Raw genomic sequence first — 57,228 nt, 5'->3', positions numbered from 1 at the left:
ACCGTCGAGGACTCGATGAGCGCCGTGCATGCCTCGCGCGGGCGGCTCGCGCCGCCGAGTCCGGTCCTGCAGTCCGAGGTCGCCATCCTCACCGGCATCGCGGAGCGCCTGCTCGCCGACCGCCCGAACACGCCGGTCGTCGACTGGGCGGCGCTGCGGGAGGACTACCGCCTGATCCGCCGGCACATCGCCGCCGTCGTCCCCGGCTTCGAGGACTTCGAGCGCCGCGTGAACGAGCCGGGCGGCTTCGTCCTGCCCAACCCGCCGCGCGACGAGCGGCGCTTCGCCACCGCGACCGGCCTCGCCCGCTTCACCGCGAACCCGCTGCAGTACCCGAAGGTCCCGGAGGGGCGCCTGCTGCTGCAGACGCTGCGCTCGCACGACCAGTTCAACACCACGATCTACGGCAAGGACGACCGCTACCGCGGCATCCACGGCGGCCGCCGCGTCGTCTTCGTGCACGCCGACGACATCGCCGAGCAGGGCCTCGCCGACGGCGCGATGGTCGACCTGGTCTCGGAGTGGGAGGACGGCCTCGAGCGCCGGGCCCCGTCCTTCCGCGTCGTCGCGTACGACACCCCGCGCGGCTGCATCGCGGCCTACTACCCCGAGACGAACGTGCTCGTCCCGCTCGACTCCACCGCGGCGGTCAGCGGCACCCCCACCTCGAAGTCCGTCGTCGTCCGCCTGGAGCCGGCCGCCTGACCCGCCCGGTGGATCTCGCTACGCCCGCTGCGGAACATGCTGGTCGAGTAGCCGCGGAGCGGCGTATCGAGACCCACCCTTCCTGACGCCGGCGGATCTCGATACGCCCGCTGCGCGGCCTACTCGATCAGCATGAAGGCAGGCCGCTCGCTACGCCCGCTGCGCACCATGCTGGTCGAGTAGCCGCGGAGCGGCGTATCGAGACCCGCCCCGTCAGCAGTCCGGTCGCGCTCACCACGGCAGCCGAAGCAGCCGCACCCTCTCCCCGGCCGCGGCACCGCCCGCCGGAACGACGGCGACAGCCTCCGCCACCGTGAGCCCCGAGAGCATGTGCGAGCGGATCCCGTGCACCGCCCGCCAGACGCCGTCCGCCTCGACGACCGGCACGAGCACGGTCGACCCGGCGCGGCCGAGCGGCTCGCCCAGCACGCCCTGACGCAGCACCGGCGCGGCGGCCCCGCTCGCCGCGTCCAGCGCCGGCGGCAGGAACGACAGTGCCGCGAGGAACGCGGCGAGCGGATTCCCGGGCAGCGCGAGCACGACCGCCCCGCCGGGCAGCGACGCGATCACCGTCGGATGCCCCGGCCGCATCGCGACCCCGTCGACGATCAGGGTCGCCCCCGCGATCCGGAGCGCCCGCCGCACCGCGTCCACCCGCGACCGCCCGGTCCCGCCCGTCGTGATCTGCAGTGGAGCCGTGCTCGCGAGCAGCGCGCGGGCGATCGCCTCGTCGTCGTCGCCGAGCCGCCGCACCGATCCCACCGCACCCCCGCCGCGCGCGACGAGCGGCGGCAGCAGCGGCGTGAACGCGTCGCGGACGCGCCCGGCCCTGGGCATCCCCGCGGTGTCGACCTCGTCACCGGTGAAGAGCAGATCGACCGTCGCCGGCCGCCGCACGACGAGCTCGTCGAAGCCCGCGATCGCGAGCAGCGCCAGGTGCGCCGGCCGCAGCCGCACGCCGGAGTCGACGAGCGCGGTTCCGGCCGGGGCCTCGTCGCCCGCGCTGCGGATGTGCCGCCCGAGCGGCACCGGGTGCTCCGAGGAGAGCACGTCCCCGGTCACCCGGCCGCGCTCGCTCGGGAGGACGCCCTCGCACCACTCCGGCACGACCCCGCCGGTGACGATCGGCTCGGCGCTGCCCGGTCCGAGCCGCCAGGGCGACGCCCCGCGGACGGCCCAGCCGTCCATCGCCGAGGAGTCGTAGTGGGGGAGCGGTCGCGGAGCGAGCACGGCGCTCGCTGTGACGGAGCCCTCCGCCTCGAGCAGTGGGACCGTCGCGAGCGGCCCGGGAGCGGTCGCCGCGGTGATCCGCGCGCGAGCGCCGTCCCAGTCGATGTCGCTCATCCGTCCATTCTGGTCGCGCCCGCGCCGGGCCGGCGACGGCGCCGGATCCGAGGACCCGGCGCCGTCGGCGGGCTCAGCCGAGGTACCCGTTCGGGTTCAGCACGAACTTCTTCGCGGCGCCCTTGTCGAAGTCGGCGTAGCCCTGCGGCGCCTCGTCCAGCGTGATGGCCGTGGCCTGCACCGCCTTCGCGATCTGCACCTTGTCGTGCAGGATCGCCATCATCAGCGAGCGGTTGTACTTCATCACCGGGCACTGGCCGGTCGTGAAGGACAGCGACTTCGCCCAGCCCAGCCCGAGGCGGATCGAGAGCGAGCCCTCCTGCGCGGCCTCGTCCACTCCGCCCGGGTCACCGGTGACATAGAGCCCCGGGATGCCGAGCGCGCCGCCCGCCGCGGTGATCGACATCAGCGAGTTGAGTACCGTGGCCGGCGCCTCGGTGCCCGAGTCGGCGCCGTTGCCGTGCGCCTCGAAGCCCACGGCGTCGACACCGCAGTCGACCTCCGGCACGCCGAGGATCTGCTCGATCTGGCCGGCCGGGTCGCCCTTGGAGACGTCGACGGTCTCGCAGCCGAACGAGCGCGCCTGGGCGAGCCGCTCCTCGTTGAGGTCCGCGACGATCACGACGGCCGCGCCGAGCAGCTGCGCGCCGACGGCAGCGGCCAGTCCGACGGGCCCGGCTCCCGCGACGTACACGGTCGAGCCGACCCCGACGCCCGCGGTGACCGCGCCGTGGAAGCCGGTCGGGAAGATGTCCGAGAGCATCGTGAGGTCGAGGATCTTCTCCAGCGCCTGGTCGCGGTCGGGGAAGACGAGCAGGTTCCAGTCGGCGTAGGGGACCATCACGTACTCGGCCTGCCCGCCGACCCAGCCGCCCATGTCGACGTAGCCGTAGGCGCTGCCCGGGCGGTCCGGGTTCACGTTCAGGCAGATGCCGGTCTTGCGCTCCTTGCAGTTGCGACAGCGGCCGCAGGCGATGTTGAACGGCACCGAGACGATGTCGCCGACCTTGTCGAACTCGACGTCCGGCCCGACCTCGACGACCTCGCCGGTGATCTCGTGCCCGAGGACCAGATCGGCGGGAGCGGTGGTGCGCCCGCGGACCATGTGCTGGTCCGAGCCGCAGATGTTGGTCGAGACGGTGCGGAGGATCGCGCCGTGCGGCAGCTTCCTGCCGATGTTCGCCGGGTTCACGCCCGGCCCGTCCTTCAGCTCGAAGGTCGGGTAGTCGATGTCGATGACCTCGACGACGCCGGGGCTCTTGTAGGCGACTGCTCTGTTGCCTGACATGCGGTTCTCCTTCACGGGATGCGACCGCGGTGCGTGAGCGCCCGCGGGAGCCGCGCCGCGATCGTCCGGAGGAGGGCCGCGGCGGCGAGGCTCGAGCGAACCGTACGCCCGGACCCTGGTGCCGGATCGAGGGGGAGGGAGTAGCGTCTCAGGATTCGTGCGTTCGCATGCGAATGGCCTCCAGCGACGTCCGCACCGCCGCGTCGAGCGCCGCCCGGTCGCCGCCCTGCAGGCCCGCCGCGTAGCCGGCGAGGAACGTCGTCAGCGGAGCGGCCGGCCGCACCACGCCGTGCGCCGCGTCGCCGGCCAGGGAGAGCAGGGCGTCGCGCTCGACCGGCACGTCGGCGAGCCCGAGGGCGGCGCTCAGCTCGTCCCACCAGGCGGCGAGCAGTGCGGCGGTGTCCTCGCGGGCGTCCGGGGCGGAGGAAGGGGTCGCGTTCGTGTCGTGGGTCACGCGTTCAGTCTGCGCCCGGTTCGGATTCTGCGCCCCGCGCGCTCTCCGCGCCCGGCACGGCGATGCCGTGGCGGCGGGCGTCGGCGCGGTCGTCGACGTCCGCGGTCGATCCGGCCGGCACCTCGACGAGCCGCACGGCCAGCCCCGCCAGGAGTGCGCGGACGGAGGCGCCGTCGACCGCGGGGAGCCGGGTCACGGCGGACGTCAGCGCGGCTCGGCGGTGCAGGCCGAGGAGGAGCTGCGTGCGGCCGTCCCCGTCGACGGCGAGCAGGGCGTCGGTCGCGGGATCGGCGGAGGCGGCGTCCGCCAGCAGCCGGTCGAGCGCGGGGGCCGGATCGACCAGGTCGGCCGCGAGCACGGCGATCCAGCCGGCCGCGTCGTCCCGCGCGAGCAGGGGCAGCGCCGCCGCGAGACCGGCGACCGGTCCGCCGAACGGGGGCCGCTCCTGGACGAGGAGCGCCGCTCCGACTCCGCCGCGGAGCTCCGGCGGTCCCGCGACCACGACGCGCCGGGCGCCGGCGACAGCGCTCAGCGCGTGCGCGAGCAGCGTCGAGCCGTCGTGCTCGAGCAGCGGCTTGGCTGCGCCGCCGAGGCGCTCGCCGCGTCCGCCGGCGAGGACGACGGCGTCGAACGGGGGAGTGCTGGGGCGGCCGGTCACGGCCTCGAGGCTACGGGAGGCGGCGGCTCCGGCGACCCGCGTCCGGTGTCGGAGGTCGCGGCTACTCTTGTCGGGTGGTAGCAGCCCTGTATCGCCGGTACCGGCCGGAGACGTTCGCCGAGATGATCGGCCAGTCCCAGGTGACCGATCCGCTCATGACGGCGCTGCGCACCAACCGCGTCAATCACGCCTACCTCTTCAGCGGCCCGCGCGGCTGCGGCAAGACGACGTCGGCGCGCATCCTCGCCCGCTGCCTCAACTGCGCCCAGGGCCCGACGGACACCCCGTGCGGCGTCTGCGACAGCTGCGTCGAGCTCAGCCGCGACGGCCAGGGCTCGCTCGACGTCGTCGAGATCGACGCTGCGAGCCACAACGGCGTCGACGACGCGCGCGACCTGCGCGAGCGGGCGATCTTCGCCCCGGCCCGCGACCGCTTCAAGATCTTCATCCTCGACGAGGCGCACATGGTGACGCCGCAGGGCTTCAACGCGCTGCTCAAGATCGTCGAGGAGCCGCCGGAGCACGTGAAGTTCATCTTCGCGACGACCGAGCCCGACAAGGTCATCGGCACGATCCGCTCGCGCACGCACCACTACCCGTTCCGGCTCGTCCCGCCGGCGCAGATGCTCGACTACACGCAGGAGCTCTGCGAGCGCGAGAAGGTGAGCGTCGCCGCGGGCGTGCTCCCGCTGGTCGTCCGGGCCGGCGGCGGCTCGGTCCGCGACACCCTCTCGCTCCTCGACCAGCTGATGGCCGGCTCCGAGGACGAGACGGTCGAGTACGAGCGCGCGGTCGCCCTGCTCGGCTACACCCACGGCGCGCTGCTCGACGAGGTCGTCGACGCGCTCGCCGAGCACGACTCCGCCGAGGCGTTCGGCGCCGTCGACCGGGTCATCCAGACCGGCCAGGACCCGCGCCGCTTCGTCGAGGACCTGCTCGAGAAGCTCCGCGACCTCATCGTCGTCGCCGCCACCGGAGGCGCGGCCTCCGCGGTACTCCGCGGCGTGTCCCAGGACGAGCTCGACCGGATGGCCGGCCAGTCGCGCGCCCTCGGCCTCGGCGAGCTCTCCCGCATCGCCGACATCGTCAACGACGCGCTCACCGAGATGACGGGCGCGACCTCGCCGCGGCTGCACCTCGAGCTGATGATCGCGCGCACGCTGGTGCACGGCTCCGGCGCGTCGGCCGCCCCGGCGTCCGTCGTGGTGCCGGCGCCGTCGCAGGCCGCCCCGGCGCCGACGCGGCCGTCCGCCGACTCGCGTGCTCCGGAGCCGCGCGGGCCCGAGTCCCGTGCCGCCGCCTCCCGCGCACCCGAGACCCGCGCACCCGAGTCGCGCATGCCCGAGCCGCACCTCGCGACGCACGCCGCGACGCCGGAGTCGGTGCCGGAGTCGATCGCGGCGGCCCCGCGCGTCGAGGCCCCGGTCGTCTCCGCGGCGTCGGTCGATGCCGGCTCCGGCACGGCCGCGGCGTCCTCGGCGCCCGACGCCGTCCCGAGCGCCGCCGCCGACTCGACTCCCGCTGATTCGACTCCCGCCGACGCGACTCCGGCCGGCACCGCGGCTCCGCGCCCGGCCGTGCCCGCCGCAGCGCCCCACCCCTCCGCGGCCGACGAGCCCGGCGGTGTCACCCTGCAGCGGATGAAGGACAGCTGGCCCGAGATCCTCGAGGTCGTGCAGAAGGCCCGGATGACGGCCTGGCTCGTCGCCTACACCGCGCAGGTGCGGGCGCTGAAGGACGACGTCCTCACGCTCTCCTTCCCGAGCCAGAACGACGTCGACTCGTTCAAGATGGCCGGCAGCGCCGGTCAGCCCGGCGTGAGCGAGCACCTGCGCCAGGCGATCCAGCAGGTCCTCGGCCTCCGGGTGAAGTACATCGCCCGCGTCGAGCCCCGCGCGACCGCGCCCGAGGCCGAGCGCGCCGCCGTCGAGGCGACCCCGCCGCCCGCCGCCGAGCAGCCCGCCGCGCAGCAGCCCGCGGCGGCGACCGCCCCCAGCGACCCCGACGAGTGGGCGACGGTCGCCATCCCGGCCGACCCGGCCCCCGCCGAGGTCGCCGCCGAGCCCGCGATCGAGACGGTCGTCGCCCCGGAGCCGACCGACGTGCCGGTCCTCGCCCCGTCGCCGCGCTCGACGCCGGTCGTCCCCGAGCAGGAGCCGCCGGTCCGCCCGGCCGCCGCATCGGCCGAGCCCTCCGACGACGAGCCGCCGTTCGACGAGGAGCCGCCCGAGGAGGACATGCCGCCGGTCGAGCCGCCGATGCCCGACTCCTGGGCGACCGTCGCGCCCGCCGGCGAGCCGTCCGCACCCCCGGCGCCCGTCGCTCCCGCGCCCGTCCGTGCCCGCGAGCGGCCCGAGCCGGCGCCCCGCCCGGTGACCCGCACCACCCGCTCGGCCACGGCCGACGGCCGCCAGCGCTACGGCGAGGCCGTGGTGCGCGAGATCCTCGGCGCCCAGTTCATCGAGGAGCAGCCGCACGTCCCGCGCGGTCCGCGGGTGACCGGCGCATGACCGTCGCCCCGCTCCTCGCTCCCGCACTCCTCACCCCTGAATCCGCATCCCGAGAGGAGGCGACCGCATGTACGAAGGCATCGTCCAGGAGCTGATCGACGAGCTCGGCCGGCTCCCCGGCATCGGCCCGAAGTCGGCCCAGCGCATCGCGTTCCACATCCTGCAGACCGAGACGTTCGACGTCACGCGTCTCGCCGAGATCCTGCTGGAGCTGCGCAACCGCGTGCACTTCTGCGACATCTGCGGCAACGTCGCGGAGGAGGCCACCTGCGGCATCTGCCGCGACCCGCGCCGCAGCCGCGCCGTCATCTGCGTGGTCGAGGAGGCGAAGGACGTCCCCGCCATCGAGCGCACCCGCGAGTTCCGCGGCCTCTACCACGTGCTCGGCGGCGCGATCAGCCCGATCGACGGCATCGGCCCCGACCAGCTCCGGATCCGCCAGCTGCTGCAGCGCCTGGCCGACGGCGAGGTCCAGGAGGTCATCATCGCGACCGACCCCAACCTCGAGGGCGAGGCCACCGCGACCTACCTCTCCCGCATGCTGAGCACCCTCGGCATCCGCATCACCCGCCTCGCCTCCGGCCTCCCCGTCGGCGGCGACCTCGAGTACGCCGACGAGATCACCCTCGGCCGCGCCTTCGAGGGCCGCCGCCTCGTCGAGAACTGACACGGGCCGCCCCCGCCCCTCATCGCCCACCTCCGGCTCGCGGATCCACGTCCGGCTCGTGGTCTTGGTCGGTCCCGGCGTGCCGAGCCTGTTTCCGCGTGCCGGACGTCCCCGGACCGGACCTCGGGCTTGCGGAATCACCTCCGGCTCGCGGTTCCGGTCGGTTCCGGCGTGCCGTGCCTGTTTCCGCGTGCCGGACGTCCCCGGATTGGACTTCGGGCTTGCGGATTCATCTCCGGCTCGCGGTTCCGGTCGGTTCCGGCGTGCCGTGCCCGTTTCCGCGTGCCGGACGTCCCCGGATCGGACCTCCGGCCCGCGGATCCACCTCCGGCTCGCGGTTCCGGCGTGCCGAGCCTGTTTCCGCGTGCCGGACGTCCCTGTATCGGACCTCGGGCTCGCGGATTCATTTCCGGCTCGTGGTTTCGGTCGGTCCTGGCGTGCCGTGCCCGTTTCCGCGTGCCGGACGTCCCTGTATCGGACCTCGGGCTCGCGGATCCACCTCCGGCTCGTGGTTTCGGTCGGTTCCGGCGTGCCGTGCCCGTTTCCGCGTGCCGGACGTCCCCGGATCGGACCTCCGGCCCGCGGATCCACCTCCGGCTCGTGGTTCCGGTCGGGTCCTGGCGTGCCGTGCCCGTTTCCGCGTGCCGGACGTCGCTGGATCGGACCTCGGGCTCGCGGATCCACCTCCGGCTCGTGGTTTCGTTCGGTTCCGGCGTGCCGAGCCTGCTCCCGCGTGCCGAACATCTCCGAATCGGATCTCAGGCTCGCCGAAGTACCTCCGGCTCGTGGATTCCGTCGGTTTTGCCGTGCCGGGCCAATTCCCGCGTGCCGAACGTCTCCGAACCGGATCTCCGGCTCGCGGATTCATCTCCGGCTCGTGGTTTCAGTCGGTTCCAGCGTGCCGAGCCTGTTCCCGCGTGCCGAACCTGCCCGGACGAGAACGTCCGGCTCGCGGAACCACCTCCGGCTCGTGGAGTCGGTCGGTTCTGCCGTGCCGAGCCCGTTTCCGCGAGCCGAACCTTCGCAGACCGCACCTCCGGCTCGTGGATTCACCTCCGGCTCGTTGAATCCGCCCGTTCCCGCGTGCCGGAGCCGGTTCCGCGTGCCGGAGCCGGTTCCGAGTGCCGAAGGCACCTCACCGGCCCGCCCCGAGGACACCCCGACAGCCGCCGCCGCAACATGACCCCTCGCGCATGCGCCCGCCGGTAGACTCCTGCGTCGGGTCGCCACGGCCCGAGCCACTGACCCGGGAGTAGCGCGTGAGCCTGATCGTCCAGAAGTTCGGCGGGTCCTCCGTCGCCGACGCGGAGAGCATCAAGCGGGTCGCGAAGCGCATCGTCGCGACGAAGCAGGCGGGCAACGACGTGGTCGTCGCCGTCTCCGCGATGGGCGACACCACCGACGACCTGCTCGAGCTGGCCCACCAGGTCACGCCGATCCCCGCGCCCCGCGAGCTCGACATGCTGCTCTCCTCCGGCGAGCGGATCTCGATGGCGCTGCTCGCCATGGCGATCAAGAGCATGGGCTACGACGCCCGCTCCTTCACCGGCAGCCAGGCCGGCATGATCACCGACGCCCAGCACGGCGCCGCCCGCATCGTCGACATCACCCCGGTCCGCCTGCGCGCCGCGCTGGACGAGAACGCGGTCGTCATCGTCGCCGGCTTCCAGGGCTTCAACCGCGACACCAAGGACATCACCACCCTCGGCCGCGGCGGCTCGGACACCACCGCCGTCGCGCTCGCCGCCGGCCTCGGCGCCGACACCTGCGAGATCTACACCGACGTCGACGGCGTCTTCACCGCCGACCCGCGGGTGGTCAAGAAGGCCCGCAAGCTCGACCGCATCTCCAGCGAGGAGATGCTCGAGCTCGCCGCCGCCGGCGCGAAGGTCCTGCACATCCGCGCCGTCGAGTTCGCCCGCCGCCACGGCGTCACCCTGCACGTGCGCTCGTCGTTCAGCCCCAACGAGGGCACCATCGTCTACAACGCCGTGCCCGGCGAGGACGCCCCCGGAAGCACCGAGAAGAATGGACAGCCCGTGGAAGAGCCGATCATCGCCGGCGTCGCCGCCGATCTCAACGAGGCCAAGATCACCGTCGTCGGCGTGCCCGACATCCCGGGCAAGGCCGCGCAGATCTTCACGATCGTCGCCAAGACCGGCTCGAACATCGACATGATCGTGCAGAACGTCTCCGCCGCCGCGACCGGCCGCACCGACATCTCCTTCACGCTGCCCAAGGCCGACGGCCAGACCGTCCTCACGGCGCTCAACGCAGAGAAGGACGAGGTCGGCTTCGAGTCGCTGCAGTACGACGACCAGATCGCCAAGCTCGCCCTCGTCGGCGCCGGCATGCGCACCAACGCGGGTGTCTCGGCCAAGCTGTTCCGCTCGCTCTACGAGGCCGGGATCAACATCGAGATGATCTCCACGAGCGAGATCCGCATCTCGGTCGTGACCCGCGCCGACACGGTGAACGACGCCCTCCGCGTCGTGCACACCGCCTTCGGCCTCGACGCCGAGGACGAGGCCGTCGTCTACGCCGGCACCGGTCGCTGACCGCCGAACGCCCTCGCGATCCCGCCGATCGCACCCTCCGGCCCCGTCGACTCCGCCGTCGTTCGGTACCGTCTCCGGGGAGCCCGCCCCGGCCCTCCCGCCAGCACCCCTTCGTGCCGCTCCTCCCGCGAGCGGCCCACGGACGAAAGAGCCCAGCATGAGCAGCACCCCCCTCCACGTCGGAGTCGTCGGCGCCACCGGCCAGGTCGGCACCGTCATGCGCCGCCTCCTCGAGGAGCGCGACTTCCCGATCGCGTCGATCCGCTTCTTCGCGACCGCCCGCTCGGCCGGCACGACCCTGCCGTTCCGCGGCGAGGACGTCGTGGTCGAGGACACCGAGACCGCCGACCCCTCGGGGCTCGATATCGCGCTCTTCTCGGCCGGAGCGACGGGGTCGCGCGCGCAGGCACCGCGCTTCGCCGCCGCGGGCGCCCTCGTCATCGACAACTCCAGCGCTTGGCGGATGGACCCCGAGGTCCCGCTGGTCGTCAGCGAGGTCAACCCGCACGCGATCGAGCAGGCCGTGAAGGGCATCATCGCGAACCCGAACTGCACCACGATGGCCGCGATGCCGATCCTCAAGGTCCTCGACCAGGAGGCCGGGCTCACCCGCCTCATCGTCAGCACCTACCAGGCCGTCTCCGGCAGCGGCCTCGCCGGCGCGAACGAGCTGGCCGGCCAGGTCCGCGCGGCCGTCGCCGACGAGCACCTGCTCGACCTCGTGCACGACGGCTCGGCGGTCGCCTTCCCGGCGCCGGACAAGTACGTCGCGCCGATCGCCTTCGACGTCATCCCGTTCGCCGGCAGCCTCGTCGAGGACGGCCTGAACGAGACCGACGAGGAGAAGAAGCTCCGCAACGAGAGCCGCAAGATCCTCGAGCTGCCCGGCCTGCTGGTCTCGGGCACCTGCGTGCGCGTGCCGGTCTTCACCGGCCACTCGCTCTCGGTGAACGTCGAGTTCTCGGCGCCGCTCAGCCCCGAGCGCGCCCGCGAGCTGCTCGCCGACGCCCCCGGAGTCGCGCTGCGCGAGGTGCCGACCCCGCTCGAGGCCGCCGGCAGCGACCCGAGCTACGTCGGCCGCATCCGCGCCGACGAGGGCGCCCCGGAGGGCCGCGGCCTCGCCCTCTTCATCAGCAACGACAACCTCCGCAAGGGCGCGGCGCTCAACGCCGTCCAGATCGCCGAGCTGATCGCGGCGAAGCAGCCCGTCGCCTGACCCGGCGCGGACCGCCATGCCGGTCGAGTAGCCGCGGAGCGGCGTATCGAGACCCACGTCGCCCGAGCGGTGGCTTCAGGCCGCCGTCTCTGCGACGGTGGATATCGATACGCCCTCTGCGAGGGCTACTCGATCAGCATGGGGCGCCCGCCTGCGCGCCGCTGCGCCTGCGTGGGGGGCGCTCGCCTGCGCGCCGCGGCGGTTGCATGCTGGTCGAGTAGCCGCGGAGCGGCGTATCGAGACCCACCCGCCCGAGCAGCGGCCGCCGCCGCCGCCCGCCGACGGGAAAAGCCGTCAATTTGATGGGGGAGTGGCCCCCCGGCCCGCCTCCCGCCCGGCGCCCGACGGTAAACTCGACTCTCGTGAACTCCTCGGAACCGGTCGACGTCGCCCTCATCGGTGGGGGCATCATGAGTGCCACCCTCGGTGCACTCCTCACCAAGCTCCAGCCCGACTGGACCATCGCCGCGTACGAGCGCCTCGGCGACGTGGCGCAGGAGTCGTCGAATCCCTGGAACAACGCGGGCACGGGCCACGCCGCCCTCTGCGAGCTGAACTACATGCCCGAGGCGGCCGACGGCTCCGTCGACCCCGCCAAGGCGATCCAGATCAACGAGCAGTTCCAGATCTCGCGCCAGTTCTGGTCGAGCCTGGTCGAGGCCGGCGACATCCGCGAGCCCTCGAGCTTCATCAACTCCGCTCCGCACATGACCTTCGTGCACGGCGAGGCCAACGTCGAGTACCTCCGGAAGCGCTACGAGGCGCTGAAGGACCAGCCGCTCTTCGCCGGCATGGAGTTCACCGAGAGCACGAAGACCATCCACGAGTGGGCGCCTCTGCTGATGGAGCAGCGCCCCGCCGGCGGTGGACCCTACGCCGCGACGCGCATCCCGGCCGGCACCGACGTCGATTTCGGCGCGCTCACCCACCAGCTCTTCGACCACGTCGTCGCGCACGGCGGCACGCTCGACACCGGCCACGAGGTCACCGGCATCACCCGGCAGAAGGACGGCACCTGGCGCCTGGACCTCAAGCAGAAGGTCGGCGGCACGCCCAAGAAGGTCGTCGCCCGCTTCGTCTTCGTCGGCGCCGGCGGCGGGGCCCTGCACCTGCTGCAGAAGTCCGGCATCCCCGAGATCAAGGGCTTCGGCGGCTTCCCCATCTCGGGGCAGTTCCTCCGGACCGACAACCCGGCGATCGTCGCCCGGCACCAGGCGAAGGTCTACGGCAAGGCCGCCGTCGGCGCCCCGCCGATGTCGGTCCCGCACCTCGACACCCGCGTCGTCGACGGCCAGGCCTCGCTGCTGTTCGGCCCGTACGCCGGCTTCACCCCCAAGTTCCTCAAGCGCGGCTCCTGGCTCGACCTGCCGCTGTCGATCCGCCCGCACAACATCGGCCCGATGCTCGCCGTCGCCCGCGACAACCTCGACCTGATGAAGTACCTGCTCGGCGAGGTGCTGGCCGGTCGCGACAAGAAGATGAAGGCGCTGCGCGAGTTCCTGCCCACCGCCCGCTCCGAGGACTGGTACCTGATCACCGCCGGCCAGCGCGTCCAGGTGATGAAGAAGGACGAGAAGAAGGGCGGCGTGCTGCAGTTCGGCACCGAGGTCATCACCGGGGCGGACGGCACGATCGCCGGTCTGCTGGGCGCCTCGCCCGGCGCCTCGACGGCGGTGCCGATCATGCTGGACATCGTCAAGCGCTGCTTCCCCGACCGGATGAAGGCCTGGGAGCCGCGGATCCGCTCGCTCGTCCCCAGCTACGGCTCGACGCTCAACGACGCCCCGGAGACGGCCGAGCGCACCGTCGCCGCCACCTCGGAGGCGCTCGCGCTCCGCGCCTCCGTCTGAGCACCGAGGGCGCGAAGCCGCATGCTGATCGAGTAGCCCGCGCAGCGGGCGTATCGAGATCCGCCATCGTCAGAAGACGGGTCTGCAGACCCGACCTGCTGAGGACGGTGGGTCTCGATACGCCGCTTCGCGGCTACTCGACCAGCATGGAGGCGGGCGGCTCGACCAGCATGACTCCACCGAAACGTTCGAACACATGTTCTAATGGACGCATGAGGTGGAGCGGACAGGCGATCGGCGCGGCGGACGAGGCCGCGCTCCCGGGCCTGGTGAAGCTCACTGAGCTGGTCCGCACCGTCCGCACCCCCGAGTTCGACGGCATCACCTTCTACGAGGTGCTCGCCAAGTCGGCGCTGAACCGGGTGCACTCCTCCTCGAAGATGCCGTTCGGCTGGACGATCAACCCGATGCGCGGCTGCACCCACGCCTGCACCTACTGCTTCGCCCGGCCCACCCACGAGTACCTCGAGTTCGACGGCGGGCGCGACTTCGACTCGCAGATCGTCGTCAAGGTGAACGTCGCCGAGGTGCTCACCCGGGAGCTCGCCCGGCCGAGCTGGGAGCGGCACCCCGTCGCGCTCGGCACCAACACCGACCCGTACCAGCGGGCGGAGGGCCGCTACCGGCTGATGCCCGGCATCATCGCCGCGCTGGCCGCCTCCGGCACCCCGATCTCGATCCTGACCAAGGGCTCGCTGCTCCGGCGCGACCTGCCGCTGCTGCGCGAGGCCGCCGAGCACGTGCCCGTCGACCTCGGCGTCTCGATCGCGGTCTTCGACGAGGATCTGCAGCGCTCGATCGAGCCCGGCGCTCCGTCCGCCGCGGCCCGGCTGGCGACCGTCACGGCCGCCCGCGAGGCGGGCTTCGAGTGCTCGGTCTTCCTGATGCCGATCCTGCCGTTCCTCACCGACACCCGCGCCCATCTGGACGCCTCGCTCCGTGCCTGCCGCGAGGCGGGGGCGAGCAAAATCATGTACTCGACCCTCTACCTCAAGCCCGGGGTCAAGGAGTGGTTCCTGCAGTGGCTCGCGCAGGAGCACCCCGAGCTGCTCGACCGCTACCGCTCCCTGTATCCCGGGCGCTCCGCCTACGCGCCTGCGGAGTACCGCCGCTGGCTGTCCGCCCGGATCCGCCCGCTGATGCGCGACCACCGGCTGGAGGAGGGGGAGGCCGACCCGGCGACCGGCTCGATGCGCTCCTCCGCGCTCGGACCGACCGCGCGCGGCGCCTCGGCGCTGCCCTCGCTCGGTGTGCTGCGGACCCTCGGCGGCGAGCACGGCCGCCCGCAGGACGGTGACGAGCCGGCCCGGCACGCCGGCCTCCGCGGCGGCGGACTGATCCTCCGAGAGCTGGGCGAGGACGGCGCCTCGGTGCTGCCCGGGGTGGGCCAGCCGACGCTGTTCTGAGAGGGCCGCGGAGGCGATCCGGGCCGCGGCTAGGATCGTCGCATGCTCCCTCGCCCCGGTGAGCCGACGTCCGGCTCCTCCGCCCGGGCCGCAGAGTCCCGGTCCGTCGAGACCCGGTCCGCCGAGACCCCCTCCGCCGACGGCGGCGTGCGACCGGTCCGGCTCGGCATCCTCGACGACCACGAGCTGCTCCTGGACAGCATGAGCAGCTGGATCGCCGCGAACGCCCCCGACTTCGAGCTCGTCGTCAGCGCCGGCACCTGGATGGAGCTGGTCACCAGCACGGTGTTCCCGACGCAGGTCGTCCTGATGGACTTCGAGCTGAGCGAGCCGATCTCGATCGAGGCGCGGATCCGCACCTGCCGTGCCGCGGGCGCGACCGTGATCGTCCTCGCCGAGCGCGAGGACGACGAGATCCGCGAGCGGTCGCTGCGGGCCGGCGCCGCCCGGCACCTCACGAAGGCGCAGTCGATGCAGGACGTGATGGAGGCGGCGCGCTCGGCCATGGCCATGCGCTCGACCGCGGGGTCCGCCTCGCAGTGGCGTCCGCTGCCGATCGGGGTGGCCGCGCAGCAGCGTCCGCGGCTGAGTGCGGGGGAGCTCGAGGCGCTGCGCCACTACGTCGCCGGCGCCAGCACTCCCGAGGTCGCCGCGAGGATGAACGTGCAGTTCGAGACGGCGAAGACCTATCTGCGCCGCGTCCGGCAGAAGTACGCCAAGATCGGCCGCCCGGCCAGCCGGCGCGCCGACCTGATCCGGCGGGCGGCGGAGGACGGCCTTCTCGAGTGACCGGCACGACCGCGGACGGCACGACGATCACCACGACCACCACGACGACCACGACCACCACGACCGCGCCGGGCGCGGCCCGCGGGCACCGCCCGCCCACGAGCAGAGACAGGACCTGATGGCGAAGCTCTACTTCCGCTACGGCGCGATGAACAGCGGCAAGAGCACCTCGCTCCTGCAGGCCGCGCACAACTACGAGGAGCGCGGGCACCGGGTGCTGCTCGCGAAGCCGGCCGTCGACACCAAGGGCGACGAGCTCATCGTGTCCCGCCTCGGCGTGACCCGTCCGGTGGACATCCTGTTCGAGCCCGACGGCGATCCGGTCGCCGTCTTCTCCGCCGCGCGCGCCCGCGTGCTCGCCGAGACGGCCCGCGACGTCAGTGCACTGCTCGTCGACGAGGCGCAGTTCCTGCCGGAGTCGCACGTCGACGATCTGCTCCGGATCGCGATCCTGGAGAACGTCCCCGTCCTCGCCTACGGCATCCGAACCGACTTCCGGACCGCCGCGTTCCCCGGAAGCAGGCGGCTCCTCGAGATCGCGCACAGCCTCGAGGAGCTGAAGACGATCTGCCGCTGCGGGCGGAAGGCGATCTTCAACGGCCGGGTGGTCGACGGCCGATTCGTCTTCGACGGGGACCAGGTCGCCATCGACGGGGCCGAGGTCACCTACGAGTCGCTCTGCGGCTCGTGCTACCTGCAGGAGAGCCGCGGACGCCTGCGCGGCTAGCAGTGTCGAGCAGTGCTCATCGGGCGTGACCCGAATGAAACAGGGAAGTGGGTAGCCTTGCGGGCGTGACATCACCGGAAACGCACGCAGGCCTTCCGACGCAGCACGCGAGACCGGGGGGTTCGATGGCTTCGCAGGAGACTCCGCCGAAGCGCCGCCCGTCCTGGGAGCAGGACTACCGCCGGCGCCTCCTCGCCACCGATGTCGTCGCGATCCTCGTCTCGGTCTTCGGCACGCAGCTGTTCTGGTTCGATCTCGACCTGAACTCCGACGTGGGCTTCAACAACCCCGTGGACATCGCCGTCAGCTACACCTGGGTGTCCGTCGTGCTCTCGATCGGCTGGCTCCTCGCCCTGCAGGTCTTCGACACCCGCGACCGCCGCATCGTCGGCACCGGCTACGTCGAGTACCGGCGGATCGTCGACGCGTCCATCTGGCTGTTCGGCATCGTCGCGATCATCGCCTACCTCCTGCAGATCCTGCTGGCGCGCGGCTACATCATCACGGCGTTCCCCGCCGGGATCCTGCTGATCTGCGTCGGCCGTCTGGTCTGGCGCTCCTGGCTGACCCGTCAGCGCAAGGTCGGCCGCTTCTCCAGCCAGGTCGTCCTGCTCGGCTCCCGCGCGAGCGTGCTGCACACCGCACGCGAGCTCCGGCGCGGCACCGAGGCCGGCTACAAGCTGGTCGGCGCGGTCTCCACCTCCGTCGGCGGCGCCGAGGCGCTCACGAGCGAGGCCGAGCTGGCGGGCCTCTCGCTGCACGGCTTCTCCGGGATCGACGGCGTGCGCGCTGTGATGGACGCGACCGGTGCCGACACCGTCGTCGTCACGAGCTCCGACGAGCTGGCCCCGCAGCGCATCCGCGAGCTCAGCTGGACGCTCGAGCCCGGCCGCGAGCACCTCGTCGTGGCGCCGAGCCTCACCGACATCGGCGGCCCGCGCATCCACACCCGGCCGGTCGCCGGCCTGCCGCTGATCCACGTCGAGACCCCGCGCTTCGACGGCCGCCAGCGCTTCGCGAAGCGGCTCTTCGACATCGCCGCGTCGACGATGCTGATCATCCTCAGCGCTCCGGTGCTGATCGTCGTCGCGGTGCTGGTGAAGACGACCAGCCCGGGCCCGATCCTGTTCCGCCAGGAGCGCATCGGGCTGAACGGCTCGACCTTCGAGATGCTCAAGTTCCGCTCGATGGTGGTCGACGCCGAGGCGCGCCTGGCCGAGCTCGCCGCCCAGCAGCGCGACGAGGGCAACAGCATCCTCTTCAAGATGGCCAAGGACCCCCGGGTCACCAAGGTCGGCACCGTCCTCCGCCGCTTCAGCCTCGACGAGCTGCCGCAGTTCCTCAATGTCTTCCGCGGCGACATGTCGCTGATCGGCCCCCGCCCGCCGCTGGCGCGCGAGGTGGAGCAGTACGAGGAGCACGTGCACCGCCGCTTCCTGATGAAGCCCGGCATCACCGGCCTCTGGCAGGTGAGCGGCCGCTCCAACCTGTCGTGGGAGGACACCGTCCGCCTCGACCTCTACTACGTCGAGAACTGGTCGATGACCGGCGACATCGTCATCCTCTTCAAGACCGCTCGCGCGGTCCTGGCGAGGGACGGGGCGTATTGAGCTCCTCCGTGCAGACGGGTGCCGACCAGCCCGGTGACGAGCGATCCGGACCGCGCAGCATGTCGCTGGCGATCCTCGAGGTCCCGTTCCGCGTCGAGTTCGGGCCCGGACTGTCCGACGAGGACGTGGCGCGGATCCGGAGCAGCTGGCGCTCCTGCGCCGCCGCCGACAGCGCCGACGCGCGCGTGATCTCGGCCGATGTGCCGCGTCCCGGCGCGGTCCCGCCGGATGGCGCGCGGGTCCTCTCGCACTCCGTCGCGCAGCTCGAGGAGTCGCTCACGTCGACCCTCACGCTCGAGGCCATCGGTGAGCGCCGCGGCGACCTCCTGATGCTGCACGCCTGCGGCGTCGCCGCCGACGACGGCCGCGTGCTCGCGTTCGTGGCCGCCTCCGGCACCGGCAAGACGACCGCCTCGCGGGTGCTGGGCGAGCGCTTCGGCTACGTGACCGACGAGACGGTCGCCGTCACTCCCGACGGCACTGTGCTGCCCTATCCGAAGCCGCTGTCGGTGAAGCCCGCGACCGGCAGCGCGCCGAAGGCCCAGCTCTCGCCGGTCGACCTCGGTCTGCGCCCCGTTCCGCAGGCGCCGCTCGTGCTGGCCGGGATCGTCCTGCTCGAGCGCCGTGACGGCGTCGACGCGCCCCGCCTCGAGCAGGTCGAGCCGACCGTGGCGATCGACGCCCTGGTGCCCCAGACCTCCTACCTCGCCGCCCGGCCCAGGGCTCTCTCGGCGCTGGTCCGCACGATCGCCTCGGTCGGTGGCGCGAATCGACTGGTCTACTCCGAGGCGGCGGACGTGCTCGATCTCGTCGACGGTCTGCTCGCCGCTCCGGCCGAGCCGGCGCCGGCGGTCTGGCACGACGTCGTCGCGCTTCCGCTGGAGGCGGAGGACGCGGCCGCCGGCGGCTCCCTGCGCCGCGCGGAGGTCGACGACGCGCTGGCGCTGCCCAGCGGCGAGCTGCTCGTCTTCCGCCAGAACACGGTGATCCGGCTCGCCGGGATCGGGCCGGTCCTCTGGCGCTCCGCGGCCGGCGGCGCCGATCTGCCCGACCTCGTCGCCGCGGTGCTGGCCGAGCTCGGCGGACCGCCGGAGGGGATCGACGCCTCGGCCGCGGTGTCCGCCGCCGTCGACGAGCTGCTCGGGCTCGGCGTGATCGCGAGAGCGACTCCGCTCCAGCCCACCCCGGAAGGGGTGCACGTCTGACGGTCCCCGAAACGGGGCCGATACACCGGCGTGCAATGATTCTGAAGCCCGTCTCCGGCAGTCGCCGATCGGTCCGGACCAGTGAAGGAACTTGACACTGTGGAACTTAGAGACGTCCTCCGACTTCTCCGCGATCACTGGATCGCCCTCGTCGCAGCCGTGCTCCTGGGCACCCTCGTCGCCTACGGCTGGTCGCTGACCCAGAAGCCGCGCTACGCCGCGGAGGCCCAGGGCCTCGTCTCGGCGGCCGTCGCCGATGCCGGGGGAGACCCGAGCCAGGCGATCTACCTGCGCCAGATCGCGGACTCCGTCGCGAAGTCGAGCACCCTCACCTACGTCCCGATCGCGAAGTCGCGGAACGTCGCCGAGATCGTCATCGGCAACCTCGGGCTCGACGTGACCGCGGAGTCGCTGATCACCGCCGTCCAGGTCACTCCCGATCCGGAGTCGCCGATCCTCAACGTCCGCGCGACGGCGTCCACCCCGGAGGGCGCCCGCACCCTCGCCGACGCCTGGATCGACGCGATCGCCGTCCGCATCCAGCAGGTGAACCAGGAGTCGGGAGCGGGCGACACCGTCAGCCTCTCCGGCGTCCAGTCCGCTGCTCTGCCGTCCTCCCCGGAGTTCCCGAACGTGCGCCTGGTGCTCGGCGTCGGCGCGCTGGCCGGCCTCGTGCTGGGCCTCGTCTACGCCTTCGTCCGGAACACCCTCGACCGCCGCATCCGCACCGCCGAGGTGGTGGAGCGGCTGTTCGACCTCCCGGTCGTCGGCACGCTCCCCGTCGACAAGCGCCTGAACGAGACCAACCGCATCGTGCCCGAGGCGGACACGACCGACTACGTGAAGTCCGACGGCAAGCACGCGCTCGCCGAGGCGCTGCGCGAGCTGCGCACGAACCTGCAGTTCATGAACGTCGACAGCCCGCCGCGGATCATCGTCGTGACCAGCCCGCTGCCCTCCGACGGCAAGTCGACCGTGACCGCGAACCTCGCGGTGACGCTCGCCGCCTCCGGTCAGCGCACGGTCGTCGTGGACGGCGACCTCCGCAAGCCCACCGTCGCGAAGTCCTTCGGCCTCGTCCCCGGGGTCGGCCTCACCGACCTGCTGATCGGCAAGGCCGAGCTGCAGGACGTGCTCCAGCCCTGGGGTCCGTCCGGCAACCTCTGGATCCTCGGCGCGGGCTCGATCCCGCCGAACCCGAGCGAGCTGCTCGGCTCGAACGGCATGGACATGCTCCTGCACGAGATCGCCCGCGAGGCCATCGTGCTCGTGGACGCCCCGCCGCTGCTGCCCGTGACCGACGGTGCGATCCTCACCGCCCGCACCGACGGCGCCCTCGTGGTCATCTCGGCCGGCCGGACGACGACCGACGAGCTCGGCAAGGCGATCCAGAACCTCGAGCGCGTCAGCGGCCACACCCTCGGCGTCATCCTCAACCGCGTTCCCCCGCGGGGCCAGGTCGGCCGCGGCTACGGCTACTACTACACGAGCTACTACGGCTCGCAGAAGTCGGGCGCGCGTCCGGACACGGCAGCCGCTCCGGCTCCTGCCCCGGCCCCCAGCGCGGTCTGAGCGGCCGCGGATGACGTTCCCGGGAGACGACGGCCTGCGGCGCGCCCGGCGCGGCTGGCGCCCCGGTGAGGCGGCCTCGACGCCCGCCGCTCCGGTCTTCACCGTCCTCTCGGTCTGCACCGGCAACATCTGCCGCTCGCCGATGGCGGAGCAGCTCCTGCGGGCGCAGCTGGGCGACCTCACCGCACCGAGCGGAGCGGGGCTCCTCGCCTTCCGCAGCGCGGGCGTGCAGACGCGGGACGGCTACCCGATGGAGCCGACCTCCGCGCGCCTGTCCGCCGAGCTCGGCGGCGACCCGTCCGGCCACCTGAGCGCGAAGCTCTCCGACGCCCTCGCGGGCGAGGCGGACCTGATGCTCGCGATGACCCGCGACCACCTCGTCGACGCGTCGCGGAGCCACCCGCCGCTCCTGCTGCGCGGCTTCACCCTGCGCGAGTTCGCCCGCGTGCTCCCGTTCGTCCTCGCCGAGGTGCCGATCCCCGCGGTCGAGGACCCCGCCGCTCGACTGCGCTCGGTGGTGCGGCTCGCCGCGGCGAACCGGGGCCGGGCGCCCCGCGGCGAGGGCGACGACATCGACGATCCGATCGGCCGCAGCGAGAGCACGCACGTCCGCGTCGCTCAGGAGATCGCCGCGGCCGTCCACGACATCTCCCGGGATCTGAGAGCATTGGCGCGGAGCTGACCTCGCGCGTGCCGCGCGGGCTCCCTCCGCTCCACCCGTTCCTCCCTCCTGCAGTCGCCGACGCGACATCGACCCGCCTACGATTCGGAGAAATCCCGTGAAGCTTTCTGTCATTGGTTGCGGCTACCTCGGAGCCGTCCACGCCGCCGCGATGGCCGAGCTCGGCCACGACGTCATCGGCATCGACGTGGACCCCGCGAAGATCGAGGCGCTCTCCGCCGGCACCGCTCCGTTCTTCGAGCCCGGTCTGCCCGAGCTGCTCTCCTCGGGCGTGGCCTCCGGCCGCCTCCGCTTCTCGACCGACACGGCCGACGCCGCCGACGCCGCCGTGCACTTCATCGCGGTGGGAACGCCGCAGAAGAAGGGCGAGAACGCGGCCGACATGACCTACGTCGACGCCGCGATCGACGGCATCCTGCCGCTGCTGACGGCGGACTCGCTCGTCGTGGGCAAGTCGACCGTTCCGGTCGGCACCGCCGCCCGCCTCGCCGAGCGGATCGCCGCCAGCGGCGCGACGCTCGCCTGGAACCCGGAGTTCCTCCGTGAGGGCTTCGCCGTCGAGGACACGATCAGCCCCGACCGCCTGGTCTACGGCGTGCCCGCGGGCGCCGCCGGCGAGGCCGCCAAGGCGACCCTCGACGAGGTCTACGCGACGGCGCTGGCCGCCGAGACGCCGCTCGTGGTCACCGACTACGCGACCGCGGAGCTCGTCAAGGTCTCGGCGAACGCCTTCCTCGCCACCAAGATCTCGTTCATCAACGCCATTGCCGAGATCGCGGAGGTCACCGGCGCCGACGTCACGCAGCTCGCCGACGCCATCGGCTACGACGTCCGCATCGGCCGCCGCTTCCTGAACGCCGGCATCGGCTTCGGCGGCGGCTGCCTGCCCAAGGACATCCGCGCCTTCTCGGCCCGCGCGGACGAGCTCGGCGTGGGCGACTCGGTCGCCTTCCTCAAGGAGGTCGATGCGATCAACCTGCGCCGCCGCCAGCGCGTGGTCGACCTCGTCACCGAGGGCCTCGGCGGCTCGGTCGAGGGCAGGAAGATCGCCGTTCTCGGCCTCGCGTTCAAGCCGGAGTCGGACGACGTCCGCGACTCGCCGTCGCTCGACGTCGCGACCCGCTTCCACGACCTCGGCGCCGACGTGGTCGCGACCGACCCCGAGGCGATCGAGAACGCGCGCCGCCGCTACCCCGACATCACCTACACGACCGACATCGACGAGGCCCTGCGCGGTGCCGACGCCGTCGTGGTCGTCACCGAGTGGAAGCAGTTCCGCGCGATCGACCCCGTCGCCGCGGGCGAGAAGGTGGCCGGGAAGTTCGTGGTCGACGGCCGAAACTGCCTCGACCAGGACGCCTGGCGCGCCGCCGGCTGGGAGTACCGCGGCCTCGGCCGCTGATCCACGGCAGCTGACGGCCGCCCTGACCGGCGGCCGCTCCGTTCCACCCGGGGGATCGACCCCTGTCACGCCGGAGGGCGGCGGAGCGGGACACGTGCGCGAGCGCGGTCCCGCTCCGCCGCCCTCCGGCGTCGTCGTGCCGGGAGTCGTCGGCGCAGGACGACGCCGAGGACCGCGCCGATCGCGGCGCCCGCGGTGTTCGCCAGCACGTCGTGCACGTCCGCGTGGCGCTGGGGCAGCAGCAGGAGCTGCACGGTCTCCACAGCGGCGCTCGTCGCCGCGCCGAGCAGGACGGCGAGCCACGCCCGGTGCCCGCGGAGGCGCAGCACCGCGAGCAGTCCGAGCGGGACGAAGAGCAGCACGTTCGCCGTCGCCTCGATCCCGCCGTAGCCGAGGAGCCCGAGGCTCTGGGCGCGGGGCTGGGCGAGGACCTGCTTCAGCTCGCCGGCGTGCCCGCCGTCGACCGGTGTCGGCCAGAAGACCACGGCGGCCAGGACCAGGGCGTAGGCGAGGGCGACGACGACGGTGAGCCGGGTCGGGGGTCGAGGCACGGTTCTCGTCTCGGCGAGGGTCGCTGCGGCGACGGGAGGGAGCGCGTCGTCAGCGACGGCGAGAGCGCTTCAGTCTTCCCGGCCGAGTCGGGCTCCGACGGCCCTGGCGCCGGAACATCGGCTCTCTGGCGCCGTCCGTCCGTCCGCACCGCGGCGTCGCTCCGTCCGTCCGCACCGCGGCGTCGCCCTGTCCGTCCGCACCGCGACATCGCTCTGTCCGTCCGCACCGCGGAACGACGAAGCCCGGCCGGATCATCGATCCTGGCCGGGCTTCTCACCGGTCGGGGTAGCGGGATTCGAACCCACGACCTCCTCGTCCCGAACGAGGCGCGCTACCAAGCTGCGCCACACCCCGGTGGACTGTTCGCGGTGAACCGCTCACGAGCCTCGTCAATAGTAGCCGATTTCCGCGGCGGTGTCGGACACCGGTCGCGGCGCCTCGCGCGGGACTCCTCGAGCGGGACCGCTCAGGCCACCGGCTCGAGCGTCAGCAGGCTGACCTCGGGGCGGCAGGCGAAGCGCACCGGCGCGTAGATCGAGGTGCCCACTCCCGCGGAGACGTTGAGGAAGGAGCTGTGCAGGCCGTTGTCCCAGCTGGAGAAGCCGGAGACCTTGTCGCGGGGGATGTCGCAGTTGGTCACCAGCGCGCCGAAGCCGGGCACGCAGACCTGACCGCCGTGGGTGTGGCCCGCGAGGATCACCTCCGCCCCCCGCGCGACGAAGTCGTCCAGGACGCGCTGATAGGGCGCGTGCGCGACGCCGATGCTCACGCCGGCCGGCTCCTCGGCCGAGGCCCGCAGTTCGTCCACAGCACCCGCCACGAGGTCGATGCGGTCCAGGCCGATGTGCGGGTCGTCGACGCCGAAGAGCTCGACGCGGGTGCCGCGGACGGTGAGGGCGTGCGCGGTGTTGTTGAGGTCCTGCCAGCCGAGCTCGTCGGTGAAGAACCCGGTCAGTGCTGCGGTGTCGAGGTCGCTGGCGTTGCGCGCGGGGTTCTTCGACGGACCGCGGAAGTAGCGCAGCGGGTTCTTCACCCGGGGGCCGAAGTAGTCGTTGGAGCCGTGGACGAAGACGCCGGGCACGCCGGCGAAGGGCTCGAGGGCGCGGCGGATGCCGAGCACGCCGTCGCGGTGGCCGAGGTTGTCGCCGGTCCCCACGACGAGGTCGGGGGCCAGGGCGGTGAGCGAGCGCAGCCAGTCCTGCTTCTTCGTCTGCCACGGCGCCATGTGCAGGTCGGAGAAGTGCAGGATCCGGAGCGGTGCGGAGCCCGCGGGCAGGACGGGCACCGACTCGTGGCGGACCGTGAACATCGTCCGCTCGACGGCGATGCCCCAGACGGCGGCGGCGCTCCCGACGGCGGCGACGGCCGCGAGGGCCGTGGTGAGGGGGCGAGCGCTGCTGCGTCCGGTCATGGATCCTTCTCTCGTCGGGGCGGGGCTGCGGGAGCGGCCGCGTACAGTCTGCCCGACCCGGCCCGGGGGACGACCCGGCGTCAGCCGCGCGGCGGCGGGGTGGACGGACCGGCGCTGATCTGCAGTGCGATCGGGGCCCCGCGGGAGAGGCGGGAGCCGGCCGGCGGGTTCGTCTGCGCGACCGAGCCCGCGGGTCGATCGGACGGCACGCGGTTCGGGTCGACCGTCACGACGAAGCCGAGCTCGCGCAGGCGCGCGGTGGCGGCGGCGGGGTTCTGGCCGGTCACCTCGGGCACCGCCTGCTGGGGCGCGTCGACGAGCGACTGCTGGGGCGAGGGGAAGGCCGAGCCGCCGTACTTCTGATCGGCGACGCGCATGATCCGCGGCCAGATCTGGTGGCGCACCTGCCCGGCGTTGACGCCGCTCAGCGTGAAGCCGCGCATCGAGGTGAAGCCGCTGACGTTGCCGACCCAGGTCGCCGTGGCGACCTCGGTGCTGGCGCCGACCATCCAGGTGTGGACCGCGTTGTCGGTGGTGCCGGTCTTGCCGATGTGCGGGACGCCGGTGCCGGTCGCGGAGGCGCGGCCGGTGCCGCCCGTCATCACCTGCTGCAGGGCGAAGTCGGCGGTCGCGGCGACCTCCTCGGACATCCCCTGCGTGCAGGTGCTCGCCGGCGGGGCGACATCGGCGCCGCCGCGGTCGACGATCCGGTCGATCGCGATCGGCGTGCAGACGCTGCCCTTGTTCGCGAAGCCGGCGAACGCGGTCGCCATCGTCAACGGGGCGATCTCGTTGGTGCCGAGGATGGTCGGCGCGAACTTCTGCAGCTCGGTGCCGTCGGCGCGGTGCACGCCCATCGCGAGCGCGGTGTTGCGGATGCCGCAGAGGTCGAGCTGCTGCGCCATCGCGGCGAAGCCGGTGTTGATCGAGCCCTTGGTGGCGTCGAGCGCGGAGTAGACGCCGCCGTTGCCGCCCTCGTCGTTCTTGGGGTCCCAGGGCTCGCCGTAGTAGGTGCCGTCGGGCTCGCAGCTGTCGCGGAAGGTCGTGTACGCGCGCCGGGTGCCGTCGACGGTCTCGTTCAGCGCGCGGCCCTCCTGCAGCCACTCGGCGAGGGTGAAGACCTTGTAGGTCGAGCCGACCTGGAAGCCGCTCGAGCCGCCGTAGCCGAAGTCGGTGCTGTAGTTGACGCTGGTGTAGTTGGCGCCGCTGACGTCGGGGTCGTTCGAGTAGTCCTTGTTCTGCGTCATCGCGAGGATGCGCCCGGTGCCGACCTCGACCGAGACACTCGCGCTGCCGATGTTCACCCGGGCCATCGACTTCGGCACCCAGTCCTCGGTGGCGGCGACCGCGGCCTCCTGCAGATCGGAGTCGAGGGTCGTGTAGATCTGGTAGCCGCCGCGCTTGAAGGTCGCGTCGCGCTCGTCCTGGCTGGCGCCGAAGGCGTCGTCGTTCTTGATCACCCAGGTCACGTAGTCGCAGAAGTAGGCCGCGATGCCGGCGGTCTGGCAACCGGTGCTCGGCTCCGTGATCACGGGGACGACCGGCGTCGAGGCGGCCTCGCCGATCTGCTCGGGGGTGACCTTCGACTCGATCCCCATCCGCGTGAGGATGTAGTTGCGGCGGTTGAGCGTCTCGGGGAAGCCCTCCACCGCGAGGTTGGCCGGGTCGTCCGGGCGATCGAAGCGGAACTTCTCGGGGTTGTTCACGATGGCGATCAGGGCGGCGGACTGCGCGAGGGTGAGGTCGCGGGCACTGGTGTCGAAGTAGTACCGCGCCGCCGCCTCGATGCCGTAGACGGTGCCGCCGAAGAGCGCGATGTTGAGGTAGCCGAGCAGGATGTCGTTCTTCGGGTACTCCTTCTCGAGCCCGATCGAGAGCCGCATCTCGGCGACCTTGCGCTCGGCCGTGGTCTCGGTGGCCTCGCGGTAGGCGGCGTCGCGCTCGATCGGGTCGGAGAGCGCCTCCGCCTTCTGCACGAGCACGTTCTTGACGTACTGCTGCGTGATCGACGAGCCGCCCTGCACGTTGCCGCCGGAGGCGACCGTGGCCGCGGCGCGGATCGTGCCGAGCAGGTCGATGCCGCCGTGCTCGTAGAAGCGCGGGTCCTCCGAGGCGACGACCGCGTCCTTGACGAAGGGCGAGATGTCGTCCCAGCCGACCTCCACCCGGTTCTGCGCGTAGAACGAGGCGAGGAGCACGTCCTGGCCGTCGGCGCCCTTCGCGTAGACGTCGCTCTTCTCGGCGAGCGTGCCGATCTCGAGGTAGCCCGGGAGGTTGTCGAACATGGTGACCGTGTTGTTCGCGGCCATCCCGCCGAGCGCGATCGCCGGAGTGACCGACGCCGCGACGAGGACTCCGGCGATGACGCTCATGGCGACGATCCCGATCAGTCCTCCGACCGCGGCGCCGATGGACGTGACGACCCTGTTCCCGACTGCCCCCGACATAGAATCAGCGTAACCGCCGCTCCTGACACCGGACGCGGCGCTCGACCCGCCGGCACCGACTCCTCCGGGTGCGGTGCGCCCGGCATCCGCACCCCTGCCTCACGAGGAGAGCCATGTCCGTCCCCCGCTGGGAATACATCACGACGCCGCTGATGATCCACAACACCACCGCGATCCTGAACACCTGGGGCTCCGAGGGCTGGGAGCTGGTCCAGATCGTCACCGGTCCCGAGGGCGGGCTCGTGGCGTACCTGAAGCGTCCGGTCGCCGAGGTCGGCGCGTGATCGCCGAGCGCCTGGCCGAGCTGGGCATCGAGCTCCCCGCGGTCGCGGTGCCGGCCGGCGCCTACATCCCGGCCGTCGTCGAGGGGAACCTGGTCTTCACGGCCGGGCAGATCCCCTTCGTCGACGGCGCGCTGCCCGCGACCGGCAAGGTCGGCGCGGGCGTCGAGCCCGAGGTCGCGAAGGACCTGGCCCGCGTCTGCGCCCTGAACGCGCTGGCCGCGATCGCCGACGTGATCGGCTCGCTCGACCGCGTGACCCGGATCGTCAAGGTGACCGGCTTCGTCGCCTCCGCACCCGGCTTCAACGGCCAGCCCGGCGTCATCAACGGCGCCTCCGAGGTGCTCGGCGAGATCTTCGGCGAGGCGGGCAGGCACGCCCGCTCGGCCGTCGGCGTGGCGGAGCTGCCGCTCGACGCACCGGTCGAGGTCGAGCTGATCGTCGCCTTCGCCTGAACCGGGTCCCGGCTCGACGCCGAAGGGCGCCGCTCTCCCCTCTCGGGAGGCGGCGCCCTTCGGCGTCGAGGCTCAGTGCGCTGAGGGTCGGTCCTCGGCGGCTCGGCCCTCGGCGGCTCAGTCGTCGGCGGCGACCGCGGAGGAGATGACGGCCATCACCTGCGTGTCCGCCAGCGTGGTCGTGTCGCCGACGGCCCGGCCCTCGGCCACGTCGCGCAGGAGCCGGCGCATGATCTTGCCGGAGCGGGTCTTCGGCAGCTCCTGCACGATGAAGATGCGCTTCGGCCGGGCGATCGCGCCGATGTGCTCGGCGACGTGCGCCTTGAGCGTCGCCTCGAGCTCGTCGTGGCCGCTGGCGAGCGCCTCCGCCTGGCTCGCCTTGGCGATGACGAAGGCGACGACGGCCTGGCCGGTGGTCTCGTCCGCCGCGCCCACCACGGCCGCCTCCGCGACCACCGGGTGCGAGACGAGGGCCGACTCGATCTCGGCCGTCGACAGGCGGTGGCCGGAGATGTTCATCACGTCGTCGACGCGGCCGAGCAGCCACAGGTCGCCGTCCTCGTCGAGCCGCGCGCCGTCGCCGGCGAAGTAGCGGTCGCCGAACTTCGACCAGTAGGTCTCGACGTAGCGGTCCGGGTCTCCCCAGATGCCGCGCAGCATCGACGGCCAGGGCTCGGTGATGACCAGCAGCCCGCCGGAGCCCGCGCCGACCGGGGCGCCGGAGTCGTCGACGACGTCGATCGAGATCCCGGGGACGGGGACCTGCGCCGAGCCCGGCTTCAGGGTCGTGACGCCGGGCAGGGGCGAGACCATGATCGCGCCGGTCTCGGTCTGCCACCAGGTGTCGACGATCGGGGTGCGGCCGCCGCCGATGACGTCGCGGTACCAGATCCAGGCCTCGGGGTTGATCGGCTCGCCGACGGAGCCGAGCAGGCGGAGGCTCGAGAGGTCGAAGCGCTGCGGGATCTGCCGGCCGAGCTTCATGAAGGTGCGGATCGCCGTGGGGGCGGCGTAGAGGATCGTGACGCCGTGCTTCTCGATGATCTCCCACCAGCGTCCGGGGTGCGGGGTGTCGGGCGTGCCCTCGTACATCACCTGGGTGGCGCCGTTCGCGAGCGGTCCGTAGACCACGTAGCTGTGCCCGGTGATCCAGCCGACGTCGGCGGTGCACCAGTAGACGTCGGTCTCGGGCTTGAGATCGAAGACCGTGCGGTGGGTGTATGCGACCTGGGTGAGGTAGCCGCCGCTGGTGTGCAGGATGCCCTTCGGCTTCCCGGTCGTGCCGCTCGTGTAGAGGATGAACAGCGGCTGCTCGGCGGGGAACGGGCGCGCGACGTGGTCGGCGTCCACCGCGACGATCTCCTCGTGCCACCACAGATCGCGGCCCGCACTCCACTCGACGGTGTTGCCGCCGCGGCGGACCACGAGGACGTGCTCGACGCTCGACGTGCCGCCGTCCAGCGCCAGCGCCGCGTCGACCGCGGGCTTGAGCGGGAAGACCGAGCCCTTGCGCCAGCCGCCGTCGGCGGTGACGACGAGCTTCGCCTCGGCGTCGTCGATCCGCGCGCGCAGGCTCTCGGCGCTGAAGCCGCCGAAGACGACCGAGTGCACGGCGCCGAGCCGGGCGACCGCGAGCATCGCGATGACGGCCTCGGGGATCATCGGGAGGTAGATCGCGACGCGGTCGCCGGCCTGCACGCCCAGGCTCGTGAAGAGGTTGGCCGCCCGCTTCACCTCGGCGGTGAGCTCGGCGTAGGTCAGGTCGCGGCTGTCGCCGGGCTCGCCCTCCCAGTGGATCGCGACGCGGTCGCCGTGACCGGCCAGCACGTGCCGGTCGAGGCAGTTGTAGGCGACGTTGAGCTCGCCGTCGTCGAACCAGCGCGCGAAGGGCGGCTCGCTCCAGTCGAGGGTGCGCGTGAACGGCCGGTGCCAGTGCAGCAGCTCGCGGCTGCGGTCGGCCCAGAAGGCGAGGCGGTCGGCGGCGGCCTGCTCGGCCTGCCCGGCGGTCGCGGCGGCGTCGGCGGCGAACTCGGCGGGCGGCGGGAAGCGGCGCGTCTCCTGCTGGAGGCTGTCGATGGCGCTCGAGCCTGCGGCCCCGGACGCGTCGAGGGGTGTGGACATCTGCGATTCGCTCCTTCGCGAGTGCGACGTGCGCCGGCCGGCGTGGTCGGTTCCGGACCACCGTAGCGTCCGGCTCTCGGGTGGGGAGGGGACGACGCGAAGCTGACCGTCCGGCGGGGTTTCGTGAAGAGTCGGCTCAGAACGCGGATCCGACTTGGCGAAATCGCCTCCGTGCCCTAACGTTGCATACGGCCGAATGAACTTCGGCTCAGCGGCGCGAGTGATTCCCCCCAATCCAGCGCCGCCGAGGCGGCACCTGTTCCCCCCAATGGGTGCCGCCCCCTTCTCTTCCCTCCGCTGATCGAGCGTTCCGCTCCCCGGAGGATCCGCACGGCCGGGCCGCAGTTGGGCGGCTGCACCTCCGGCTCGCCAGAACACGCTGGGCGCGCTGGATCGGCCGATTTCGGCGTGCCGGAGCACGGATCGCGTGCCCGAGTGTCGACTGCTGGATCTCCGGCTCTCGGAAACACATCCGGCACGCCCGATCGGCTGGTTCCGGAGTGCCGGGGCTCGAATCGCGTGCCCGAGCTTGGGCTGGTGGACCTCCGGCTCGCGGAAACGCTTTCGGCACGCTGGATCGGCTGGTTCCGGCGTGCCGGGGTTCGGATCGCGTGCCCGAGCTTCGGCTGCTGGACCTCCGGCTCGCGGAAACGCTTTCGGCACGCTGGATCGGCTGGTTCCGGCGTGCCGGGGCTCGAATCGCGTGCCCGAACTTCGGCTGCTGGACCTCCGGCTCGCGGAAACGCTTTCGGCACGCTGGATCGGCTGGTTCCGGCGTGCCGGGGCTCGAATCGCGTGCCCGAGCTCCGACCGGTGGACCTCCGGCTCGCGGAAACGACGCCGATCCCGAGCTCGTCGCTCCTCCCCAGGGGCGTCCTCGGCCCTGCCGTCCACCGATGCGGTCGTCCGCGCGCCACCGGAGGGCGCGCGCTCCTAGCGTTCCCGGATGACCACAGGTTTCGTCCCGCTCGTTCCCGCCGCCTACCGCCCGGACGCACCTCGCCCGCCGGGGGAGGACGCCGGCGAGGCACCGCGGCCCGCGCCGGTCCGTCCGGCGGCGGCGGCGCTCGGCCTGCTCGCGCCGTTCGCCGCCGACCCGGCGGTGACCGACCTCTTCGTCAACGGTGACTCCGGTCTCTGGCTCGACCGCGGCGGCGGCGCGGTGCGGGAGCCGTCCTGGACCCTCGACGCCGCGGGGGCCCGGCGGCTCGCGGTGTCGCTGGTCGCGGCCGGCGGACGGCACGTCGACGAGGCGAGCCCGTGCGTGGACGTGCGGCTGAAGCACGGGGTCCGCGTGCACGTGGTGCTGCCGCCGGTCGCGACCGCGGGGACGCTGATCTCGGTGCGCGTCCCGCGGGCCGACGCCTGGAGTCTCGACGAGCTGCACGCGGCGGGGATGCTCGACGACCCGGGTCGCAGTCTGCTGCGCCGGGCCGTCGAGGCGCGCTGGAACCTCCTGGTCACCGGTGCCGGCGGATCGGGCAAGACCACGCTGCTCGGCGCCCTCCTCGGCTGCGCGCCGTCGCACGAGCGCCTGGTCGTGATCGAGGACGTCGGCGAGCTGCGTCCCGCGCATCCGCACGTCGTCTCGCTGGAGGCGCGCCAGCCGAACCTCGAGGGAGCGGGCGGGGTCGGCCTCGACCGTCTCGTCCGCGAGGCCCTGCGGATGCGGCCGGACCGGCTCGTCCTCGGCGAGTGCCGCGGAGTGGAGCTGCGCGATCTGCTCTCGGCGCTGAACACCGGGCACGACGGCGGCGCGGGGACGCTGCACGCGAACTCGCTCGCCGACGTGCCCGCGAGGCTGGAGGCGCTCGGCTCGCTCGCGGGCATGGGCCCGGAGGCGGTCGCGCGGCAGACGGTCAGCGCGATCGATCTAGTGCTGCACCTCGAGCGGCGGGGCGGCCGGCGCCGGCTCGCGGCCTCGGGCTGCTTCCGGCTCGACGGCGCCGGGCGGCTCCGGATCGAGGAGGGCGCCGTGCCGCAGCGGGGCTCGCCGTGAAGCGCGGGGAGGGGGTCGACGAGGTGGCGGCCGTGGTGCACCGCCTCTCGGTGCTGCTCGCGGCGGGCGTCGCGCCGGCGTCGGCGCTGGCGCACCTCGCGGCGTCGGACGACTCGGAGGCGGCGGGTGCCGCACGTCGTCGTCGGCTGCTGCGCGCGGTGGCGGTCGAGGCGGCGCGCGGCGGGGACGTGACGGCGGCGCTCCTGCGGGGTGTGCCCGCCTCCCGCCGAGAAGAGGGGCGGCAGGAGCGGGAGCGGGTCCCTCGCCTCAGGGGAGGCGCCGTGCGGCCTTCGCGTGATCGCGGCGAGGAGACGGCCTGGGCGGCCCTGGCCGCCTGCTGGCGGGTGGCCGCGGACTCCGGAGCGCCGATCGCCGCGGCCCTCGCCGAGCTGGCCGATTCCCTCCGGGAGCTCGGCCGGGCGCGGCGGGACATCAAGGTCGCCCTGGCGGGCCCGCTCGCGACGAGCCGGGTGGTCGGCGGGCTGCCGCTGGTGGCGCTCGGCTTCGGCACGCTGCTGGGCTTCGATCTGCTGGGCGTGCTGATCGGGACGGTGCCGGGACTCGCCTGCCTGGTGGGCGGGCTCGGGCTGATGCTCGGTGCCGTGGCGTGGACGCGCCGGCTCGTCCGCGGCGCCGGCCCGGGGGACCCGGCACCGGGGCTGGCGCTCGACCTGCTCGCCGTCGCGCTCGCGGGCGGAGGATCGATCGGTGGCGGGCGGGAGCGGGTGCTGGCGGCGCTCGCCGAGTGCGGGCTCGCGTCGGGGCCGCCCGCGCTGGCCGCGGCAAAGCCCGTGCTCGCGCTCTCGAGCGCGGCGGGGGTCCCGGCGGGCCGGCTGCTGCGCAGCGAGGCGGCACTGGCGCGGGTGCGGGCCGCGACCGAGGCGCGGGAGCGGGCGGCGAGGCTCGGCGTGACGCTGCTGCTGCCGCTCGGAGTCTGCGTGCTGCCGGCGTTCCTCCTGCTGGGCGTGGCTCCGATGATGATCTCGGTGCTGCTCTCGACCTTCGCGGGGCAGCGGTGAGCGGTCCCGCGGGAGCTCTCCACAGGCCGCTCCTCTCTCCTCTTGTCCACCGTTCGCGAGCTGCCCACCCCGACCGGCTCCGGGCTCGGCGATCCTCGAGTGGGGGCAGTGACGACGAACGGAGCGAGCGGATGAACGGCAGTCGGAGCAGCGGTGCGGGGACGATCGGACGAGTGCGGGGCGGTGCCGGGCGGGAGCGCTTCCCGGGCCCTGCCTGGGAGGCGGGGTTGCTGAGCGGATGGCGCGACGAGGAGGGCTCGGCCACGGCCGAGTACGCGATCGCGACGATGGCCGCGGTCGGCTTCGCGGGTCTGCTGGTGGTGATCCTCAAGGGCGACGAGGTGCGCGGGATCCTCACGGACCTGGTCACCCGGGCGCTCACCTCGGGGGGATGAGCGGTGCGGTACCCGGGTGGTGCCCGCGCGGCGACGAGAGCGGAGGAGGCCGGGATGCGGACCGGCGACGGCGGTCGAGGCGAGGACGGCTCCGCGACGGCCGAGCTGGCGGTCGTGCTGCCGGCGGTGGTGGTCGTGCTGGCGCTCTGCTTGGGCTCGGTGGCGGCCTCGGCGCAGTACGTCCGGCTGGTCGACGCCGCGGCGGACGGCGCCCGGTCGCTGGCGCGGGGGGACGATCCGGGTCGGCCCGTCGCGCGGGTCGAGGCGGGAGCGAGCGTCGCGACCTCCGCGGACGGCGGGCTCGTCTGCGTGGACGTCGCCGCGCGGCTCCGGCCGCTGCCGGCGCTGGAGCTGCCGGTCTCGGTCCGGTCCTGCGCGCTGGGCGGAGGGCGGTGATCCCCCGGCCGGAGCCGGACCGCGCAGGGGAGGACGGCTCGGCGGCGGTCGTCGCGGTCGGCGTCGTCGCGGGGACGATCCTCGTGACCGCGGCCGTGCTCGCCGGATGCGGGGGAGTCGCGGGGCACCAGCGGGCCGTGGCCGCGGCGGATGCGGCGGCGCTCGCCGCGGCGGACGTGGCCTCCGGGCTGCTGCCGGGCGAGCCGTGCGGGGCGGCCGAGCGTGTCGCGGGGGCGATGCGGGCGACCGTCGCGGGCTGCGCGGTGGAAGGAGGAGTGGCGACCGTCGAGGTCGTCGTGTCCGTCGGGCCGCTCGTGCTCCCCGCCCGGTCGCGCGCCGGGCCGCCGCCGTGACGCTCCTCCCGCGCCGGGGACGGCGGCGACGGCTCCCGCCGCGCCCGGGGCGCAACGGCAGTGCGCTCCCGCGCTCGGTCGGGTCGCCGGTGTCCGACCCGCCCGGTGGGACCGGGGCTCAGTCGGCGCTGACCCGCAGGTAGCGGTAGGCCGCGGCGGTGGGCAGCGCGCCCGCTCCCTCGTCGTGCTCGAGCGCGCCGGCGAGGAGATAGAGGTAGCGGGTGCCCTCGCGGGCGGCCGGGATCTCGAGGCGGCCCGCCGGGGCCGTCGCCTCGCCGTAGGAGCGGCGGAGCGTCTTGCCCTCGAGCGGCCCGTCGAGGAATTTCGCGGTGTAGGCGGAGGTGGTCGGAGCGGAGGTGGTGTGCGTCGTTGCCATGCCCCTCATCATGCGCCGATCGCCGCGATCCGTCACCGGGTGCGGTCCTCCCGATTCGGCGGATTCCCGGGCGGCGGCCGGAGTGCTCCCAGCCCGCGGCGAGCGGACGACGGCGAGGGATGCCCGGAGTCAGTGTGTATGGTGTGCCTGTCGGGCGCCCCGAAGCCGACGCGAACGGATCGTCGTTCCTCCTGCGGACGCCGCGCACCGCCTCCCCGCCGAAGGGGACCCGTCGGACTCGCTGAGCGTCCGATCCGACAGCATCAATCGAGGAGAACTGTGTCCGGCACGAAGAAGCTGGTGATCGTCGAGTCGCCGGCGAAGGCCAAGACCATCGCCCAGTACCTGGGCGAGGGCTACGAGGTGCTCGCCTCCGTCGGGCACATCCGCGACCTCATCGAGCCGAAGAACCTGCCGCCCGAGCTCAAGAAGGGCGGGCTGGGCAAGTTCTCCGTCGACGTCGACAACGGCTTCGAGCCCTACTACGTCGTCTCCGATCAGAAGAAGAAGACGGTCGCCGACCTCAAGCGCGCACTGAAGAACGCCGACGAGCTCTTCCTCGCGACGGATGAGGACCGCGAGGGCGAGGCCATCGCGTGGCACCTCCTCGAGGAGCTCAAGCCCAAGGTCCCCGTCAAGCGGATGGTCTTCCACGAGATCACCAAGGACGCGATCCAGACGGCCCGCGACAACACCCGCGACATCGACACCTCCCTCGTCGACGCGCAGGAGACCCGCCGCATCCTCGACCGCCTCTACGGCTACGAGATCTCCCCGGTCCTCTGGCGCAAGGTCGGGCCCGGCCTCTCCGCCGGCCGCGTGCAGTCCGCCGCCACGCGCCTCGTCGTGGACCGCGAGCGCGAGCGCCTCGCCTTCGTCTCCGCCTCCTACTGGGACCTCGCCACGGTCCTCGCCCCCGAGGCCGACGCCTCGGCGGCGTTCGACGCCCGCCTGGCGCGCCTGGACGGCAAGCGGATCGGAAGCGGCCGCGACTTCGACGACCGCGGTCAGCTGAAGGGGGACGTCACCGTCCTCGACGAGGCCTCCGCCGGTGCCCTCGCCGAGGCGCTGCGCGACCCGAAGACGCTCGTCCGCGTCTCGAACCTCGAGTCCAAGCCCTACTCGCGGCGCCCCGCCGCCCCGTTCACCACCTCGACGCTCCAGCAGGAGGCGGCGCGCAAGCTCCGCTTCTCGGCGCGCCAGACGATGAGCGTCGCGCAGTCGCTCTACGAGAACGGCTTCATCACCTACATGAGGACCGACTCGCCGAACCTCTCGCAGCAGGCGCTCAACGCTGCCCGCTCGCAGGCGGCCTCGCTCTACGGAGCCGAGACGGTCCCCGACAAGCCGCGCCTCTACTCCGGCAAGAACAAGAGCGCGCAGGAGGCGCACGAGGCGATCCGCCCCGCGGGCGAGACCTTCCGCACCCCGGACCAGCTCGCCGGCACCCTCCGCGGGAACGACCACCGCCTCTACGACCTGATCTGGAAGCGCACCGTCGCCTCGCAGATGGCCGACGCCAAGGGCTCGACCGCGACGGTCACCCTGCTCGCCAACCCGGCCGGCGACACCGAGCGCACCGCCGAGTTCACCGCCTCGGGAACGGTCATCACCTTCCGCGGCTTCCTGCTCGCCTACGAGGAGGGCCGCGACGAGGAGCGCCACGGCGCCCGCGACGAGAAGGACGCCAAGCTGCCCGTGCTCGAGGTCGGCCAGAGCCTCGTCGTCGCCGAGGTCGAGGCCAAGGGCCACGAGACCTCGCCGCCCCCGCGCTACACGGAGGCGAGCCTCGTCAAGTCGCTCGAAGAGCTGGGGATCGGGCGCCCCTCGACCTACGCCTCGATCATCACGACGATCGTCGACCGCGGCTACGTCACTCCGCGCGGCACGGCGCTCGTTCCGAACTGGATCGCCTTCTCGGTGGTGCGCCTGCTCGAGGAGTTCTTCTCCGACCTCGTCGAGTACGACTTCACCGCCGCGATGGAGGGCGACCTCGACCGCATCGCCGGCGGCGAGGAGGACCGGGTCGACTGGCTGAACCGCTTCTACTTCGGCGGCGGCGACCAGCCGGGCCTGCGCCACGTCGTCGACAACCTCGGCGAGATCGATGCGAAGAGCATCAACTCGGTCCGGATCACCGACGACATCACCCTGCGCATCGGCAAGTACGGGCCCTACCTCGAGGTCGCGCAGGAGGAGGGGCAGGAGACGCCGCGCCGCGTCAACCTGCCGCTCGAGCTGGCCCCGGACGAGCTCACGCCCGCCAAGGCGCAGGAGCTCGTCGACGCCCCCGTGCAGACCGACCGCGTGCTCGGCAGCAACCCGGACTCGGGCAAGACCGTCGTCGTCAAGGACGGCCGCTTCGGCCCGTACGTGACCGAGGTCGACCCCGAGCCCGAGAGCACCGCCGACCCCGCCACCGGTGAGGTCGTCGAGCCTGCGCCGGCGAAGCGCGGTGCGAAGAAGGCGGCCGCGGTCAAGCCGCGCACCTCCTCCCTCTTCAAGTCGATGGACGTCGCGACCGTCGACCTCGCCACCGCTCTGCGCCTGCTCGACCTGCCGCGCACCGTCGGCGAGGACCCGGAGTCGGGTGAGCCGATCACCGCGCAGAACGGCCGCTACGGCCCGTACCTGAAGAAGGGGACGGACAGCCGCTCGCTCACCAGCGAGGACCAGATCTTCGAGGTCGACCTGCCGACCGCGCTCGAGGTGTTCGCCCAGCCCAAGTACGGCGCCAAGCGCGCCACGAGCGCCCTCGCGGAGTTCGAGGCCGACCCGGTCAGCGGCAAGCCGATCCGGATCCGCGACGGGCGCTTCGGCGCCTACGTGACCGACGGCGAGACCAACGTCACGATCCCCAAGGGCCAGCCGATCGAGGAGATCGACTTCGAGCAGGCGGTGCAGATGCTCGCCGACAAGCGGGCGAAGGGTCCGGCGCCCAAGAAGGCCCCGGCCAAGCGCGCCCCGGCCAAGAAGCCGGCGGCGAAGACGACGGCGGCGAAGGCGACGGCGACGAAGACCACCGCCGCGAAGACCACGGCGGCGAAGGCGACGACGGCGAAGACCACGGCGGACAAGACCACGGCGGCGAAGACGACGGCCGCCAAGACGACGGCGGCGAAGACCACCGCCGCGAAGAAGCCGGCCACCACCCGCGCCCGCAGCACTGCGGCGAAGGCGACGGGCTCGACGGAGTCGTGACCGGGCTGTTCGTCACCCTCGAGGGCGGGGACGGCGCGGGCAAGACCACGCAGGCCCGGCTGCTCGAGGAGTGGCTGGGCTCGCGCGGTGAGACCGTGCGGCGCACCCGCGAGCCCGGCGGCACCGAGGTGGGCGTGCAGATCCGCGAGATCGTGCTGCACCACCGCGGCGAGATCGATCCGCGGGCCGAGGCGCTCCTCTACGCCGCCGACCGCGCGCAGCACATCGGGACCTTCGTCCGGCCCGCGCTCGAGCGGGGCGAGGTCGTCGTCCAGGACCGCTACATCGACTCCTCCGTCGCCTACCAGGGCGCCGGCCGGGTGCTGGACGCCGCGGAGGTCCGCTCCCTCTCGGAGTGGGCGACCCGCGACCTCCGCCCCGACCTCACCGTCCTGCTCGACCTCGATCCCGCCGTCGCCCGCACCCGGCTGGACGCCGCGCGCACCCGCTACGACCGGCTCGAGGCGGAGAAGGCCGAGTTCCACGGCCGCGTCCGGCAGGCGTTCCTCGACCTCGCCTCGGACGACCCGGAGCGCTTCCTCGTCCTGGACGCGAGCCGTCCCGTCGAGGAGCTCGCCGCGGCCGTCCGCGCCCGCGTCGAGCCGATGCTCAGCGCCGGTCCCCAGGGCGCGCGGCCCGCTGTCGGACCTCGCGGTTAGCCTGGATCCGTGACCGTCTGGAGCCAGCTCGTCGGCCAGGAGCACGCCATCGGCGCCCTGCGCGACGCCTCGACCCCCCGCGATGAGAGGGGGCACGAGTCGACCTCGATGACCCACTCCTGGCTGATCACCGGGCCGCCCGGCTCCGGCCGGTCGAACCTCGCCTACGCCTTCGCCTCCGCACTGCTCTGCCGCCGCGGTGGCTGCGGCGAGTGCCCGGACTGCGCGCAGGTCGCCGCCCGCTCGCACCCCGACCTCGCGGTCCTCGCCACCGAGCGCGTCATCATCTCGATCGAGGAGGTGCGCCGTCTCGTCTCGTCCTCGCAGTACTCGCCGTCGGTCTCGCGCTACCGGGTGATGGTCATCGAGGACGCCGACCGGATGAGCGAGCGCACCTCGAACGTCCTGCTGAAGGCACTCGAGGAGCCGCCCGAGCGCACCGTCTGGATCCTCTGCGCGCCCAGCGAGGCCGACCTGCTGCCGACGATCCGCTCGCGGGTGCGCTCGGTGCGCCTGCGCGTCCCCAGCGTCGAGGACGTTGCCGGCCTGCTCGAGCGCCGCGACGGCGTCGACGCGGAGACGGCGGAGCGCGCCGCCCGCCAGGCCCAGAGCCACATCGGCATGGCGCACCGGCTCGCGACCGATGCGAACGCCCGCGAGCGGCGCGAGGAGACCCTCCGGATCGCCCTGAGTCTGCGTGGGGTGTCCGACGCGGTGCTCGGTGCCGCGCGGATGATCGAGGTCGCCACCGAGGACGCGAAGGCCTACACGCTCGAGCGCGACGAGGTCGAGCGCCAGCAGGCGCTGCGCTCGCTCGGTGTCGAGCCCGGCGGCACGATCCCCGCCCAGCTCCGCTCGCAGCTGCGCACTCTCGAGGAGGACCAGAAGCGCCGGGCGACGCGCAGCCTCCGCGACGGCCTCGACCGCATCCTCGTCGACCTGCTCTCGCTCTACCGCGATGTCGTGCGCCTCCAGCTCGGCGCCCCCGGCGGCGTGATCAACGAGGAGGTGCGGAGCGAGATGACGGCGCTCGCCTCGGCCACCGCCCCCGAGCGCACGCTCGCGGTGCTCGACGCCGTGGCGGAGGCCCGGCAGCGCATCGACGCGAACGTCTCGCCCGTCCTCGCCCTCGAGGCGATGCTCGTGGTCGCCGCGCGGCGCCCGGTGGCCGCGTGAGGCGCCCGGGCCGCTGGTCGGCGCTCGCCGCGGTCGGCGCCGCGGTCGCGCTGCTCTCCGGCTGCTTCGCTCCCGGACCCTCGCCCGAGCGCACCTCGACGCCCGCCCCGCAGGCGGTCGACGCCGATCTCGAGCAGTACTACGGCCAGGTCCTGGTCTGGGACGACTGCGGCGAGGGCATGCAGTGCACCGACGCGACAGTGCCGCTCGACTGGGACGCCCCGGCCGGCGAGACCGCCTCGATCGCCCTGGTCCGCCACCCGGCGACGGGCGGGGACGCGATCGGCTCCCTCCTGGTCAACCCGGGTGGGCCCGGCGGGTCCGGGGTCGACCTCATCCGCGACAGCCTGGACTTCGCCGTGGACGACGAACTCGCCGCCCGCTTCGACGTGGTCGGCTTCGACCCGCGCGGTGTCGGCGCCTCGACCGCGGTGTCCTGCCTCGACGCCGCCGGCCTCGACTCCTACCTCTACGACATCGTCCCGGGCGAGCGCGGCAGCGACGAGTGGATCGCCGCCCAGCGCACCGCCTCGGCCGCCTTCGCCGCCGCCTGCGAGGAGCGCAGCGGCGCGCTGCTGCCGGAGGTCGGCACCACCAGCGCGGCCCGCGATCTCGACGTGCTGCGGGCGGCGCTCGGCGACGAGTCGCTGCACTACCTCGGCTACTCCTACGGCACCTTCCTCGGCGCCACCTATGCCGGCCTGTTCCCCGATCGCGTCGGCCGGCTCGTGCTCGACGGCGCGATCGATCCGGCCGCGACCTCGCTCGACGTCGTCCGCGAGCAGGCGATCGGCTTCGAGAGCGCCCTGCGCGCGTATCTCACCGCCTGCCTCGGCGGCGAGGGCTGCCCCTTCACCGGCACGGTCGACGAGGCGATGGCGCAGGTCGCCGCGATGCTGGAGCGGGTCGACGCCTCGCCGATCCGCGCCCAGGACGGCCGGCAGCTCGGCTCGAGCACGCTGCTCACCGCGATCGTCTACCCGCTCTACTCCGCCTCCTCCTGGGGCGGGCTGAGCGAGATGCTCACGGACGTGCGTCAGGGCGGCGCGGAGATCGCCTTCCAGTACGCGGACGCCTACAACGGCCGGACGGCCGACGGCGACTACAGCGACAACGCGACCGAGGCCTTCCTCGCGATCAACTGCGTCGACTACGCCTACGACGCCGAGACGGAGTCGATGCGGGCGGACGCCGCGGAGCTCGAGGCGGCGGCGCCGACGCTCGGCCGCTACCTCGCCTACGGCGACATCCTCTGCGGCGAGTGGCCGGCCGCCTTCGAGGGCTCGCGGGCGCCGATCACGGCGGAGGGCTCGGGCCCGATCCTCGTGGTGGGCACCACGAACGACCCGGCGACCCCCTACGTCTGGGCGCAGGCACTGGCGGAGGAGCTGTCCGACGGGCACCTCGTGACCTTCGACGGCGAGGGCCACACGGCCTACAACAAGTCGAACTCGTGCGTGAACGACGCGGTCGACGCGTACCTGCTCGAGGGCGTCGTCCCCGAGGAGGACCCGCAGTGCTGACCGAGCAGGAGCGCCGCGGCGCGCCGGAGCAGCCGGGCCTCCGGGAGCGCAAGCGCCTCGCGACCCGGCGCGCGATCGAGACCGCGGTGCTGCGGCTCGCGAGCGAGCGCGGGCCGGACCGCGTCACGATCGAGGACGTCTCGCGGACGGCCGACGTCTCCACGCGCACCTTCTTCAACTACTTCGCCTCGAAGGAGGACGCGCTGGTCGGTGGCCTCCCGGTGATCTCCGACGAGACCGCGGCCGCGTTCCTGGCGGGCGAGGCGCCGCTCCTCGTCGACCTGCAGGCGGTCTTCGTCGCGGCGGCGGAGGTCCCGGGGGAGGAAGACCGCGAGCTGCACCTGCTGCGGCGCAGCCTCTTCCGCGAGCACCCGCAGCTCGTCGGCCTCAAGATCGCCGGCATGCGGGAGTTCGAGCTCGCGATCGAGGACCTGGTCGCCGAGCGCCTCACTCGTGGCGGGACGGACGCCGAGGCGGTGCGCAGCCGGGCCCGGATGCTCACCCTGCTCGGCCTCGCCGCCATGCGGCACGCCTGGGCCGGCTGGGTCGACCACGACGGTCGCGACGCGCTCCCGGGACTCATCGTGCACTCGTTCGAGGAGCTGCGCGGCGCGCTCGCCGAGTAGCCGGCGGGCCCCGCGCCTCGATTCACGCCCCGGCCCGCGAGCAGGCTATGCTGTGTAATCGTGTCCGGGGCCAGCGCCTCGCGAGCACGCCGCCTTAGCTCAGTCGGTAGAGCGTCTCACTCGTAATGAGAAGGTCGTCGGTTCGATTCCGACAGGCGGCTCCGCATTTTCCCCCGTGGTGTAGCCGCGAGTGCAGCCATCGCCCCCAGGCCTCGTCGATCCCGGCCGGTTACCCTTGTTCGGATGACCGACACCCCGCCCCGCCGCCGACCGCGCGCCCTCGTCGTCGCGGCGGCCGCCGTCGCCGTGCTGCTGGGCGTCGGAGCGTTCGGCGCCGGGACCGCCATCGGCCGCACGGCGACTCCTGTCGCAGCACCCTCGACTTCCGCGCCCGCGCCGACGACGACACCGCCCGCCGCGCGGCCCGCCGGCACCGAGACCGCCGAGGCGCTGCGCACCTGCTCCGTCGCCGGGCTCGCCGCGGATCCGCGCCTCGGCTCGATGCAGGCGCGGGTCGTCGACGCAGCGACCGGCGAGGTGCTCTTCGACCGCGGCGGCACGACCGCCTCGCGCACCGCCTCCGCGCTCAAGATCCTCACCGCCGCCTCCGCGCTCGCCGTCCTCGGCCCGGACACCCGCATCGCCACGACCGTCGTCGCAGGTGACGCGCCCGGCAGCGTCGTGCTGGTCGGCGGGGGCGACCTCACGCTCAGCCGGCTGCCGAGCGGTCAGGAGTCGGTCTACGCCGGTGCCGCGCACCTCGACGACCTCGCCACGCAGGTCGAGGCCGCCTGGGACGCCGACCCGGCGACCGCGGGCACCGCGATCTCGTCCGTCGTGCTCGACGCCTCGCTCTACTCCGGCGACACGTGGCAGCCGAGCTGGAACCGCAAGGAGCAGACCGACGGCTACATGCCCGAGATCACCGCCCTGCAGGTCGACGGCGACCGGGCGGATCCGACCGCCGCCACCTCCCGCCGCGGCGAGGACCCGATCGGCCGGGCGGGCGACGCCTTCGTGGACGAGCTGTCCGGCTCGCCGACCGTGAGCACCGGTACCGCGACGGCGGGCGCGCGGGTGCTCGGCACCGTCGAGTCCGCCCCGGTGAGCACCCTCGTGCAGCAGATGCTGCTCGTCTCGGACAACGCGATCGCCGAGATGCTCGCGCGGCTGGTCGCGATCCGGAGGGGCTCCGGCAACGACTTCGGCGCCGAGCAGGCGGGCGTCCTCCAGGGCCTCGCCGGCTACGGAGTGGACACGGCCGGCATCACGATCGTCGACGGCTCGGGACTCAGCGACGACAACGCGGTGGCACCGGCGTACTTCACGAGCCTGCTGCGGAAGATCCAGGCCCGGGAGGGGCAGCTCGGCATCCTGCTTGACGGCCTCCCGGTCTCGGGGCGCACGGGCTCGCTCTCCTACGCCGACCGCTTCGCCGGCGACAACGCGGTGGCCGACGGCGCCGTCCGCGCGAAGACCGGCTGGATCGACACCGGCTACACGCTCGCCGGCGTCGTCGACGCCCAGGACGGCACCGCGCTCACCTTCGCCGTGTACGCGCTCGGCGACGTCTCCGACTCGGCGAAGCCCGCCATCGACACGCTCGTCACCGGCGTCTACCGCTGCGGCGGCGCGCTCTCCGACTCCTGACCGCACCGCCCGCACCGCTCCCGCTCCCGCTCCGAGAGGACCACCATGACCACGGCACTCCTGATCGTCGACGTGCAGAACGACTTCACCGAGGAGGGCGCCCTCGCCGTCGCCGGCGGCACCCGTGTCGCCGAGGGGATCACCGCGCACCTCGCCGCGAGCGCCGGCCGCTACACGACGGTGCTCGCCTCGCGCGACTGGCACGACGGCGACTCCGACAACGGCGGGCACTTCGCCCCAGAGCCCGACTTCGTCGACACCTGGCCGGTGCACTGCGTGGCGGGGACGGCCGGCGCGGAGTACCACCCGGCCCTCGCTGTCGACGCGGTCGACGTGCACATCCGCAAGGGCCAGGGCCGGCCGTCCTACTCGGCCTTCGAGGGGACGGCGGACGACGGCGCGCCGGTTCCGGCGCTGCTCGAGCGCCTGGGCGTGACCGAGCTCGACGTGGTGGGGCTCGCCACCGACTACTGCGTGCGGGCCTCGGCCCTCGATGCGCGCGCGGCCGGCCTGGAGGTGCGCGTGCTCTCCGACCTCGTCGCCGGGGTCTCGCCCGAGGCGAGCGCCGCGGCGCTGCGCGAGCTGGCCGAGGCGGGTGTGCGTGTCGAGGCGTCCTCCACCGTGCTTCCCTCCTCCACTGTGCTTCCCTCCTCCACAGGGGCCGGTCCGTCCACAGGGGTGACCGGCTCCTGAGGTGCGTCCGGGGGCGGTCGTAGACTGAGAAGCATCGTCGTGCGGGGTCCGCGCGACTCGATCCGCACAGGAAGAGTGTTCTCGTGAGTGATTCCGTCGTTCGAAGCGCCGCCGAGGCGGCCCTGCTCGCCCGCGTCCCGTCGCAGCTGCTCATCGGCGGCGCCTGGGTCGACGGCTCGGGCGGCGGCACGATCGACGTCGAGGATCCGGCCACCGGCGAGGTGATCCGCACCATCGCCGACGCGACTCCGGAGGACGGCCTGCGGGCGCTCGACGCCGCCGTCGAGGCGGGGCCGGCCTGGTCCGCGACCGCACCCCGGAAGCGCGCGGAGATCCTCCGCCGCGCCTTCGACCTGCTGCAGGAGCGCAAGGACGACTTCGCCCTGCTGATGACGCTGGAGATGGGCAAGCCGTTCGCCGAGGCGCTCGGCGAGGTCGCCTACGGGGGAGAGTTCCTCCGCTGGTTCAGCGAGGAGGCGGTGCGCATCTCGGGCCGCTACGGCGTGAACCCGGAGGGCACGGGGCGGATGATCGTCTCGCAGCACCCGATCGGTCCGTGCTACCTGATCACCCCGTGGAACTTCCCGCTCGCGATGGCGACCCGCAAGATCGCCCCGGCCCTCGCCGCCGGCTGCACCGTCGTGGTGAAGCCCGCCGAGCTGACGCCGCTGACGACGCTCGCCTTCGCCGCCCTGCTCGCGGAGGCGGGGGTGCCGGACGGCGTCGTCAACGTGGTCACCACCTCCTCGGCCGGCGCGGTGTCGGAGCCGATCCTGTCGGACCCGCGGCTGCGCAAGCTCTCCTTCACCGGCTCGACGCCGGTCGGGCGGACGCTGCTGCAGCAGGCGGCCGAGGGCGTCCTGCGCACCTCGATGGAGCTCGGCGGCAACGCGCCGTTCGTCGTCTTCGAGGACGCCGATCTCGACCGCGCGGTCGAGGGCGCGATGCTGGCGAAGTTCCGCAACATCGGGCAGGCCTGCACGGCCGCGAACCGCTTCTTCGTGCACGAGTCGATCGCCGAGGAGTTCGCGGCCCGCGTCACGGAGCGCGTCCGCGCGCTGACCGTCGGCCGCGGCACCGAGGCGGGCATCACGATCGGTCCGCTGATCGACGACCGCGCAGTCGAGAAGGCGGCCTCGCTGGTTGAGGACGCTGTCGAGCGCGGCGCCGAGGTCCGCGTCGGCGGGCACGGCATCGACGGAGCGGGGCACTTCTACGAGCCGACGGTGCTCGCGGGGGTCGCGGCCGGCAGCGAGATCCTGCGCACCGAGATCTTCGGCCCGGTCCTCGCGATCGTGCCGTTCCGCGACGAGGACGAGGCGGTCGCTCTCGCCAACGACACCGAGTTCGGGCTGGTCTCGTACGTCTTCACCCGCGATCTCGCCCGCGGCCAGCGGATGATCGAGCGGCTCGCCACCGGGATGATGGGGCTGAACGTCGGCGTCGTCTCGAACGCCGCGGCACCGTTCGGCGGCGTCAAGCAGTCGGGGCTCGGCCGCGAGGGCGGGCTCGAGGGCATCCACGAGTACCTCAGCACCAAGTACACGCTCACCCCCGACCCCTTCGCCTGATCCGTGGAGCTGATCGAGGTCCGCTCTCTCGAGGACCCGCGGCTGCGCGACTACGCGCACGCCACGGACGTCGCGCTGAAGAACGCCCGCGGCCCGCACGGGCTCTATCTCGCGGAGTCGGCGCTGGTGCTCGAGCGGGCGCTCGCCGCCGGCCACCGGCCGCGCTCGGTGCTCTCGCTCGGCGGCTCGGTCGAGGAGGCCGAGCGGTTGCTCGGCGACCGGGACGTGCCGGTCTTCACCGGACCCGGTGAGCTGCTGGCCGAGCTGACCGGCTACACGCTGCACCGCGGTTTGATCGCCGCGCTGGACCGGCCGGTGCTGGCCGACCCCGCGGAGCTGCTCGCCGGCGCGCGCCGCGTGGTCGTGCTCGAGAACGTGGTCGACCCGACGAACGTCGGCGCGATCTTCCGCTCGGTCGGCGCGATCGGCGCCGACGCCGTGCTGGTGACGCCGCGCTGCTCCGACCCCTTCTACCGCCGGGCGATCCGCGTCAGCATGGGCACGGTGCTCCAGGTGCCGTGGACGCGGGTGGGCGACTGGCCGAGCACGCGCGCGCTGCTGCACGGGGCCGGCTTCACGATCGCCGCGATGGCGCTGACCCCGGAGGCGGTGCCGCTGCGCGACTTCGCGGCGGCCGCCCCGGAGCGGGTCGCGCTCGTGCTCGGCACCGAGGGGGAGGGGCTCACCGCGGAGGCGCTGGCCGCCGCGGACGTCGCGGTGCAGATCCCGATGCGGCACGGGATCGACTCGCTGAACGTCGCGGCGGCGAGTGCGGTCGCGATGTGGGCGCTCGCGGCGCCCTGACCCCCCGTCAGGGCCGCGGCCCGTCGTTCCGCGCACCCCGGACGCCCCGGTCCGAGCGCCTGCGCTACGCTCGCCACCAACCCGGCCGGCACCGCTCCTCCGGCGCCGTGCCGTCCTCCGCCGTCATCCACTCCCGAGGTCGTCCATGCCCGAGCGCTCCCGGCTCCGAGCCGCCCGCCTGCCGTCGGCCGTCGCGGCCGTGCTGCTGCTGCTGGCCCCGCTCGCGGGCTGCGCGCTGGACCCGGCCGAGGTGCCCGACTCCGGTGCCACGCCCGCGCGGACGATCCGCGCGACCGAGCCGACGCCCGTCGCGACCGGAGCGGTGACCGAGGGTGATGAGGTCTCCCAGCTGATCACCCGGTGCCTCGCGCGCTACGGCCTGAACGAGCGGCCCGCCGCCCCGGACGGCTCCCTGAGCGAGTCGGAGTGGCTGGCCGCGCAGGAGGCGATCGCCGACTACGACCGCACCCTCACCGACTGCTCCGCCGAGGCGCTCTCCACCGACGCGCCCGCCCCGACGATCGCGCCCTGATGCGGGTCGAGGACTGCGCGGCGCTGGTCTCCGGGGGAGCCTCGGGGCTCGGAGCCGCGACGGCGCGGGCCCTCGCCGAGGCAGGAGCGCGGGTCGTCGTCCTCGACCTGCCGGCGGCGCTCGACAGCGCCGACCTGCCGGAGTCGGTCCTGCGGATCCAGGGCGACGTCCTCGACGCCGACGCGGTCCAGCGGGCCGTGACGGCCGCCGAGGGGCTGCGGATCGCGGTGACCTGCGCCGGCGTCGCGACGCCGGGCCGGCTCCTCGGTCGCGACGGGCCGCTGGCGCTCGACGCCTTCGAGCGGGTCCTCCGGATCAACACCGTCGGCACGCTGAACGTCCTGCGGCTCGCGGCGGCCGTCATCGCCGAGGGCGAGCCGATCGACGGCGAGCGCGGGGTCCTGATCACCACGGCGTCGATCGCCGCCTTCGAGGGGCAGATCGGCCAGGCCGCCTACGCCGCGTCGAAGGGTGCCGTGGCCGCGTTGACCCTGCCGCTCGCGCGCGAGCTCGCCTCCGCGCTGATCCGCGTCGTCTCGATCGCACCCGGCACCTTCGACACCCCGCTGCTCGCAGGTCTGCCGGAGGCGGCGCGCGCCGCCCTCGGCGAGGCGGTACCGCACCCGGCCCGGCTCGGCCGGCCGTCGGAGTTCGCCGCGCTCGTGCGCCACGTGATCGAGAACCCGATGCTCAACGGCGAGGTGATCCGCCTCGACGGCGCGCTGCGGATGCCGCCGCGCTGACCGGGCGGGGGCCGCGCTCAGACCAGCAATTGGTGCTTGGCCAGGTCGCGGTAGAGCGGCGTCGACTCGACGAGCTCGGAGTGCGTGCCGATCCCGACGACCTCGCCCTTCTGCAGCACCACGATCTGGTCGGAGTCGACGACCGTCGAGAGGCGGTGCGCGATGACGAGCAGCGTGCGGTTCTCGGCCACGGCGTCGATCGCGAGGCGCAGGCGCTGCTCGTTGAGCCCGTCCAGGCTCGAGGTCGACTCGTCGAGCAGCAGGATCGGCGGGGCCGCGAGGAGCGCGCGCCCGATGGCGAGGCGCTGGCGCTCGCCGCCCGAGAGCATGACGCCGCTCTCGCCGACGGGGGCGTTCAGGCCGAGCGGGTTGCGCTCGAGCACGTCGGTGAGGTTCACGGCCTCGAGCACCCGCAGGCAGTCCTCGTCGGAGGCGTCGGGGCGGCCGAGCACGAGGTTCTCGCGGAGAGTGCCGGCCAGCACCGGCGCGTCCTGCTCGACGTAGCCGATCTGGGCGCGGAGTGCGTCGCGGTCGATGGCGGTGATGTCGACGCCGCCGAGCCGGACCACGCCGGCCTCGGGGTCGTAGAAGCGCTCGATCAGCGCGAGGATCGTGCTCTTGCCGGCGCCGGACGGGCCGACCAGGGCGGTGCGCTTGCCGCGCGGGACGGTGAAGGAGACGCCGCGCAGGACGGTGCGGTCGCGGGCGTCCTCGTCGGCGTCGAGGGCCTTCGCGTCGTAGGAGAAGACGACGTCGTCGAACGCGATCGCGGAGTCCGCGACGCCCGGGCCGAGGCCGCCGCCGTCGCGCTCGCCGTCGCCCTCGATCGGCAGGTCGATGATCTCCTGGATCCGGCCGAGCGCGCCGAGCGCCGAGTTGACCGAGGTGATCGCGCCGATGAAGTTGCCCAGCGGCATCACCATCATGAAGAGGAAGAGGATGAACGACACCAGCTGGGCGATGTCGATCGCCCCGGAGGCGACGCGATAGCCGCCGACGCCCAGCACGGCGAGGAAGGCGACCTGCATCGCGATCCCGGCGACCGGGACGACGAGCGCGGAGATGTGGGCGACGCGGATGCCGAGGCGATAGGCCTCGGTCGCGTGGGTGTCGACGACGGCGATCTCGCGGTCGGTCGCGCCGGCGGCGCGGATGGTGCGGACGGCGCTGATCGCGCGCTCGACGGCGGCGGCGAGGTCGCCGACCTTCTCCTGCGCCTTGCGGCTCGCGACGCGGATGCCGCGACCGAGGGTCAGCGCAGCGCCGAGCGCGACGGCGACGACGACCACGATGATCAGCAGCAGCACCCAGTCGATGATCGCCATCGCGACGATCGCGCCGACGAAGAGCAGCGAGCCCGCGATCGAGTCGACGAGGCCCTGGGTGAGCACGGCGCGCAGCAGCGTGGAGTCGGAGCCGACGCGGGAGACGAGGTCGCCGGTGCGGCGGGCGTCGAACTCGCGGATCGGCAGGCGGAGCAGCCGCGCGACGAGCCGGCGGCGGCTGGAGAGGACGATCCCCTCGCCGGTGCGCTGGAGCAGGTAGTGCGCGAAGCCGGAGATGAGGCCGGAGGCGACGACGAGCACGAGGAGCGCCCAGACCAGCGGGCCGAGGTCGAGACCGTCCTGCACGCGGGTGATGACCTGGCCGACGACGAGCGGCTGCGCGAGGCTGGCGGCGGCACCGAACAGGCTGAGCACCACCACGACCGAGAGGATGCCGCGGTGCTCGAGCAGGTAGGGGACGAGCTGCGAGAAGGAGGCGCGGGGTCCGTCGTCCTTGCCGCGGCGGGGCCGCCGTCCGCCGCGCGTGCTCTCCGTGGTGCTGCTCATCGCTCGTTCGTCCTCGCTCATGCCCTGCCGTACTTCTTGTGGACCGCCGTCCATCTTGCCCCTTCGTGGCTGCGAACCGGCCCCCGATCGGGACGGGACGCCATGCTGATCGAGTAGCCCGCGGAGCGGGCGGATCGAGATGCACCGGCGTCAGAACGCGAGTCTGCGGACCGGCCCTGCTGACCACGGTGGGTCTCGATACGCCCCTGCGGGGCTACTCGACCAGCATGAGAAGGGTCGACCAGCATGAAAAGGGTCGACCGGCATGAAGGGCCGCCGCCGCGTCCTGTCGCACGGGCCCGGAGACGGGTCCGGCCCGCCGGGGGAACCGACGGGCCGGACGTACAGGGCAGGAGCGTCCTACGACACGTTGTCGTGGTACGCCGTGTGCTGCGTCTCCTTCGAGAGCAGCAGAGCGATCAGCGTCAGCACCGCCGCGGCACTGAGGTAGAGGCCCACCAGCAGCGTGCTGCCGCCGGCCGACTGCCAGAGCGCCACCGCGATGATCGGCGCGAGCGCCGCTCCGAGGATCGACGCCAGGTTGTACGACATCGCCGAGCCGGTGTAGCGGACGTTGGTCGGGAACAGCTCGGGCAGGACGGCGCCCATCGGGCCGAAGGTGAGGCCCATCAGCGTGAAGCCGAGGATCAGCACCGCCATCACGCCGGCGAAGCCGCCGCTGAACAGCGGGACGAAGAGCAGGCCGAAGACGAGGATCGCCGAGGTGACGACGAGCAGCGTGCGGCGGCGGCCGAACTTCTCGGCCAGCGGGCCGGAGACGAGCGTGAAGATCCCGAAGAAGACGACGCCGACGATCAGCATGATCAGGAAGTCGTTGCGGCTGTAGCCCAGGCCCGGGGTCGCCGCGTCGGAGGGCGTGGTGCCGTAGGTCAGCGTGAACGTGGTCATCAGGTAGAAGAGCACGTAGGTCGCCAGCATGATGAACGTGCCGAGGATGAGCGGGCGCCAGCTCGTCTTGAAGACGCGGGCGAGCGGCAGCTTGGCCACCTCGCCGTTGTCGACGACCTTCTGGAACGCGGGGGTCTCGACGAGCTTGAGGCGCACGTAGAGGCCGACGATCACCAGCACGGCGCTCGCGAGGAACGGCACGCGCCAGCCCCAGGCCGCGAAGGTCTCATCGCTCATCGTGCTCGCGAGCACGAGGAAGAGCACGTTCGCGACGATGAAGCCGATCGGGGCGCCGAGCTGGGGGAACGTGCCGTAGATGGCGCGCTTGTTCGCGGGGGCGTTCTCGGTCGCGAGGAGGGCGGCGCCGGACCACTCGCCGCCCAGGCCGAGGCCCTGGCAGAAGCGCATCACGACGAGCAGGAACGGAGCGAGGAACTCCCAGCCCGGCGTGAGGGCGGTCGGCAGGCAGCCGATCAGGAAGGTCGCGATGCCCATCGTGAGCAGCGAGGCGACGAGGGTCCCCTTGCGGCCGACGCGGTCGCCGAAGTGGCCGAAGATGATCGACCCGATCGGGCGGGCGATGAAGGCGACGCCGAAGACCGCGAAGGAGGCGAGGAGGGCGACCGCCGGGTCCTCGTTGACGAAGAAGAGCGACGGGAAGACCAGGACGGCGGCCGTCGCGTAGGCGTAGAAGTCGTAGAACTCGATCGAGGTGCCGATGAGGCTCGCCAGGATGACCCGGCCCCGGGAGTTCTGCGGGGCGGCGGCGGGAGCGTCGGCTGCGGTACGGGAAGAAGACATGGAAGAGGGCTGCTCCGGTGGAGGGGTCTCCCGGTGCCGGCGGGGGCGGCGTCGATCGGGCGCTGCGGGCCGCGGGGGCCGAGGGGGAGGGAGGGTAGGGCCGCTCGTGACGACCCGTCCACTTTACTCCGGGTCTTCTCAGCAAGAGCGCCTCTCCGCGAAGTGCGCCGACGCCCCCGACAAGGGGGGCGTCGGCGCTCGGGGTCGCGGCTAGCCGCGCAGCTCGCGGAGGACGAGCGCGGTCGCGATCGCCGCCTCCGCCGCCTCGCGGCCCTTGTCCTCCTTCGAGCCGGGCAGGCCGGCGCGGTCGATGCCCTGCTGCTCGGTGTCGAGGGTGAGCACGCCGAAGCCGACCGGCTTGCCGGTCTGGATCGAGACGTTCGTCAGGCCCGAGGTCGCCGCGTCCGAGACGTACTCGAAGTGCGGGGTGCCGCCGCGGATGATGACGCCGAGGGCGACCACCGCGTCGGCGCCGGCCTCGAGGGCGGCCTTCGCGGCCACCGGCAGCTCGAACGAGCCCGGGACGCGCACGAGCGACCAGGAGGCGCCGGACTCGTCGAGCGCGGCCTTCGCGCCGGCGATCAGCCCGTCGCTGATCTGCTGGTGCCAGGTCCCCGCGACGACGACGACGCGGAGGCCGCTCCCGTCGACGGGGGATGTGGTGGGGGCGCCGCTACCGGCCATGGCTTACTCCTTCGGTGTCGCGCCGGAGGGTCCGGCGTCGAGGGGGTCGAGTCCGACGAGGGGGTCGAGATCGCTGAAGTGGCCCATCCGGTCGCGCTTGGTCGCGAGGTAGCCCTGGTTGAAGGCGCCGACACCGGCGACCAGCGGCACGCGCTCGGACACGGTGATGCCGCGGTCGGTGAGCTGGCGCACCTTCTCCGGGTTGTTGGTGAGCAGGCGGACGTCGGTGACGCCGAGGTCCTCGAGGATGCCGACGGCGGCGCCGTAGTCGCGGGCGTCGGCGGGCAGGCCGAGGGCGAGGTTGGCGTCGAGGGTGTCGAGCCCGTCCTCCTGGAGGCGGTAGGCGCGGAGCTTGTTGATCAGGCCGATGCCGCGGCCCTCGTGCCCGCGGAGGTAGATCACGACGCCGCCGTCGCGCTGGATCGTGTCGAGCGCGGCGTCGAGCTGCGGTCCGCACTCGCACTTCAGCGAGCCGAAGGCCTCGCCGGTGAGGCACTCGGAGTGCACCCGCACGAGCGTGCCGTGACCGTCGCCGATGTCGCCCGCCACGACGGCGACGTGGTCGGCGCCGGTCTGGCGGTCGCGGTAGGCGCGCAGCCGGAACGGCCCGTGCGTGGTCGGCACGGTCGTCTCGACCTCGAAGATCACCCGCGGGGTGTCCCGGGCGGGCTCCACGCTCGAGGCGTCCAGCTCGGCGTGGTGCTCCTCGAGGTAGGCGATCAGGGCGGCCACCGTGGTCACCGGCACGCCCTCGCGCTCGCCGAGGGCGATCAGGCCGGGGAGGCGCATCATCTCGCCGTCCTCGGCCACGATCTCCGAGATGGCGCCGACGGGCTCGAGCCCGGCGAGCTTCATCAGGTCGACCGCCGCCTCCGTGTGCCCGTCGCGCTCGCGCACGCCGCCCTCGACGGCGCGCAGCGGCAGGATGTGGCCGGGCCGATGCAGTCGCGCCGGAGTCGCCTCCGGGTCGGCCAGCACGCGGAGCGTGTGCGCGCGATCGGAGGCGCTGATGCCGGTGGAGAGGCGGTCGGCGGCGTCGACCGAGATCGTGTACGCGGTGCCGCGCGGGTCCTCGTTGTCGACGACCATCAGCGGCAGATCCAGGCGGTCGGCGATCTCGTTCGTCATCGGCGCGCAGATGAAGCCGGAGGAGTGGCGCACCATCCAGGCGATCGTCTCCTGGCTGGCGAGCTGGGCCGAGACGATGACGTCGCCCTCGTTCTCGCGGCCCTCGTCGTCGGCGACGATGATCGGCCGGCCGGCGCGGAGGGCCGCGACGGCCTCGGGGATCGTGGCGAGGCTCATGCTCGGCCTCCTTCGTCGGCGGCGGACCGCAGCGCGAGCATCCGCTCGACGTGGCGGGCGAGGATGTCGGTCTCGATGTTGACGCGGTCGCCCACGGCGCGGGCGCCGAGGGTGGTGGCGGCCAGGGTCTCGGGGATGAGCGAGACCTCGAACCACTGCTCCGGCTCGGTGGCGGGGCTGATCGCCGAGACCGTCAGCGAGACGCCGTCGACCGCGATCGAGCCCTTGTCGGTGACGAGCGGGGCGGCCTCGGCGGGGAGGGAGAAGCGCAGCACGCGCCAGGCGTCGCCGGGCGTGACCGCGAGCAGCGTCGCGGTGCCGTCGATGTGGCCCTGGACGATGTGGCCGCCGAGGCGGTCGCCGACCAGCGCCGCGCGCTCCAGGTTGACGGGGTCGCCGACCGCGACGCCGTCGAGCGTGGACATCCGCAGGGTCTGCGCCATCACATCGGCGGTGAAGCCGTCCGCCGACTGGTCGACGACGGTGAGGCAGACGCCCGAGACCGCGATGGAGTCGCCGTGCCGGGCGCCCTCGACGGCCAGGGGGCCGCGCACGGTCAGGCGGATCGCGTCGGTCCCTGCCGAGACGGCCGTGACGACGCCGACCTCCTCGATGATTCCGGTGAACATCAGGACTCCTTCTGCGGGGCGGGCTGCCGGCGGGCGGGGGAGCCCGGCCGGGCGGTGACGAGGAGGTCGCCGCCGAGGACCTCGACAGAGCGGAGATCGAGGCGGTGCGCGCCGGCGATGCTCGCGACGCCGAGGTCGTCGAGGGCGAGCCGCGGGCCGCCGAGCAGCGCCGGGGCGAGGTAGACCAAGAACTCGTCGACGAGTCCGCCGGCGACGAGGGCGGAGGCCAGAGTCGGGCCGCCCTCGACGTAGACGTGGCGGATCTCGGCGTCGTAGAGGCGGTCGAGGACCGCCGCGAGGTCGTGCGTGCGCTCGAGGACCGGGGGGCGCGGGTGCTCGAGGACGCGGGCGCCGGCGGGGACGCCGCGCTCGCCGACGACGACGGGCAGCGGCTGCTCGGCGAGGAGCTCGCCGGCGTCGCCGCGGGCGGTGAGGCTCGGGTCGTCGGCGAGGACCGTGCCGGTGCCGACGAGGATCGCGTCCGCGGCGGCGCGCTGCTCGTGCACGCGCTGCCGGGCCGCGGCGCCGGTGATCCAGCGGCTGCTGCCGTCGGCGGCGGCGGTGCGGCCGTCGAGCGTGGACGCCCACTTGAGGGTCACCCAGGGGCGGCGGCGGCGGGTCGCGGCGAGCCAGACGTGCAGGAACTCCTCCGCCTCCTCGGCGAGGACGCCCTCGATCACCTCGACGCCGGCCGCGCGCAGGGTGTCGCCGCCGCCGGCCGAGCGGTCGCCGGGGTCGCCGACGGCGTAGACCACGCGGGCGACGCCGGCGTCGATCAGGGCCCGGCTGCAGGGGCCGGTGCGGCCGGTGTGGTTGCAGGGCTCGAGGGAGACGACGGCGGTGGCGCCGGTCGCGGCGCCCGGGGCGAGGGCGGAGAGGGCGTCGACCTCGGCGTGAGCGGTGCCGGCGCCGTGGTGCCAGCCCTCGGCGAGGACGGTGCCGTCGGGCGCGAGGAGGACGCAGCCGACGCGCGGATTCACGCCGCGCGAGGGGCCGCGCTCGGCGAGGGCCAGCGCCCTGCGCATCGCGTGCTCGAAGTCGATCGTCATTCCCGGTTCCGTTCGTCGCCGAACTCCGGGGTGCGAGCGGCGGTGCGCGGGCACCGTCGTTCAGCGCCGCGCTCGCGCGCGACGCTCGTGCTGCCTCCCATCCGGACTTTCACCGTCGGTCCCGGAATTCCACCAGGTCAACCGCCTCCCACCGAAGTGGTCAGCGGCTCGCGGACTGTCACCGCCGGTTCGGACTCTCACCGACCCCGGAGCACGTTGTATCCCCGCCAGCCTACTCACCGCGGCTGGGAGCGGGGTCTCGCGGCGTCATGCTCGCCGGCGGCGGGGTCTCGATACGCGCTCCGCGCTACTCGACCAGCATGGCTCGCTCATGCTGATCGAGTAGCCCTCGGAGAGGGCGTATCGAGATCCAGGGTCGTCCGGTGGGTGGGTCTCGATACGCGCTCCGCGCTACTCGACCAGCATGGGCCGCTCATGCTGATCGAGTAGCCCTCGGAGAGGGCGTATCGAGATCCAGGGTCGTCCGGAGGGCGGGTCTCGATACGCCGCTCCGCGGCTACTCGACCAGCATGCCGCCGAACGGGTCAGGACTGGTCGGCGGCGGCGACGTGCTCGGCGTGCGCGCCGTGCTCGTCGTAGTGGTCGCCGTGCAGGGCGTGGCGGTGGGTGCCGTGCGCGTAGTCGACGTGGTCGTCGTGCTGGACGGTGGTGTGGCCGCAGCCGTCGCCGTGCTGGTGCTCGGTGAGGTCGTGCTCGGCGTGGAGGTCGGTGCTGCTCATGGTGCTGCCTTTCGAGGAACGCGGCCACCGGTCGGCGGCCAGGACCAGTGGACCAGATCCATAAACGCATCGCAATACATTCGGGCAATCGAGAGTGATGATCATCCGCAGCAGCGGGCTACCCTCGAGGCGATGGACGAGGACAGGTACGGGCAGGACGTGCTCGCCGGGAACTGGCGGGCGAAGAACACGGTCGAGGTCGCGGTGGTCGAGGCCGAGCGCGATCTCGTGGTCGAGGAGGTCGCCTCCGGATTCGTCGGCGCCGTCGTCGGCGTGGAGCTGCGGATGGTGAAGCTCGAGGACCGCTTCGGCAAGGTCCGCGTCTTCCCGATCGGCCCCGGCTTCCTCATCGACGGCAAGCCGGTGTCGCTCAAGGCGCCCGGCCTCAAGCGCGACGCGAACCTCGGCCGGGCGCGCTCCGCCTCCGGCTCCTTCCACGTCGCGGACGCGAAGGCGCGCGTCGCGCTGCCGAGCCGCATCTACGTCGAGGGCCGCCACGACGCCGAGCTGGTGGAGAAGGTCTGGGGGCACGACCTGCGGATCGAGGGCGTGGTCGTCGAGTACATCGAGGGCGTCGACAACCTCGACGAGCTTGTCCGCGCCTTCGCCCCCGGGCCGGGACGGCGGATCGGCGTGCTCGTCGACCACCTCGTCCGCGGGTCGAAGGAGTCGCGGATCGCCGACGCGGTCGCCGCCGGCCCGCACGGCGCGCACGTCCTCGTCGTCGGCCATCCCTTCGTCGACGTCTGGCAGGCGGTCAAGCCGGCCCGCGTCGGCCTCGCGCGCTGGCCCGACGTCCCGCGCTCGATCGAGTGGAAGAAGGGCATCTGCCAGGCGCTCGGCTGGCCGCACGACGAGCAGGCCGACATCGCGCGCGCCTGGCAGCGCATCCTCGGGCAGGTCCGGACCTTCAAGGACCTGGAGCCCGCGCTGCTCGGCCGGGTCGAGCAGCTGATCGACTTCGTGACGGAGCCGGCGTGACCCGCCGCGCCGGGCTCGGCCTGGCGGTGGACGTCCTCCTGGTCGCGGTCTTCGTGCTGATCGGGCGGCGGACGCACGACGGCGACTCGGTGCTCGAGGGCTTCCTCGTGACGCTCTGGCCCTTCCTCGCGGCGCTGCTGCTGGGCTGGGTGATCGCGCGCGCCTGGCGGACGCCGGATCGCATCCTCGTCTCCGGGCTCGTGGTCTGGGTCGTGACGGTGGCCGGCGGGATGCTGCTGCGGGTGCTCTCCGGGCAGGGCGTGCAGCTGAGCTTCGTGGTCGTCACGACGATCGTGCTCGGGGTGTTCCTGCTCGGGCGCCGCGCGCTCAGCCGGCGGATCGGGCGACGGCGCGCATAGGGCCGGGGGTCCGCCTCAGCCGAGGATCCGCACGCCGAAGTGCTCGGCGAACAGCGGCAGCATCAGGCTGAGCTGCAGCTCCGTGAGCGCGACGCCTCGGAGCCCGTCGAGACCGCCGAGCACGTGCAGCTCGGCGCCGCGCAGGTCGAGGTCCTGGATCTTCGCGCCGGGCAGCTCCAGCGAGCGGACGTCGCAGTCGGTGAAGGCCACTCGCGAACCGGTGGCCCCGCCCAGGTCGAGCTCGTCGATCGTGCAGCGCTCGAAGAGGACGTCGCGCAGGGTCGCTCCGCGCAGGTTGACGTAGCCGAGCTTG

52 protein-coding genes, 2 tRNA genes and 1 riboswitch (2 of these 55 cut by a window edge) are annotated in these 57,228 nt (G+C 73.2%); of the genes, 36 read left to right on the top strand and 18 right to left on the bottom strand.

All coding sequences use genetic code 11. From position 1 onward, the window contains the following. Positions 1-705, top strand: the final stretch of a protein-coding gene (locus MT351_RS11895) for an FdhF/YdeP family oxidoreductase (RefSeq protein ID WP_243582277.1). Its footprint begins 1,599 nt before the window's first position; only the last 705 of its 2,304 coding nucleotides appear in the window; the start codon falls outside the window, past its left edge; its stop codon occupies positions 703-705. Positions 706-936: 231 nt separating this feature from the next. Here MT351_RS11895 and MT351_RS11890 read toward each other — a convergent pair whose 3' ends face one another. The 4 genes from MT351_RS11890 to MT351_RS11875 all read right to left on the bottom strand — a co-directional run bounded on the left by MT351_RS11890 (position 937) and on the right by MT351_RS11875 (position 4,449). Further along, positions 937-2,049, bottom strand: a complete 1,113-nt coding sequence (locus MT351_RS11890) for a molybdopterin molybdotransferase MoeA (protein ID WP_132437661.1) — start codon at positions 2,047-2,049, stop codon at positions 937-939. A gap of 73 nt (positions 2,050-2,122) precedes the next feature. Beyond that, entirely contained in the window at positions 2,123-3,337 is a 1,215-nt protein-coding gene (gene fdhA, locus MT351_RS11885) for a formaldehyde dehydrogenase, glutathione-independent (RefSeq protein WP_243582276.1), read from the bottom strand. Positions 3,338-3,485: 148 nt separating this feature from the next. Further along, complete coding sequence (locus MT351_RS11880) at positions 3,486-3,791, bottom strand: DUF6457 domain-containing protein (protein ID WP_207901812.1); 306 nt, start codon at positions 3,789-3,791, stop codon at positions 3,486-3,488. 4 nt (positions 3,792-3,795) lie between these two features. Beyond that, a complete protein-coding gene (locus MT351_RS11875) occupies positions 3,796-4,449 on the bottom strand; it encodes a molybdenum cofactor guanylyltransferase (protein WP_243582275.1) in 654 nt (217 codons plus the stop codon). 74 nt (positions 4,450-4,523) lie between these two features. Here MT351_RS11875 and MT351_RS11870 point away from each other — a divergent pair, with 74 nt between their 5' ends. The 14 genes from MT351_RS11870 to MT351_RS11810 all read left to right on the top strand — a co-directional run bounded on the left by MT351_RS11870 (position 4,524) and on the right by MT351_RS11810 (position 22,643). Next, a complete protein-coding gene (locus MT351_RS11870) occupies positions 4,524-6,959 on the top strand; it encodes a DNA polymerase III subunit gamma and tau (RefSeq protein ID WP_243582274.1) in 2,436 nt (811 codons plus the stop codon). 67 nt (positions 6,960-7,026) lie between these two features. Next, positions 7,027-7,626: a recombination mediator RecR gene (gene recR / locus MT351_RS11865; protein ID WP_123447702.1), complete on the top strand. Its 600-nt coding sequence runs from the start codon at positions 7,027-7,029 to the stop codon at positions 7,624-7,626. A gap of 1,259 nt (positions 7,627-8,885) precedes the next feature. Then, a complete protein-coding gene (locus MT351_RS11860; protein ID WP_123447701.1) occupies positions 8,886-10,184 on the top strand; it encodes an aspartate kinase in 1,299 nt (432 codons plus the stop codon). A 157-nt stretch (positions 10,185-10,341) separates the two neighbouring features. Next, entirely contained in the window at positions 10,342-11,400 is a 1,059-nt protein-coding gene (locus MT351_RS11855; RefSeq protein WP_243582273.1) for an aspartate-semialdehyde dehydrogenase, read from the top strand. Between the two features lie 362 nt (positions 11,401-11,762). Further along, complete coding sequence (locus tag MT351_RS11850) at positions 11,763-13,250, top strand: malate:quinone oxidoreductase (protein ID WP_372487875.1); 1,488 nt, start codon at positions 11,763-11,765, stop codon at positions 13,248-13,250. A gap of 212 nt (positions 13,251-13,462) precedes the next feature. Continuing rightward, positions 13,463-14,656, top strand: coding sequence for an Rv2578c family radical SAM protein (locus MT351_RS11845; RefSeq protein WP_243582272.1), 1,194 nt, complete (start codon positions 13,463-13,465; stop codon positions 14,654-14,656). 42 nt (positions 14,657-14,698) lie between these two features. Continuing rightward, positions 14,699-15,445, top strand: a complete 747-nt coding sequence (locus tag MT351_RS11840; RefSeq protein ID WP_243582271.1) for a response regulator transcription factor — start codon at positions 14,699-14,701, stop codon at positions 15,443-15,445. Further along, positions 15,442-15,564, top strand: coding sequence for a hypothetical protein (locus MT351_RS20040; RefSeq protein WP_279398280.1), 123 nt, complete (start codon positions 15,442-15,444; stop codon positions 15,562-15,564). Before MT351_RS11840 ends, MT351_RS20040 begins: the two co-directional genes overlap by 4 nt. Further along, complete coding sequence (locus MT351_RS11835; protein ID WP_123447696.1) at positions 15,564-16,172, top strand: thymidine kinase; 609 nt, start codon at positions 15,564-15,566, stop codon at positions 16,170-16,172. The genes MT351_RS20040 and MT351_RS11835 overlap by 1 nt, the downstream gene beginning before the upstream one ends. A gap of 125 nt (positions 16,173-16,297) precedes the next feature. Next, positions 16,298-17,782: a sugar transferase gene (locus MT351_RS11830; protein WP_123737558.1), complete on the top strand. Its 1,485-nt coding sequence runs from the start codon at positions 16,298-16,300 to the stop codon at positions 17,780-17,782. Positions 17,783-17,790: 8 nt separating this feature from the next. Then, positions 17,791-18,987 carry a hypothetical protein gene (locus tag MT351_RS11825; RefSeq protein WP_243582270.1) on the top strand — a complete coding sequence of 399 codons (1,197 nt, stop codon included), beginning with the start codon at positions 17,791-17,793 and terminating at the stop codon, positions 18,985-18,987. 99 nt (positions 18,988-19,086) lie between these two features. Next, positions 19,087-20,559 (top strand): polysaccharide biosynthesis tyrosine autokinase, encoded by a 1,473-nt coding sequence (locus tag MT351_RS20320; protein WP_243582269.1) that lies wholly within the window; start codon positions 19,087-19,089, stop codon positions 20,557-20,559. A gap of 10 nt (positions 20,560-20,569) precedes the next feature. Further along, the gene (locus MT351_RS11815; RefSeq protein ID WP_243582268.1) at positions 20,570-21,241 is read left to right on the top strand and encodes a low molecular weight phosphatase family protein; all 672 of its coding nucleotides are present in this window, start codon (positions 20,570-20,572) and stop codon (positions 21,239-21,241) included. A gap of 97 nt (positions 21,242-21,338) precedes the next feature. Beyond that, a complete protein-coding gene (locus tag MT351_RS11810) occupies positions 21,339-22,643 on the top strand; it encodes a UDP-glucose/GDP-mannose dehydrogenase family protein (RefSeq protein ID WP_123737562.1) in 1,305 nt (434 codons plus the stop codon). A 65-nt stretch (positions 22,644-22,708) separates the two neighbouring features. Here MT351_RS11810 and MT351_RS11805 read toward each other — a convergent pair whose 3' ends face one another. From MT351_RS11805 to MT351_RS11790, 4 genes are all read right to left on the bottom strand, one after another. Further along, positions 22,709-23,194: a VanZ family protein gene (locus MT351_RS11805; protein ID WP_132437670.1), complete on the bottom strand. Its 486-nt coding sequence runs from the start codon at positions 23,192-23,194 to the stop codon at positions 22,709-22,711. Positions 23,195-23,475: 281 nt separating this feature from the next. Next, positions 23,476-23,549, bottom strand: a tRNA-Pro gene (locus MT351_RS11800). Between the two features lie 112 nt (positions 23,550-23,661). Continuing rightward, entirely contained in the window at positions 23,662-24,606 is a 945-nt protein-coding gene (locus MT351_RS11795) for a metallophosphoesterase (protein ID WP_243582267.1), read from the bottom strand. 80 nt (positions 24,607-24,686) lie between these two features. Next, positions 24,687-27,053, bottom strand: coding sequence for a transglycosylase domain-containing protein (locus MT351_RS11790; protein WP_243582266.1), 2,367 nt, complete (start codon positions 27,051-27,053; stop codon positions 24,687-24,689). Positions 27,054-27,166: 113 nt separating this feature from the next. On the opposite strand from MT351_RS11790, the gene MT351_RS11785 reads away from it, so the two are divergent. Further along, positions 27,167-27,337 carry a hypothetical protein gene (locus MT351_RS11785; protein WP_165909148.1) on the top strand — a complete coding sequence of 57 codons (171 nt, stop codon included), beginning with the start codon at positions 27,167-27,169 and terminating at the stop codon, positions 27,335-27,337. Then, positions 27,334-27,789: a RidA family protein gene (locus MT351_RS11780; protein WP_207901810.1), complete on the top strand. Its 456-nt coding sequence runs from the start codon at positions 27,334-27,336 to the stop codon at positions 27,787-27,789. Before MT351_RS11785 ends, MT351_RS11780 begins: the two co-directional genes overlap by 4 nt. A gap of 117 nt (positions 27,790-27,906) precedes the next feature. On the opposite strand, the gene acs is transcribed toward MT351_RS11780, so the two are convergent. Then, positions 27,907-29,910 (bottom strand): acetate--CoA ligase, encoded by a 2,004-nt coding sequence (acs, locus tag MT351_RS11775; protein ID WP_243582265.1) that lies wholly within the window; start codon positions 29,908-29,910, stop codon positions 27,907-27,909. A 946-nt stretch (positions 29,911-30,856) separates the two neighbouring features. Here acs and MT351_RS11770 point away from each other — a divergent pair. The 5 genes from MT351_RS11770 to MT351_RS11750 all read left to right on the top strand — a co-directional run bounded on the left by MT351_RS11770 (position 30,857) and on the right by MT351_RS11750 (position 34,072). Continuing rightward, positions 30,857-31,909, top strand: coding sequence for a TadA family conjugal transfer-associated ATPase (locus MT351_RS11770; protein WP_243582264.1), 1,053 nt, complete (start codon positions 30,857-30,859; stop codon positions 31,907-31,909). Then, positions 31,906-32,928 carry a type II secretion system F family protein gene (locus MT351_RS11765; protein ID WP_243582263.1) on the top strand — a complete coding sequence of 341 codons (1,023 nt, stop codon included), beginning with the start codon at positions 31,906-31,908 and terminating at the stop codon, positions 32,926-32,928. Before MT351_RS11770 ends, MT351_RS11765 begins: the two co-directional genes overlap by 4 nt. A gap of 227 nt (positions 32,929-33,155) precedes the next feature. Continuing rightward, positions 33,156-33,323 carry a DUF4244 domain-containing protein gene (locus MT351_RS11760; protein ID WP_243582262.1) on the top strand — a complete coding sequence of 56 codons (168 nt, stop codon included), beginning with the start codon at positions 33,156-33,158 and terminating at the stop codon, positions 33,321-33,323. Between the two features lie 54 nt (positions 33,324-33,377). Then, entirely contained in the window at positions 33,378-33,719 is a 342-nt protein-coding gene (locus tag MT351_RS11755; protein ID WP_243582261.1) for a TadE family type IV pilus minor pilin, read from the top strand. Beyond that, a complete protein-coding gene (locus tag MT351_RS11750; RefSeq protein WP_243582260.1) occupies positions 33,716-34,072 on the top strand; it encodes an Rv3654c family TadE-like protein in 357 nt (118 codons plus the stop codon). Before MT351_RS11755 ends, MT351_RS11750 begins: the two co-directional genes overlap by 4 nt. Before the next feature lie 118 nt (positions 34,073-34,190). Here MT351_RS11750 and MT351_RS11745 read toward each other — a convergent pair whose 3' ends face one another. Continuing rightward, positions 34,191-34,448 carry a hypothetical protein gene (locus MT351_RS11745; RefSeq protein WP_123447682.1) on the bottom strand — a complete coding sequence of 86 codons (258 nt, stop codon included), beginning with the start codon at positions 34,446-34,448 and terminating at the stop codon, positions 34,191-34,193. Between the two features lie 279 nt (positions 34,449-34,727). On the opposite strand from MT351_RS11745, the gene topA reads away from it, so the two are divergent. The 12 genes from topA to MT351_RS11685 all read left to right on the top strand — a co-directional run bounded on the left by topA (position 34,728) and on the right by MT351_RS11685 (position 47,626). Then, positions 34,728-37,649, top strand: a complete 2,922-nt coding sequence (gene topA, locus MT351_RS11740) for a type I DNA topoisomerase (protein WP_243582259.1) — start codon at positions 34,728-34,730, stop codon at positions 37,647-37,649. Further along, positions 37,646-38,308, top strand: a complete 663-nt coding sequence (gene tmk / locus MT351_RS11735) for a dTMP kinase (protein ID WP_132437678.1) — start codon at positions 37,646-37,648, stop codon at positions 38,306-38,308. Before topA ends, tmk begins: the two co-directional genes overlap by 4 nt. A gap of 9 nt (positions 38,309-38,317) precedes the next feature. Next, on the top strand, positions 38,318-39,484 hold the full coding sequence (locus tag MT351_RS11730) for a DNA polymerase III subunit delta' (protein ID WP_123705195.1): 1,167 nt from the start codon (positions 38,318-38,320) through the stop codon (positions 39,482-39,484). Further along, positions 39,481-41,007: an alpha/beta hydrolase gene (locus MT351_RS11725; protein WP_243582258.1), complete on the top strand. Its 1,527-nt coding sequence runs from the start codon at positions 39,481-39,483 to the stop codon at positions 41,005-41,007. The genes MT351_RS11730 and MT351_RS11725 overlap by 4 nt, the downstream gene beginning before the upstream one ends. Then, on the top strand, positions 41,001-41,633 hold the full coding sequence (locus tag MT351_RS11720) for a TetR/AcrR family transcriptional regulator (protein ID WP_166674151.1): 633 nt from the start codon (positions 41,001-41,003) through the stop codon (positions 41,631-41,633). Before MT351_RS11725 ends, MT351_RS11720 begins: the two co-directional genes overlap by 7 nt. An 88-nt stretch (positions 41,634-41,721) precedes the next feature. Further along, a tRNA-Thr gene (locus MT351_RS11715) sits at positions 41,722-41,794 on the top strand. Positions 41,795-41,876: 82 nt separating this feature from the next. Beyond that, positions 41,877-43,283 (top strand): D-alanyl-D-alanine carboxypeptidase/D-alanyl-D-alanine-endopeptidase, encoded by a 1,407-nt coding sequence (gene dacB, locus MT351_RS11710; RefSeq protein ID WP_243582257.1) that lies wholly within the window; start codon positions 41,877-41,879, stop codon positions 43,281-43,283. Between the two features lie 45 nt (positions 43,284-43,328). Continuing rightward, positions 43,329-43,976, top strand: coding sequence for an isochorismatase family protein (locus tag MT351_RS11705; protein ID WP_243582256.1), 648 nt, complete (start codon positions 43,329-43,331; stop codon positions 43,974-43,976). Positions 43,977-44,059: 83 nt separating this feature from the next. Beyond that, positions 44,060-45,547 carry an NAD-dependent succinate-semialdehyde dehydrogenase gene (locus MT351_RS11700; RefSeq protein WP_243582255.1) on the top strand — a complete coding sequence of 496 codons (1,488 nt, stop codon included), beginning with the start codon at positions 44,060-44,062 and terminating at the stop codon, positions 45,545-45,547. A 3-nt stretch (positions 45,548-45,550) separates the two neighbouring features. Next, a complete protein-coding gene (locus MT351_RS11695) occupies positions 45,551-46,351 on the top strand; it encodes an RNA methyltransferase (RefSeq protein ID WP_243582254.1) in 801 nt (266 codons plus the stop codon). A 145-nt stretch (positions 46,352-46,496) separates the two neighbouring features. Beyond that, complete coding sequence (locus tag MT351_RS11690) at positions 46,497-46,883, top strand: hypothetical protein (RefSeq protein ID WP_133963224.1); 387 nt, start codon at positions 46,497-46,499, stop codon at positions 46,881-46,883. Further along, positions 46,883-47,626 (top strand): SDR family NAD(P)-dependent oxidoreductase, encoded by a 744-nt coding sequence (locus MT351_RS11685; protein WP_243582253.1) that lies wholly within the window; start codon positions 46,883-46,885, stop codon positions 47,624-47,626. The genes MT351_RS11690 and MT351_RS11685 overlap by 1 nt, the downstream gene beginning before the upstream one ends. A gap of 17 nt (positions 47,627-47,643) precedes the next feature. Here MT351_RS11685 and MT351_RS11680 read toward each other — a convergent pair whose 3' ends face one another. The 7 genes from MT351_RS11680 to MT351_RS11650 all read right to left on the bottom strand — a co-directional run bounded on the left by MT351_RS11680 (position 47,644) and on the right by MT351_RS11650 (position 55,575). Then, positions 47,644-49,458 carry an ABC transporter ATP-binding protein gene (locus MT351_RS11680; protein WP_243582252.1) on the bottom strand — a complete coding sequence of 605 codons (1,815 nt, stop codon included), beginning with the start codon at positions 49,456-49,458 and terminating at the stop codon, positions 47,644-47,646. A gap of 360 nt (positions 49,459-49,818) precedes the next feature. Continuing rightward, a complete protein-coding gene (locus MT351_RS11675) occupies positions 49,819-51,168 on the bottom strand; it encodes an MFS transporter (protein ID WP_132437685.1) in 1,350 nt (449 codons plus the stop codon). A gap of 210 nt (positions 51,169-51,378) precedes the next feature. Then, a complete protein-coding gene (gene ribH, locus MT351_RS11670) occupies positions 51,379-51,852 on the bottom strand; it encodes a 6,7-dimethyl-8-ribityllumazine synthase (protein WP_123447670.1) in 474 nt (157 codons plus the stop codon). Between the two features lie 3 nt (positions 51,853-51,855). Beyond that, the gene (gene ribA / locus MT351_RS11665; protein WP_243582251.1) at positions 51,856-53,157 is read right to left on the bottom strand and encodes a GTP cyclohydrolase II; all 1,302 of its coding nucleotides are present in this window, start codon (positions 53,155-53,157) and stop codon (positions 51,856-51,858) included. Continuing rightward, on the bottom strand, positions 53,154-53,786 hold the full coding sequence (locus MT351_RS11660) for a riboflavin synthase (RefSeq protein ID WP_132437687.1): 633 nt from the start codon (positions 53,784-53,786) through the stop codon (positions 53,154-53,156). Before MT351_RS11660 ends, ribA begins: the two co-directional genes overlap by 4 nt. Then, complete coding sequence (ribD, locus tag MT351_RS11655; RefSeq protein ID WP_243582250.1) at positions 53,786-54,835, bottom strand: bifunctional diaminohydroxyphosphoribosylaminopyrimidine deaminase/5-amino-6-(5-phosphoribosylamino)uracil reductase RibD; 1,050 nt, start codon at positions 54,833-54,835, stop codon at positions 53,786-53,788. Before ribD ends, MT351_RS11660 begins: the two co-directional genes overlap by 1 nt. Positions 54,836-54,919: 84 nt before the next feature. Beyond that, positions 54,920-55,053: riboswitch (FMN riboswitch) on the bottom strand. A 327-nt stretch (positions 55,054-55,380) separates the two neighbouring features. Continuing rightward, positions 55,381-55,575 (bottom strand): zinc transporter permease, encoded by a 195-nt coding sequence (locus tag MT351_RS11650; RefSeq protein ID WP_123447667.1) that lies wholly within the window; start codon positions 55,573-55,575, stop codon positions 55,381-55,383. A gap of 132 nt (positions 55,576-55,707) precedes the next feature. Between MT351_RS11650 and MT351_RS11645 the strand changes: the two genes are divergently transcribed. Together MT351_RS11645 and MT351_RS11640 are read left to right on the top strand one after the other, a co-directional pair. Beyond that, complete coding sequence (locus MT351_RS11645; RefSeq protein ID WP_132437688.1) at positions 55,708-56,556, top strand: DUF3097 domain-containing protein; 849 nt, start codon at positions 55,708-55,710, stop codon at positions 56,554-56,556. After that, positions 56,553-56,915 (top strand): DUF3054 domain-containing protein, encoded by a 363-nt coding sequence (locus tag MT351_RS11640; protein WP_132437689.1) that lies wholly within the window; start codon positions 56,553-56,555, stop codon positions 56,913-56,915. Before MT351_RS11645 ends, MT351_RS11640 begins: the two co-directional genes overlap by 4 nt. 15 nt (positions 56,916-56,930) lie before the next feature. On the opposite strand, the gene MT351_RS20315 is transcribed toward MT351_RS11640, so the two are convergent. After that, positions 56,931-57,228: the end of a pentapeptide repeat-containing protein gene (locus MT351_RS20315; RefSeq protein WP_132437690.1), read on the bottom strand. The gene runs 359 nt beyond the window's last position; only the last 298 of its 657 coding nucleotides appear in the window; its start codon lies off the right edge, out of view; it ends in the stop codon at positions 56,931-56,933.

Origin of the sequence: Rathayibacter sp. VKM Ac-2926, from assembly GCF_022815565.1 — a bacterium.
Lineage (GTDB): Bacteria > Actinomycetota > Actinomycetes > Actinomycetales > Microbacteriaceae > Rathayibacter > Rathayibacter festucae.
This window is presented reverse-complemented; position numbering and strand designations above follow the sequence as displayed.

Bases quoted from the DNA above. Each gene is read 5' to 3' on its own strand.
- MT351_RS11660 (WP_132437687.1), bottom strand. From the start codon at position 53,786: ATGTTCACCGGAATCATCGAGGAGGTCGGCGTCGTCACGGCCGTCTCG.
- MT351_RS11650 (WP_123447667.1), bottom strand. From the start codon at position 55,575: ATGAGCAGCACCGACCTCCACGCCGAGCACGACCTCACCGAGCACCAG.
- MT351_RS11690 (WP_133963224.1), top strand. From the start codon at position 46,497: ATGCCCGAGCGCTCCCGGCTCCGAGCCGCCCGCCTGCCGTCGGCCGTC.
- MT351_RS11815 (WP_243582268.1), top strand. From the start codon at position 20,570: ATGACGTTCCCGGGAGACGACGGCCTGCGGCGCGCCCGGCGCGGCTGG.
- MT351_RS11795 (WP_243582267.1), bottom strand. From the start codon at position 24,606: ATGACCGGACGCAGCAGCGCTCGCCCCCTCACCACGGCCCTCGCGGCC.
- MT351_RS11755 (WP_243582261.1), top strand. From the start codon at position 33,378: ATGCGGACCGGCGACGGCGGTCGAGGCGAGGACGGCTCCGCGACGGCC.
- acs (WP_243582265.1), bottom strand. From the start codon at position 29,910: ATGTCCACACCCCTCGACGCGTCCGGGGCCGCAGGCTCGAGCGCCATC.
- MT351_RS11835 (WP_123447696.1), top strand. From the start codon at position 15,564: ATGGCGAAGCTCTACTTCCGCTACGGCGCGATGAACAGCGGCAAGAGC.
- dacB (WP_243582257.1), top strand. From the start codon at position 41,877: ATGACCGACACCCCGCCCCGCCGCCGACCGCGCGCCCTCGTCGTCGCG.
- MT351_RS11830 (WP_123737558.1), top strand. From the start codon at position 16,298: ATGGCTTCGCAGGAGACTCCGCCGAAGCGCCGCCCGTCCTGGGAGCAG.
- MT351_RS11855 (WP_243582273.1), top strand. From the start codon at position 10,342: ATGAGCAGCACCCCCCTCCACGTCGGAGTCGTCGGCGCCACCGGCCAG.
- MT351_RS11685 (WP_243582253.1), top strand. From the start codon at position 46,883: ATGCGGGTCGAGGACTGCGCGGCGCTGGTCTCCGGGGGAGCCTCGGGG.
- MT351_RS11840 (WP_243582271.1), top strand. From the start codon at position 14,699: ATGCTCCCTCGCCCCGGTGAGCCGACGTCCGGCTCCTCCGCCCGGGCC.
- MT351_RS11675 (WP_132437685.1), bottom strand. From the start codon at position 51,168: ATGTCTTCTTCCCGTACCGCAGCCGACGCTCCCGCCGCCGCCCCGCAG.
- MT351_RS11645 (WP_132437688.1), top strand. From the start codon at position 55,708: ATGGACGAGGACAGGTACGGGCAGGACGTGCTCGCCGGGAACTGGCGG.
- recR (WP_123447702.1), top strand. From the start codon at position 7,027: ATGTACGAAGGCATCGTCCAGGAGCTGATCGACGAGCTCGGCCGGCTC.
- ribA (WP_243582251.1), bottom strand. From the start codon at position 53,157: ATGAGCCTCGCCACGATCCCCGAGGCCGTCGCGGCCCTCCGCGCCGGC.
- MT351_RS11745 (WP_123447682.1), bottom strand. From the start codon at position 34,448: ATGGCAACGACGCACACCACCTCCGCTCCGACCACCTCCGCCTACACC.
- MT351_RS11770 (WP_243582264.1), top strand. From the start codon at position 30,857: ATGACCACAGGTTTCGTCCCGCTCGTTCCCGCCGCCTACCGCCCGGAC.
- fdhA (WP_243582276.1), bottom strand. From the start codon at position 3,337: ATGTCAGGCAACAGAGCAGTCGCCTACAAGAGCCCCGGCGTCGTCGAG.
- ribD (WP_243582250.1), bottom strand. From the start codon at position 54,835: ATGACGATCGACTTCGAGCACGCGATGCGCAGGGCGCTGGCCCTCGCC.
- MT351_RS11705 (WP_243582256.1), top strand. From the start codon at position 43,329: ATGACCACGGCACTCCTGATCGTCGACGTGCAGAACGACTTCACCGAG.
- ribH (WP_123447670.1), bottom strand. From the start codon at position 51,852: ATGGCCGGTAGCGGCGCCCCCACCACATCCCCCGTCGACGGGAGCGGC.
- MT351_RS11790 (WP_243582266.1), bottom strand. From the start codon at position 27,053: ATGTCGGGGGCAGTCGGGAACAGGGTCGTCACGTCCATCGGCGCCGCG.
- MT351_RS11890 (WP_132437661.1), bottom strand. From the start codon at position 2,049: ATGAGCGACATCGACTGGGACGGCGCTCGCGCGCGGATCACCGCGGCG.
- MT351_RS11845 (WP_243582272.1), top strand. From the start codon at position 13,463: ATGAGGTGGAGCGGACAGGCGATCGGCGCGGCGGACGAGGCCGCGCTC.
- MT351_RS11785 (WP_165909148.1), top strand. From the start codon at position 27,167: ATGTCCGTCCCCCGCTGGGAATACATCACGACGCCGCTGATGATCCAC.
- MT351_RS11680 (WP_243582252.1), bottom strand. From the start codon at position 49,458: ATGAGCAGCACCACGGAGAGCACGCGCGGCGGACGGCGGCCCCGCCGC.